The 56,082-nt window shown below is 60.1% G+C and carries 52 protein-coding genes and 2 pseudogenes (1 of these 54 cut by a window edge); 29 read left to right on the top strand and 25 right to left on the bottom strand.

Annotated features, from left to right (window positions below):
* Positions 1 to 45: 45 nt before the first annotated feature.
* The 5 genes from KBP52_RS06555 to tssA are packed head-to-tail and all read left to right on the top strand — an operon-like array spanning position 46 to position 7,553.
* Positions 46 to 492 carry a type VI secretion protein gene (locus KBP52_RS06555; RefSeq protein WP_077573412.1) on the top strand — a complete coding sequence of 149 codons (447 nt, stop codon included), beginning with the start codon at positions 46 to 48 and terminating at the stop codon, positions 490 to 492.
* A gap of 46 nt (positions 493 to 538) precedes the next feature.
* A complete protein-coding gene (gene tssK, locus KBP52_RS06550) occupies positions 539 to 1,870 on the top strand; it encodes a type VI secretion system baseplate subunit TssK (protein WP_212622412.1) in 1,332 nt (443 codons plus the stop codon).
* An 18-nt stretch (positions 1,871 to 1,888) separates the two neighbouring features.
* Positions 1,889 to 2,653: a DotU/TssL family secretion system protein gene (locus KBP52_RS06545; RefSeq protein ID WP_077573410.1), complete on the top strand. Its 765-nt coding sequence runs from the start codon at positions 1,889 to 1,891 to the stop codon at positions 2,651 to 2,653.
* Positions 2,650 to 6,474 carry a type VI secretion protein IcmF/TssM N-terminal domain-containing protein gene (locus KBP52_RS06540; RefSeq protein ID WP_212622411.1) on the top strand — a complete coding sequence of 1,275 codons (3,825 nt, stop codon included), beginning with the start codon at positions 2,650 to 2,652 and terminating at the stop codon, positions 6,472 to 6,474. Before KBP52_RS06545 ends, KBP52_RS06540 begins: the two co-directional genes overlap by 4 nt.
* Entirely contained in the window at positions 6,471 to 7,553 is a 1,083-nt protein-coding gene (gene tssA / locus KBP52_RS06535) for a type VI secretion system protein TssA (RefSeq protein ID WP_212622410.1), read from the top strand. Before KBP52_RS06540 ends, tssA begins: the two co-directional genes overlap by 4 nt.
* Here the strand turns inward: tssA and KBP52_RS06530 are convergent.
* The 5 genes and pseudogenes from KBP52_RS06530 to KBP52_RS06510 form a co-directional block, all read right to left on the bottom strand.
* The gene (locus KBP52_RS06530) at positions 7,550 to 8,518 is read right to left on the bottom strand and encodes a 2-hydroxyacid dehydrogenase (RefSeq protein ID WP_123593910.1); all 969 of its coding nucleotides are present in this window, start codon (positions 8,516 to 8,518) and stop codon (positions 7,550 to 7,552) included. The genes tssA and KBP52_RS06530 overlap by 4 nt on opposite strands.
* A 170-nt stretch (positions 8,519 to 8,688) precedes the next feature.
* Positions 8,689 to 9,116 (bottom strand): annotated as a pseudogene (locus tag KBP52_RS06525) (hypothetical protein).
* Between the two features lie 18 nt (positions 9,117 to 9,134).
* The gene (locus KBP52_RS06520; RefSeq protein WP_212622409.1) at positions 9,135 to 9,614 is read right to left on the bottom strand and encodes a DUF4822 domain-containing protein; all 480 of its coding nucleotides are present in this window, start codon (positions 9,612 to 9,614) and stop codon (positions 9,135 to 9,137) included.
* A gap of 348 nt (positions 9,615 to 9,962) precedes the next feature.
* Positions 9,963 to 10,487: a cysteine hydrolase family protein gene (locus KBP52_RS06515; RefSeq protein WP_212622408.1), complete on the bottom strand. Its 525-nt coding sequence runs from the start codon at positions 10,485 to 10,487 to the stop codon at positions 9,963 to 9,965.
* A gap of 219 nt (positions 10,488 to 10,706) precedes the next feature.
* Complete coding sequence (locus KBP52_RS06510) at positions 10,707 to 11,090, bottom strand: tautomerase family protein (protein WP_116031208.1); 384 nt, start codon at positions 11,088 to 11,090, stop codon at positions 10,707 to 10,709.
* Positions 11,091 to 11,329: 239 nt separating this feature from the next.
* Here KBP52_RS06510 and KBP52_RS30455 point away from each other — a divergent pair, with 239 nt between their 5' ends.
* The 3 genes from KBP52_RS30455 (at position 11,330) to KBP52_RS06500 (ending at position 15,131) form a co-directional block, all read left to right on the top strand.
* Positions 11,330 to 11,524 carry a hypothetical protein gene (locus tag KBP52_RS30455; protein WP_116031206.1) on the top strand — a complete coding sequence of 65 codons (195 nt, stop codon included), beginning with the start codon at positions 11,330 to 11,332 and terminating at the stop codon, positions 11,522 to 11,524.
* A 540-nt stretch (positions 11,525 to 12,064) separates the two neighbouring features.
* A complete protein-coding gene (locus tag KBP52_RS06505; protein ID WP_064117620.1) occupies positions 12,065 to 13,345 on the top strand; it encodes an HAAAP family serine/threonine permease in 1,281 nt (426 codons plus the stop codon).
* A gap of 139 nt (positions 13,346 to 13,484) precedes the next feature.
* Positions 13,485 to 15,131: a SulP family inorganic anion transporter gene (locus tag KBP52_RS06500; RefSeq protein WP_212622407.1), complete on the top strand. Its 1,647-nt coding sequence runs from the start codon at positions 13,485 to 13,487 to the stop codon at positions 15,129 to 15,131.
* A gap of 206 nt (positions 15,132 to 15,337) precedes the next feature.
* On the opposite strand, the gene acnB is transcribed toward KBP52_RS06500, so the two are convergent.
* Positions 15,338 to 17,947 (bottom strand): bifunctional aconitate hydratase 2/2-methylisocitrate dehydratase, encoded by a 2,610-nt coding sequence (gene acnB, locus KBP52_RS06495; protein WP_077573399.1) that lies wholly within the window; start codon positions 17,945 to 17,947, stop codon positions 15,338 to 15,340.
* A 468-nt stretch (positions 17,948 to 18,415) separates the two neighbouring features.
* On the opposite strand from acnB, the gene KBP52_RS06490 reads away from it, so the two are divergent.
* Positions 18,416 to 18,886, top strand: a complete 471-nt coding sequence (locus KBP52_RS06490; RefSeq protein ID WP_038366489.1) for a DUF1289 domain-containing protein — start codon at positions 18,416 to 18,418, stop codon at positions 18,884 to 18,886.
* Positions 18,887 to 19,053: 167 nt separating this feature from the next.
* Here KBP52_RS06490 and KBP52_RS06485 read toward each other — a convergent pair whose 3' ends face one another.
* Positions 19,054 to 19,917: a universal stress protein gene (locus KBP52_RS06485; protein WP_077573398.1), complete on the bottom strand. Its 864-nt coding sequence runs from the start codon at positions 19,915 to 19,917 to the stop codon at positions 19,054 to 19,056.
* Positions 19,918 to 20,076: 159 nt separating this feature from the next.
* Here KBP52_RS06485 and miaE point away from each other — a divergent pair, with 159 nt between their 5' ends.
* From miaE to KBP52_RS06470, 3 genes are all read left to right on the top strand, one after another.
* Positions 20,077 to 20,679 (top strand): tRNA isopentenyl-2-thiomethyl-A-37 hydroxylase MiaE, encoded by a 603-nt coding sequence (gene miaE, locus KBP52_RS06480; RefSeq protein WP_212622406.1) that lies wholly within the window; start codon positions 20,077 to 20,079, stop codon positions 20,677 to 20,679.
* Positions 20,680 to 20,820: 141 nt separating this feature from the next.
* Positions 20,821 to 21,528 carry a winged helix-turn-helix domain-containing protein gene (locus KBP52_RS06475; RefSeq protein ID WP_077573396.1) on the top strand — a complete coding sequence of 236 codons (708 nt, stop codon included), beginning with the start codon at positions 20,821 to 20,823 and terminating at the stop codon, positions 21,526 to 21,528.
* Positions 21,529 to 22,815 (top strand): ATP-binding protein, encoded by a 1,287-nt coding sequence (locus KBP52_RS06470; protein WP_212622405.1) that lies wholly within the window; start codon positions 21,529 to 21,531, stop codon positions 22,813 to 22,815. It abuts the gene before it with no gap.
* 261 nt (positions 22,816 to 23,076) lie between these two features.
* On the opposite strand, the gene KBP52_RS06465 is transcribed toward KBP52_RS06470, so the two are convergent.
* The gene (locus tag KBP52_RS06465; protein WP_212622404.1) at positions 23,077 to 25,269 is read right to left on the bottom strand and encodes a TonB-dependent siderophore receptor; all 2,193 of its coding nucleotides are present in this window, start codon (positions 25,267 to 25,269) and stop codon (positions 23,077 to 23,079) included.
* 228 nt (positions 25,270 to 25,497) lie between these two features.
* A complete protein-coding gene (locus KBP52_RS06460; RefSeq protein WP_212622403.1) occupies positions 25,498 to 25,986 on the bottom strand; it encodes a GFA family protein in 489 nt (162 codons plus the stop codon).
* Positions 25,987 to 26,124: 138 nt separating this feature from the next.
* On the opposite strand from KBP52_RS06460, the gene glsB reads away from it, so the two are divergent.
* Positions 26,125 to 27,033 carry a glutaminase B gene (glsB, locus tag KBP52_RS06455; RefSeq protein ID WP_034152462.1) on the top strand — a complete coding sequence of 303 codons (909 nt, stop codon included), beginning with the start codon at positions 26,125 to 26,127 and terminating at the stop codon, positions 27,031 to 27,033.
* A gap of 176 nt (positions 27,034 to 27,209) precedes the next feature.
* On the top strand, positions 27,210 to 28,712 hold the full coding sequence (locus KBP52_RS06450) for an aldehyde dehydrogenase family protein (RefSeq protein ID WP_116031192.1): 1,503 nt from the start codon (positions 27,210 to 27,212) through the stop codon (positions 28,710 to 28,712).
* 122 nt (positions 28,713 to 28,834) lie between these two features.
* Here KBP52_RS06450 and KBP52_RS06445 read toward each other — a convergent pair whose 3' ends face one another.
* The 3 genes from KBP52_RS06445 to cynS form a co-directional block, all read right to left on the bottom strand.
* Complete coding sequence (locus tag KBP52_RS06445) at positions 28,835 to 29,494, bottom strand: carbonic anhydrase (protein ID WP_077573391.1); 660 nt, start codon at positions 29,492 to 29,494, stop codon at positions 28,835 to 28,837.
* Between the two features lie 12 nt (positions 29,495 to 29,506).
* The gene (locus KBP52_RS06440; RefSeq protein ID WP_077573390.1) at positions 29,507 to 29,743 is read right to left on the bottom strand and encodes a DUF2790 domain-containing protein; all 237 of its coding nucleotides are present in this window, start codon (positions 29,741 to 29,743) and stop codon (positions 29,507 to 29,509) included.
* An 80-nt stretch (positions 29,744 to 29,823) separates the two neighbouring features.
* On the bottom strand, positions 29,824 to 30,291 hold the full coding sequence (cynS, locus tag KBP52_RS06435; RefSeq protein ID WP_016982959.1) for a cyanase: 468 nt from the start codon (positions 30,289 to 30,291) through the stop codon (positions 29,824 to 29,826).
* 121 nt (positions 30,292 to 30,412) lie between these two features.
* Here cynS and cynR point away from each other — a divergent pair, with 121 nt between their 5' ends.
* Positions 30,413 to 31,300, top strand: a complete 888-nt coding sequence (gene cynR / locus KBP52_RS06430) for a transcriptional regulator CynR (RefSeq protein WP_212622402.1) — start codon at positions 30,413 to 30,415, stop codon at positions 31,298 to 31,300.
* 257 nt (positions 31,301 to 31,557) lie between these two features.
* Here the strand turns inward: cynR and KBP52_RS06425 are convergent, their stop codons facing one another.
* The 3 genes from KBP52_RS06425 to KBP52_RS06415 all read right to left on the bottom strand — a co-directional run bounded on the left by KBP52_RS06425 (position 31,558) and on the right by KBP52_RS06415 (position 34,893).
* Entirely contained in the window at positions 31,558 to 31,887 is a 330-nt protein-coding gene (locus KBP52_RS06425; protein WP_077573387.1) for a hypothetical protein, read from the bottom strand.
* Positions 31,888 to 32,397: 510 nt separating this feature from the next.
* Positions 32,398 to 32,901 carry a GNAT family N-acetyltransferase gene (locus tag KBP52_RS06420; protein ID WP_212622401.1) on the bottom strand — a complete coding sequence of 168 codons (504 nt, stop codon included), beginning with the start codon at positions 32,899 to 32,901 and terminating at the stop codon, positions 32,398 to 32,400.
* A 48-nt stretch (positions 32,902 to 32,949) separates the two neighbouring features.
* Positions 32,950 to 34,893, bottom strand: coding sequence for a DNA topoisomerase III (locus KBP52_RS06415; RefSeq protein ID WP_212622400.1), 1,944 nt, complete (start codon positions 34,891 to 34,893; stop codon positions 32,950 to 32,952).
* Between the two features lie 277 nt (positions 34,894 to 35,170).
* Here KBP52_RS06415 and KBP52_RS06410 point away from each other — a divergent pair, with 277 nt between their 5' ends.
* Together KBP52_RS06410 and KBP52_RS06405 are read left to right on the top strand one after the other, a co-directional pair.
* Positions 35,171 to 36,577: a serralysin family metalloprotease gene (locus KBP52_RS06410; RefSeq protein WP_077573384.1), complete on the top strand. Its 1,407-nt coding sequence runs from the start codon at positions 35,171 to 35,173 to the stop codon at positions 36,575 to 36,577.
* A gap of 290 nt (positions 36,578 to 36,867) precedes the next feature.
* Positions 36,868 to 37,236 (top strand): DUF427 domain-containing protein, encoded by a 369-nt coding sequence (locus KBP52_RS06405; RefSeq protein WP_212622399.1) that lies wholly within the window; start codon positions 36,868 to 36,870, stop codon positions 37,234 to 37,236.
* Between the two features lie 53 nt (positions 37,237 to 37,289).
* Here KBP52_RS06405 and KBP52_RS06400 read toward each other — a convergent pair whose 3' ends face one another.
* Both KBP52_RS06400 and KBP52_RS06395 read right to left on the bottom strand, forming a co-directional pair.
* Complete coding sequence (locus KBP52_RS06400; RefSeq protein ID WP_123593898.1) at positions 37,290 to 38,912, bottom strand: MFS transporter; 1,623 nt, start codon at positions 38,910 to 38,912, stop codon at positions 37,290 to 37,292.
* A 130-nt stretch (positions 38,913 to 39,042) separates the two neighbouring features.
* Positions 39,043 to 40,695, bottom strand: coding sequence for a GMC family oxidoreductase (locus tag KBP52_RS06395; RefSeq protein ID WP_212622398.1), 1,653 nt, complete (start codon positions 40,693 to 40,695; stop codon positions 39,043 to 39,045).
* Between the two features lie 133 nt (positions 40,696 to 40,828).
* Here KBP52_RS06395 and KBP52_RS06390 point away from each other — a divergent pair, with 133 nt between their 5' ends.
* The 7 genes and pseudogenes from KBP52_RS06390 (at position 40,829) to KBP52_RS06360 (ending at position 45,564) form a co-directional block, all read left to right on the top strand.
* The gene (locus KBP52_RS06390) at positions 40,829 to 41,740 is read left to right on the top strand and encodes a LysR family transcriptional regulator (RefSeq protein ID WP_212622397.1); all 912 of its coding nucleotides are present in this window, start codon (positions 40,829 to 40,831) and stop codon (positions 41,738 to 41,740) included.
* 34 nt (positions 41,741 to 41,774) lie between these two features.
* Positions 41,775 to 42,227: a GNAT family N-acetyltransferase gene (locus KBP52_RS06385; RefSeq protein ID WP_077573380.1), complete on the top strand. Its 453-nt coding sequence runs from the start codon at positions 41,775 to 41,777 to the stop codon at positions 42,225 to 42,227.
* Complete coding sequence (locus tag KBP52_RS06380) at positions 42,217 to 42,648, top strand: VOC family protein (protein WP_212622396.1); 432 nt, start codon at positions 42,217 to 42,219, stop codon at positions 42,646 to 42,648. The genes KBP52_RS06385 and KBP52_RS06380 overlap by 11 nt, the downstream gene beginning before the upstream one ends.
* Positions 42,649 to 42,796: 148 nt before the next feature.
* Positions 42,797 to 43,144, top strand: a complete 348-nt coding sequence (locus KBP52_RS06375; RefSeq protein WP_212622395.1) for a metalloregulator ArsR/SmtB family transcription factor — start codon at positions 42,797 to 42,799, stop codon at positions 43,142 to 43,144.
* 14 nt (positions 43,145 to 43,158) lie between these two features.
* Positions 43,159 to 43,629, top strand: coding sequence for an arsenate reductase ArsC (locus KBP52_RS06370; RefSeq protein WP_212622394.1), 471 nt, complete (start codon positions 43,159 to 43,161; stop codon positions 43,627 to 43,629).
* A 9-nt stretch (positions 43,630 to 43,638) separates the two neighbouring features.
* Complete coding sequence (arsH, locus tag KBP52_RS06365) at positions 43,639 to 44,334, top strand: arsenical resistance protein ArsH (RefSeq protein ID WP_212622393.1); 696 nt, start codon at positions 43,639 to 43,641, stop codon at positions 44,332 to 44,334.
* 156 nt (positions 44,335 to 44,490) lie between these two features.
* Positions 44,491 to 45,564, top strand: a pseudogene (locus tag KBP52_RS06360) (NAD(P)-dependent alcohol dehydrogenase).
* 49 nt (positions 45,565 to 45,613) lie between these two features.
* Here the strand turns inward: KBP52_RS06360 and KBP52_RS06355 are convergent.
* The 8 genes from KBP52_RS06355 to KBP52_RS06320 form a co-directional block, all read right to left on the bottom strand.
* A complete protein-coding gene (locus KBP52_RS06355; RefSeq protein ID WP_212622392.1) occupies positions 45,614 to 46,177 on the bottom strand; it encodes a GNAT family N-acetyltransferase in 564 nt (187 codons plus the stop codon).
* Between the two features lie 155 nt (positions 46,178 to 46,332).
* The gene (locus tag KBP52_RS06350; protein WP_116031166.1) at positions 46,333 to 47,748 is read right to left on the bottom strand and encodes an ATP-binding protein; all 1,416 of its coding nucleotides are present in this window, start codon (positions 47,746 to 47,748) and stop codon (positions 46,333 to 46,335) included.
* On the bottom strand, positions 47,745 to 48,407 hold the full coding sequence (locus KBP52_RS06345; protein ID WP_007910671.1) for a response regulator: 663 nt from the start codon (positions 48,405 to 48,407) through the stop codon (positions 47,745 to 47,747). The genes KBP52_RS06350 and KBP52_RS06345 overlap by 4 nt, the downstream gene beginning before the upstream one ends.
* A gap of 11 nt (positions 48,408 to 48,418) precedes the next feature.
* A complete protein-coding gene (locus KBP52_RS06340) occupies positions 48,419 to 49,063 on the bottom strand; it encodes a tetratricopeptide repeat protein (RefSeq protein WP_212622391.1) in 645 nt (214 codons plus the stop codon).
* A complete protein-coding gene (locus KBP52_RS06335) occupies positions 49,060 to 49,869 on the bottom strand; it encodes an SDR family oxidoreductase (RefSeq protein ID WP_077573371.1) in 810 nt (269 codons plus the stop codon). Before KBP52_RS06335 ends, KBP52_RS06340 begins: the two co-directional genes overlap by 4 nt.
* A complete protein-coding gene (locus tag KBP52_RS06330; RefSeq protein WP_077573370.1) occupies positions 49,856 to 50,530 on the bottom strand; it encodes an iron-containing redox enzyme family protein in 675 nt (224 codons plus the stop codon). The genes KBP52_RS06335 and KBP52_RS06330 overlap by 14 nt, the downstream gene beginning before the upstream one ends.
* Positions 50,527 to 52,008, bottom strand: coding sequence for an AMP-binding protein (locus KBP52_RS06325; protein WP_212622390.1), 1,482 nt, complete (start codon positions 52,006 to 52,008; stop codon positions 50,527 to 50,529). The genes KBP52_RS06330 and KBP52_RS06325 overlap by 4 nt, the downstream gene beginning before the upstream one ends.
* Complete coding sequence (locus KBP52_RS06320; protein ID WP_212622389.1) at positions 51,998 to 52,675, bottom strand: thermostable hemolysin; 678 nt, start codon at positions 52,673 to 52,675, stop codon at positions 51,998 to 52,000. Before KBP52_RS06320 ends, KBP52_RS06325 begins: the two co-directional genes overlap by 11 nt.
* 209 nt (positions 52,676 to 52,884) lie before the next feature.
* Between KBP52_RS06320 and KBP52_RS06315 the strand changes: the two genes are divergently transcribed.
* From KBP52_RS06315 to KBP52_RS06295, 5 genes are all read left to right on the top strand, one after another.
* Complete coding sequence (locus tag KBP52_RS06315) at positions 52,885 to 53,433, top strand: cytochrome b (RefSeq protein WP_212622388.1); 549 nt, start codon at positions 52,885 to 52,887, stop codon at positions 53,431 to 53,433.
* Between the two features lie 223 nt (positions 53,434 to 53,656).
* The gene (locus KBP52_RS06310) at positions 53,657 to 53,869 is read left to right on the top strand and encodes a DUF4287 domain-containing protein (RefSeq protein ID WP_212622387.1); all 213 of its coding nucleotides are present in this window, start codon (positions 53,657 to 53,659) and stop codon (positions 53,867 to 53,869) included.
* A 13-nt stretch (positions 53,870 to 53,882) separates the two neighbouring features.
* Positions 53,883 to 54,386 carry a GNAT family protein gene (locus tag KBP52_RS06305; protein ID WP_212622386.1) on the top strand — a complete coding sequence of 168 codons (504 nt, stop codon included), beginning with the start codon at positions 53,883 to 53,885 and terminating at the stop codon, positions 54,384 to 54,386.
* Positions 54,367 to 55,185, top strand: a complete 819-nt coding sequence (dapF, locus tag KBP52_RS06300) for a diaminopimelate epimerase (RefSeq protein WP_212622385.1) — start codon at positions 54,367 to 54,369, stop codon at positions 55,183 to 55,185. The genes KBP52_RS06305 and dapF overlap by 20 nt, the downstream gene beginning before the upstream one ends.
* 568 nt (positions 55,186 to 55,753) lie before the next feature.
* On the top strand, positions 55,754 to 56,082 hold the 5' portion of the coding sequence (locus KBP52_RS06295) for a DUF6124 family protein (protein WP_016982978.1). 34 nt of this gene lie beyond the right edge of the window; 329 of the gene's 363 nt are visible here — the first part of the coding sequence; the start codon lies at positions 55,754 to 55,756; the stop codon falls past the right edge of the window.

The following is a 56,082-nucleotide window of genomic DNA, read 5'->3' as shown; positions in this document are numbered from 1 at the left end:
AAGCAAAAACATTTTTGGACAGGTTCGCGAAAAGGAAAATTCATTTTGCGTAGACGACTTTTTCTAACACTGCTGTTTGCGTCCCTGGCCGGTTGCTCGCTCTTCGGGCCGAAGGTGGACCTCGACAGCCTGACCCTCGACGTCGCGCCGAAAGCCAACGACGACACGCCGATTGCCGTGGACTTCATTGCGGTCGTCGACCCTGATCTGCTCAAGCAACTGTCCGGCATCAGTGCCAGTCAGTGGTTCGCCGAACGCGAGCAGTACCAGCGCGACTATCGCCAGCTGATGAGCGTGTGGGGACTGGAGCTGGTGCCGGGGCAATTCATCGACCGTCAACCCTTCCCGTTAGGGGGCAAGAAGGCCGCTGGACTTTTGGTTTTCGCCAGCTATACCACACCCGGAGCACACCGCTTGCGCCTCGACGATCAGAGTGAGGCGTGGCTGAAATTCGACAGCCGCGAGATGAGCCTGGTCAACACCGAACACTGACACACCACCGCTGCCGCCGGATTGCGGCCTTGTCGAAGGGAGTCGTATGAGTCTGCTACCTGACGCGGTTTGCTGGCACGAAGGCATGCAATTGCTGCCGCAGCATTTTCAGTTGCAAGGGCTGCGAGCCGAAGCGCTCGGCGCGCATCTGGCGCAGGCGTGCAATCCGTGGTTCTGGGGTGTCAGCCATATGGAGTTCGATCCTTCGGCGCTGAGCGCTGGCGTGGTGCGCGTCTTGTCGCTGCAAGGGACGATGCCCGACGGCTTGCCGGTGGATTTGCAGGCCGGGATCGGGCCGGCACTGGAACTGGATGTGAGTGCGCCGATCGATGCCACCGACGATGCCACTGTCACTGTGTACCTGGCGATCAGCCCGATGTGGCGGGCCGGGCAGTTGCTGCCGCTCAAGGGCCGCTTGCAGTCGGTGGTGGGCGATGCGCTTCCCGATCTCACCAGCGGCGAATTCCCTGAATCGATCACCGTGTGGCGCCCCAATCCACGCCTGTGCACGCAACAGAACAAGGCCGATTCGATCTGTCTGCCGCTGCTGAAAATCCGCAAGGAGGGCGGTGGTTTCCTGCCGCTGTCTTATACCCCACCGACGCCGACTCTGTTGCCGGAATCGGCGCTCGGTCGACGCGTCGCCGGCCTCTGTGCGCGGGCACGGGAAAAGTGCCTGTTTCTCGGCGGCCGTTTGCGACAGGCGCAGCAGGCCGGCAATCAGGACGACGCGCTGGAAATCCGTCGGCAGTTGACCGCGCTGTGGGTTCGCCTGCCGGAAGTCGAAGGCGCGCTGAACAGCCGCATCGCCCATCCGCAAGCGCTGTATGTGCACCTGCTCGGACTGGCGGGCGCGTGGTCGGCGCTGGATCCGCTGGCCGGCGTGCCGGCGTTTGCCCCGCTGGATTTTGTCGAATTGCAGCGCGGTTATGACGCGGTGCTGCAATGGCTGGAAACCACCCTCGAACTGATTCGCGCCGGCTACCGCAGCCTGCCGTTCGAACGTGGTGAGCAGAGCTTTTCGATTCAACTGCCGGACGAGCAGCCGAGTCAGCGCCTGGTCATCGGTCTGCGCATGCCCAACGGTGCCAGCGAACAAGCCGCGATCGACTGGTTGCGCGGCGCGATCATCGCTTCGGCGCCGCACATCGCGCTGCTCAGTCGTCAGCGCATGAGCGGTTTGTCCCATCAGGCCATGAGCCGCAGCGAACAGGTGGCCTATAGCGTCGGCGAGGACACCCGGCTGTTTGTGCTGACTGCAGAAGGCGCGTGGTTCGACGCGCAACTGCCGCTGATGATCGCCGCACCGGCGGCGAAGTTGACCAGCAGTCCGTGGCAAGTGGTGCTGTTTGTAGCCCAGAACAGTGAAAGCGCCTGATCACACAAGGAACGCCGTATGTCGCAAGGAAGTGCCGCAAGCCTTGGGTTGCAGGACGCACCGTTGAGCAGCGCGTTCCGTCAGACGTGGCAGCAATGGCAGCAGGACTGGGTGCAATTGCCCAAGGACAGCGAGGACGAAGCGGCGCTGGTGGAGACCGTTGTCGAACTCTCGACACAGGCTTCGCAGCGACTGTGGCGCACCGCTTATGCGCGGGTCGGTGATTCGGCGACCGAGCAGGTCAAGGCACTGGTGTATGCATTCGTCGCGCTGGTCGATGAAACCCTGCTGTTCACACCATGGCCCGGGCAGTCGGCGTGGCAGGACAAACCCTTGGAGTCGCGTCTGTATTCCAGTCGTCAGGCCGGCGAACAAGTGCCGGCGGCGATTCAAACCTTGCTCGACGAGCAGCAACCGACCACCCGCGATCTGGCCAATGTCTATCTGCAGTGTCTGATCCTCGGCTTCCACGGGCGTCTGCGTGGCGAACACAGCCAGGCGCAACTGGAGAAGTGGCGGCTGGCGCTGTACACCTTCGCCTGGCAGGACGATGCCAGTTACGCCGATGTCAGTCAGCGCCTGGTGCAGCCGTCGCTGACCCCGCCATTGCAACTGCCGGTGCGCACGGCGCTGCCGGACGGCTTTCGCCTGGCGCTGGGGATTCTGGCGATGGTGCTGTTGCTGACCGGGCTTGGCCAGTTCCTCTGGCGTGATATTCGTTCGGAGCTGGACCCGGTGCTGCAGATCATCGATTCGGTGGCGCCAGCGGAGCAAGACTCATGAGTACCCTGACGATGGTCGTGTGGGGTGTCGCGCTACTGCTGGTCGTGGTGATCATTGCGGTGGCGGTGTGGTGGTTGCGCACTCAGAGCGGCGCCGCTATCCGCAGTTTCTACGCAGCCGTGCGACAAATGGAGCAGGAGCAGGGCAGTCACGATCGCTATCAGATGCCATGGCTGCTGATGCTCGGCGACGAAACCCAGGGCACGCAACTGGTCAGTGAATGGCGTCTGCAACCGACCGACAAACCGGCGTGGTTCGGCCGCTGGTGGTCGGACCCGGAAGGCGCCGTGCTGGTGGTGCCGCAGGCGTTGTTTCTGCCCGACGACGGCATGCATTTGCAGCGTGGCGGCTGGTGGCGGTTGCTCGGTTTGATCTTGCGGATGCGCAGCAAGCGGCCGCTGGACGGGGTGGTCTGGCTGGTGCCGGTGAGTCGCCTGAGTAATCTCGAACAGGCTGCCAGCCTAGGTCTGGCGGCGCGCCGGCGCTTCATCGATCTGCTGCAACGCTTTGGCCTGAGTGTGCCGGTGTACGTAATCATCACCGGGCTTGAAGAGTTGCCGGGCTTCCAGGAACTGATCAGCGCGCTGCCCGACGAGGCCCGCGAACGTACCCTTGGCTGGTCGTCGCCTTATTCACGTGATGCGGTTTGGCAAGGGCAATGGAGCGATCAGGCGCTCGATCGCATCCATCGCGCTGTGGCGGAAGCGATCATCGAAATCGGCACCTTGTCCGGCCAGTTGAGCGCCGATCTGTACGCCTTGCCGGAGCGTCTGGAAACCTTGCGGCGTGGTTTGCAGAGTGTTCTGGAGCCGGTGTTTCAAGGTAACGCCCAGGGTGAAGCACCGTGTTTTCGCGGTGTCTATTTCAGCGCCAGTCAGGCCTCGGAGGATGCCAAGGATGGATTTTCCGCTGATGACAGCGGCTTGCAGCAAAGCGTCTTTGTGCGCCAGTTGTGGCGCCAGCGTCTGGTCGGCGAGCGCGGGCTGGCGCAAGGCGTGCCGCGTCTGTTGCGCTTGCGTCAGCGTTGGCAGCGGCTGACGGCCGGCGTGGCGCTGGTGGTCGGGGTGATCTGGGTGGTGGCGATGCTTTGGGTCTGGCAGGTGTCGGTCAAGGATGCCCACGAACTGGCGCGGCAGATGCAAGGCGCGCAAAAGGGCTACGTGGCGATCAGCGACGAGGCGCAGCGGGTCGACTCGACCCGACGCAACGTGCAGACCTTCTGGCGCGTGCTCGAGCGTGCGCCGCACTGGAACTATGTTTCTCTGGTGTTTCCGACGTCGTGGTTTTCCTCGCTGGACAATCAGCTTGAGCAGCAAGTCTTGCAGTCCACCCAGCGCCACATCATGGTGCCGCTGCATGACCTGTTGAGCGCGCAACTGGCACAGATCAAGGCAATCCGCAGCACCGACCGGCGCAGCAGTGTCGAAAGCGACGACCCGGCGCAGTGGCAGAACTATCTGAAGGCGAACGATCTGGTGGATCGGGCCTTGCGTCTGGAACAGCAGAACCAGTTGTTCAATCAAGTGCAGAACAACCCGCGCGCGCCCCTGGACGACCTGGTGCAATTGAGCAACAACGCGCTGTCACTGAACCTCAACACGGGCACCTTGCCGTATGCGGCGTTCTACAATCGGCTGCTCGTGGCCGGGGAAGACGGCAGCTTGCAGGCACTTGATCTGAGCGTCGACCGGCCGCAGATCGTCAGCAACTTTTCCGGGTTGATGCAGCGCTGGCTGGATCAGTATTTCCTCGCCGACAACTTTGTCAGCAAGGCTGGCTACCTCAAATTGCATCTGGATCAATTGCAAGCCGGCAGCGGCAACAGCCTGCGGGAGCTGGAAGACCTGACCGCGCTGGTCGACGATCTGCAAGCGGCGATTGCCCTGACCAATTCGACGTGGAGTCGCGGCAAAGGCCAGGAACTGGTGCCGGGTTATCGCGATTTCCTCACCAAGGTCGGCAAGAGCACATTGCTGGGCACGCAGGTCGAGCAAGACCTCGATACGCAAGCGACACGCCTGCAGCAGAGCTTTCGCGATCAGTGGATCGCCCAGATCGGCTCGCGGGACAACCTGCTGGTGCAACAAGTCAGCGGGCAACTGGCCTTGCAGGAACAAGTGATCAAGCTGGATAACGCGATACAGGCGCTGTTCAAGCGTGAATTCGTTTCGGTTGCTCTGCGCGACAGTGAAGACAACGTCAACCTGCAAGGCCAGACCGTAGACGGCGATGATCTCAATGAGTCGCTGAAGTATTTCGCCGACTACAACAGCTACGTCGCTGAAGAGCTGCCGCGCATTCCGCCGGACTATCGGATTGCCTTGCTCAAAACCGCCGAACGCGCCGCCGCTCAGGCGATGTGGCTAAGCCTCAAGGATCACAACGACCAAGCGCATCCTTACGCCGTGTTCAACGTCCAGGCCGAGCAAGCCATGGCCCTGCAGAAGGCGTTTGTCGAGGTGCACCGCGCGGATCTCTCCACACGCCTGCAAGCGGCCCTCAACCGCCGCGCCATGGCGCAGATTACCGGGGGGCTGGAAGACATCACCGCACAACCGATGTTCGGCGGCCGTACCGAAATCAGTCAGTGGGACGGTTCGAAAAACCTCGGCCTGCAATTGTTTGGCGCCAGTGATGTGCAGGACCTGAAGCTGAGCCTCAAGCAGCAGTTCAATACCATGCTCGGCATCACTGAGCGGCGCACGTCTTCGTTACAGTGGTTGACGACACAGCAAGCCAATCTCTCGGCGCTGGATTACGAACGCGTGACGCAGTTCAGCGCGCTGAACGATGAACTGCGTAAATACAAGGAAGCCAATCCGGCCAGCTCGCCAGCGCAGATCGAACAACTGGTCAGCCGCGATTTCATCGAAATGGACGTCAACTCCTGCCTGCAAATGTTGCAGACCGCCAACCTTGCCGGTGGGCGCGGCACCCTGGCGATGCGCGCGGTCGAGCTGCAACAGGAAGCCATGCAGCGTTGTCAGCAGTTGCAAGTACAACAGGCGGCGGCCGCGTGGAATGAGCTGGCCAACTACTTCAATCAGTACCTCGCTGACCGGTTTCCATTCGCCAACGGCGTGCAGATGCCGGATGCCGAACCGGCGCGGGTTCAATATTTGCTGGAGTTGATCGATAAGCGCCTGCCGGTCGCCCAGGCCGGACTGGCCACGAATCAGACGCCGGAACGCGTCGCCGCTGAAGACTTTCTCAATCGTTTGAAGCAGGCCAGCACCTGGCTGACGCCGCTGTTCGTGCGCGACAAGAGCGGCATCCTCGGCGTCGAGCTCGACGTGCGCTGGCGCACCGATCGCGATAATGAACAGGGTGCCGATCAAGTGATTGCCTGGGGTTTGCTCGCCGGCAATCAGCAGATCAACTACCCGGTCGCGGCCGAGCAGCCGAGTCTGCGCTGGATGCTCGGCCAGCCGATTCGCCTGACCCTGCGCTGGGCGCGCAACGGCAAGGAACGTCCGGTCAATGATCCGCTGCAACCGAATCTGGTGGTGCGTGATCTGGAGGCCGGTTGGGAATACGGCGGGCCATGGTCGTTGCTGCGGATGATGCGTGCGCACTTCTCGGTGCAGCGTCAGCCGAGCATGGATTACACCGATTTCCCGCTGACCCTGCGCCTGCCCGTGACCGCGTCGGCCAACAGCGTCACCAGCGAATTCACGCGGATGTTCGTGCGCCTGTCATTGATGAGCCAGGGTTCGAAATTGCCGCTGTCGATTGCCCCGTTGCCCACCCGTGCGCCGCGCTCACCGTTTCAGGTGACCGGCAGCACTGTCGCCCTTGAATCGCAGAAGGAGGGCATGTGAGCCTGCCATCGACCGCTGTGCCAGACCTGATTGATCAACTGCTCGCGCCGATCAGCGCGGATGCGCCGTGCGGTGTCGATTTGCGTTATGAGCGTGAGTTCGATCAGTTGCGCGACTTGCGCCGCGAGGATGATGCAAGCCTGCCGACCGGGGTCTGGCAGTCGACACTGAAGCGGGCGAACTGGCCGGAGGTCGAGAAACTCACCACTGCTTTATTGCTCGAACGCAGCAAGGACTTGATGCTCAGCGCCTGGCTCGGCGAAGCGTGGCTGCACCTGCAAGCACTGGACGGTTTGCCCGGCAGTCTGGCGCTGATTGCCGGTTTGTGTGAGCGCTTCCCTGAACACTTGCATCCGCAAGCCGAGGAGGGCGATCAGTCGTGGCGCGTGATTCCGCTGGAATGGCTGGTGCGTCGCTACAGTGAAGTGTTGCTCACTCGCGTGCCGCTGTTCGGCACTCGCAACAGCGATTTCGAAGCTTATACCCTGGAAGTCTGGCGGCGTTTGCAGATTCAACAGGTGCAGGTCAACGACAGCAAGAATGCCAAAAGCTCGGCAGAAACTGCACGCAATGAACAGAAAAAACTCAGCGACCAGATCCGTGCCACACCGCTGGCATTCTGGCTGCGCACCCAGGGCAATCTGCTGTTGAGCCTGCAACACCTGCAACGGCTCGACAGCTGGAGCAATGCTTATCTGGGTGAGCAAGGCCCGGGATTACGCCCCTTGCAGGACATCATTCAAGCGCTGCTGAAGCTGGTTCAGGAGTTTATCGCCATGCACCCACAACAACCGGCGCCGCCCGTGCCCGTGGTCGAAGCCACTGCAATCATGACGCAGCCTGAAGAGCCTGCGCCGGTTGCTCAGGTGTTTCGCGAGCCGGCCAATCGTGAGGAGGCCTATCGACAATTGCTGCTGATCGCCGAATACCTGGCCCGCACCGAACCCCATAGCCCGGTGCCGTATCTGATCCGCCGGGGAGTCGAGTGGGGCAACAAACCGCTGAGCGAGTTACTCGGTGAGCTGATCAGTGCCGACGCCGAATCGCGGCGTTTATGGACGTTGCTCGGCGTGCTTTAGTGCACACGCTGGTTGTTGAGTTTCGGTGGCAGCGCGATGGGCGTCAGCACGGGCTCGCCTGAGAAGAACGCCACGAGGTTTTTGCCTACCAGTTCGACGGTGCCTTGCGTCGCTTCCGGTGACAGGCCGGCGACGTGTGGCGTCAGCAGCACGTTGCTCAGTGTTTTCAGCGCATCCGGCACTTGTGGCTCGTGGTCGAACACATCGAGTGCGGCGCCGGCGATTCTGCGTTGTTCAAGGGCAGTGATCAGATCCGCCGTAGCGATGACGCTGGCGCGGGCAATGTTGACGATGAAGCCTTTCGGCCCGAGCGCATCGAGCACCGCGCGGGTGACCAGATGTTGGGTGCCAATGCCACCGGGCGTGGCGACAATCAGAAAGTCCGAAGCCCGGGCCAGTTCGGTCGGCGTCGAGCAGAACGCATAAGGCACATCGCTACGCACCTGGCGGCTGTGGTAGCTGATTTCCATGTCGAAGCCGAGGCTCGCACGTTTGGCGATCGCCAGCCCGACGGCGCCCAGCCCGAGAATCCCCAGGCGTTTGCCGGCCAGCGACGGGCGCATGATCTTCGGCCATTCACCCCGGCGTACTGCGGCATCACACCGCGGGATATCCCGGACCAGTGCCAACAACATCGCCATCGCATGGTCAGCCACCGACGAGGCGTTGACCCCGGCGCCGTTGGTGACGGTAATGCCACGGTTGCTGGCGGCTTGCAGGTCGACCTGTTCGTAGCCGGCGCCGATGACGGTAATGATCTTCAACGCGGGCAGGGCGGCGATCTCTTCCGCCGTGAGGCCCAGCGGACCGCGGGTCAGCACCGCATCGATGCGGCTGCCTTGGGAGGCAATGGCGTGCGCACGTTCGGCGGGTGTGGGGGCGAGAATCAGGTGGAAGCCCTGATGTTCGAGGATCGGCAAATAGTCATTGATGGTTTCAACCAGTACCAGAACGGTTGCGGGCATTGCGCGGCTCCTGTGAACGTCGGCGGGTTGGTCGAGAAAGTCGTTTCAGAGTGCTGAATCCGCAGCGACTTGGCAATCGTTGTCATTCGCGCAGTGGTGCTTTGATTCTGGACGGCTTCGGACAAGAAGCAAGGCTGGCAGCACACCGGTGATCCGGTGTGCTGCCGACATCATTGAGCCGCTTGGGCTTTGGCTTGCTCAGCCATCGCGATCGGCTTGAAATCGTAGGTCGGATAGAACTCGGTGCGGTAGCTGCCCCAAGCAGTGTTTTCCAGTGCAAGATTCACTTCCGCCAGACGCGAGACAGGAAATCGCACGGTCACGACCTGGCCGATACCCATCATGATGTTCCAGCTCACCACCTCGACTCCGGCCGGGGGAAAGGTTTTATGGAAACCCTGTTGCGCGAGCTGGGCCTGAGTTCACTTAATGGTCGGGTTTGATCATGCTTCAGAAACACAGTCAGCATCATCGCGTTGTCGGCAGTGGCGACGGCATTTTTTGCGGGTTGGGTAGCGGTTTGTGCGCTGACCCCGGCGCAATAGACGGAAGAAATCAGTAACGCCGACATCAGCAGGTTTTTAAGTGATTTTTGCATATTGAACTCCTGGTTTTATTATTTGATGACGGACCTGGTTTCTATCGTTCCGGTATAGGGCTCGTGAACGACATGAATGCGAACGAGAGGGTTGTTGTCGACCATGTCGCGGGGTACTTCCCGAGAGTAAGTGAATTCACGGTTGTTCAATGTTTCCAGACGTCTGGCCCATGTTCTGGTCGGGCCGACATCCGGCACAAGAATGTGCTGTTGCTGATCGCCGGTGACAAAGAAATAACCGCCGCCGCCGTTGTTGTACTTTGATTCGCCGGTATCGGTGTAAAAGAATTCGTATCGATTACGCTCGGGATCCCAGGTCGATATGCCAACGACGCCGGGGTACTTCGCTTTGACGTCGGTTTCAGGGGCGCCGTCGAGGTAGACCTTGGTGGTCAGCCATCGGGGCGAAGAAGCCAGCTCGCGGACGTCGGCGTTGGCGCTGGCGAGCGGGGCAAGCAGTGCGGCCAACAACAGGCCGGTCATCATGTTCTTCTGCATGCTGTGTCCTCTTGATCACACTTTAATTGTTGGTCGTTCAACTTCAGGGCGATAAAAATATAGACCTGCCGCGGAATATTGTTCAATGGCTGGGTAGTTGTTTGTAACAAATGGCTGGCATTCGGCTTTAAGTAATATTTTGTTGTTGGTTTTTTTTGGCTGTTTAGGCTGTAGGAATATTCTGAAAAGTTGGTGTTCGATTTGCTTGTTTGTTGGTGTTGTCTGTAGTTGAAGTCGCTGGCACCCTTAATTAATTACACGATGCTGTAGGACAGAGGATGCCGTAACAAATGTCTGGTTGACGCAACCGCAGCAAGTCAAGTTGCGTCAACTTCAGAGTGGATTTCCTTAGAACGTCACTTCAGCGCAGTTGATTAAACGCGCGAAGGCAGCGCCGAGGGTTGCGTTGTGATGCTGGATGATTGCTGCGGCCGGTAGCGCGGCAGTGTCCATGCAGGTGTGGGCGTCAACGACCAGCAATGGCTTGAAGCCGAGATCCGCGGCGGCGCGGCAGGTGCTGTCGATGCAGAACTGGCTTTTCATACCGACGATATAAAGGTCATCGACTTGCGCGGATTCGAGTTGCCGAGCCAATTGAGTGCCATGAAAGGCATTCGGGCGGGATTTGTCGAAGAGGGTATCGATGTCTGCGTCCAGCTCAAGCGCTGGCAGTAATTGCCAGAAAGGACTGCCAGCGGCAATCGGTGAGCCGTCCGGGCCGGTGTGGCGCACGGCAAAGATCGGCACTTGATTCGCGCGGGCCTGAGCGACCAGGCGCTGGATGTTGGCCAGAACCCGTTCGCCCTGGTAGGGCTTTTCCGGTCCGTGGAACAGACCAACCTGCATATCGATGATCAACAGTGCTGCGGGCATGGTGTTTCTCCTTGGGGGCTGCAGATGCCGCACGGACGGGAGAAACAACAAGGCCCCGTCCATTGCTGGCGGGGCCTTGGGTTTGCTGCGCTGGGTTTACCTCAGGCAGAAACACCACGACCCGCCGGTGGCGGTCGTGGTGGTACGGGTGAGTTGCAGCGCGCGAATGTTCATGGGGCCGATCATGCTGGCACCGATGCCGGGCTGTCAATCACCCGCTCAAGTGACGTATTGCGCAATGCCGTTACCGAATGACCAGTTCTCTTTTTTCACCTCCACCAGATTGATGAACACGTCTTCCAGGCGCACCGCCAGTTGGGTGTGCAGGCTTTCAGCGATGGTTTTGAACAGCAACTGTTTCTTCTCTATCGAGCGCCCTTCGCTGATGGTGATCTGAATGAACACCACGCCATCACTGCGCTGGATCCCCAGATACTGCGGGTCGTAAACGAGGTGCTGACTGTCGTGCTCGGTGAGGATCTGGAAGTTGTCGTGCTCGGGCACATCGATACAACTGCGCAGGGCAGCGTAGATGTGCTCGCCGATGCGTTTGGCGAAAGTGGGGTCGGGGTTTTGCTGGATATCGACGCGAACCAGTGGCATGGGAAGGCTCCGCAGGGCAGGGGATTCATCTCACGCTAGATCAAGTGGGCCAAATTGAAAGAATAGGGCGCTTGATCTCTGCGCATTACCTAAAAGTCTCTATTTGAGGCGACCTACCTGATTTGAGGAATTTACCTACGAATCCGCCAGACTCGTCTGCTACCTGGCAAGTGATGAATGCGAAATCATCAGGATCCAAAGCAGCCTGTTCAGTCACTGCCAACAGCCAAGGAAGGCAAATGCTTCAGAATGATCGGGAAAATCTGGAACTCGAAAGGCTACAAAACGAATCACGCAAGCTCATTGTCGAGAGACGCAAGCTTATGGCTGAGGAAAACAAACTAAAACGAGAGCGGTTCTGGTACCCGGTAGCAGTAGGCACGGGGCTGCTAACTGCGATTACTGCTGTATTCGGAATATTGACCAGGTTTTAAATGAAGCGCTTCACCCATCATGGTTTGCGATCAGGCGTACCGGCTGCTCAATAACGTTTTACATAACAGATTGGTCTCGCGACTTAGCAAAGGACGTTAAATATGTACAGAGAAGACCCTGAAGCCAGAGTTGAACGACTTCGACGAGAGGACGCCGAGTTTGCTGAAGAGGCCAAAGGTCTGTCCCCAGCGGAGATTCGCTCAGAATTATTCAGGTTCGGTATGGGGGCAGTGTTTGCGCTGGTCGTCATCACAATCGGGACGATGATTCTTCGTGTGATCTGAAATGTTTTCCTGACGGGGGCGCTTGTCGCTGATACGGGCCAAAAACGACATTCGACGTAGTTGTGGGCGACAGCAGTTTTCCAGAAAACGACACCCCACTGATCTGCTCCGCACAACCATTCCTCAGCTAAGTCTTTGCTTCTGCTCATTTATCGCGGAGAATCGCGCCCCTGTTTCGGCCGGAGCATGTCTGTCGGTTTTTTCCGACGCGTCCTGACCGAGTGGCAAGTGACCGGAATGCGGAGATCCGACCGGATGAATGATCAGGCCAATAGCGTCGAAGAGCGCTTTGATGCAGCAGCACCCGCTGAACTCTCGAGCTGGAATCGCCAGGACACCACCTGGATGTTGGGGTTGTTTGGAACGGCCATTGGCGCCGGTACCCTGTATTTGCCGATCAACGCAGGCTTGGGTGGCTTCTGGCCGCTGGTGGTCCTTGCGCTGTTGGCGTTCCCGATGACGTTCTACGCTCACCGCGGTCTGACCCGTTTTGTGCTTTCCGGTCGCGAAGGCGCCGACATCACTGAAGTGGTCGAACAGCATTTTGGCATCAAGGCTGGTGCGTTGATCACGCTGCTTTATTTCTTTGCGATCTTCCCGATCCTGCTGATCTACAGCGTCGGCTTGACCAACACGGTCGCCAGTTTCCTTGAGCATCAATTGCACATCACACCGCCGCCACGTGCGCTGCTGTCGTTCGTGCTGATTCTTGGTTTGCTGGCTGTGGTGCGTTGCGGCCAGGAGGCGATCGTCAAGGCGATGAGCCTGATGGTGTACCCGTTCATCGTCGCGCTGCTGTTTCTGGCGGTATACCTGATTCCGCACTGGAACGGCGGTATCCTGACCACCGTTTCGCAGGTGCCGCCGCCGTCGGCGCTGCTGCACACGCTGTGGCTGGCGATTCCGGTGATGGTGTTCTCGTTCAACCATTCGCCGATCATTTCGGCGTTTGCAGTGGATCAGAAGCGTCAGTACGGCGTGCATGCCGATGAGCGCAGCTCGCAGATCCTGTTCCGCGCCCATGCATTGATGGTGCTGATGGTGCTGTTCTTCGTCTTCAGTTGCGTGCTGACGTTGTCACCGGAGCAATTGGCGGAAGCCAAAGAGCAGAATCTGTCGATCCTGTCGTACCTGGCCAACCACTTCAACAATCCGACCATTGAGTTCGCCGCGCCGTTGATCGCGTTTGTCGCGATCTCCAAGTCGTTCCTCGGTCACTACATCGGCGCCAGTGAGGGCCTGAAAGGCTTGATCGTGAAGAGCGGCAAGCGTCCGAGCGCCAAGGCACTGGATCGCATCGTGGCGGCTTTCATGCTGGTGATCTGCTGGATCATCGCGACCCTGAATCCGAGCATTCTGGGCATGATCGAAACCGTCGGCGGCCCGGTAATCGCGGCGATTCTGTTCCTGATGCCGATGTATGCGATTCGCAAGATTCCGGCGATGGCGCGCTATCGTGGTCAGGCCTCTAACGTGTTTGTAACGGCGGTAGGTCTGGTAGCGATTTCGGCACTGGTTTACAAGCTGACGATGTAAAAGTTCGCAGCCTGCGGCAGCCACTGCCTGAATCCCTGAGCAGACGCTGCACAAGGCTGCGATCTTTTGTTTTTGAGCTACAGTACGCCGCTGCGCATCACCGATGCGCAGCGGTTTTTTTTCGTCTGGAGACAGTGGATTGTCGAGCCTCGCGCCACCTGTTGCACCCATCAATCGCTGGCAGGACGTGCTCGCCGGCCTGTCCATCGCAGGCCTCTTGCTGCCCGAAGCGGTGGCGTATTCGACCATCGCCGCGCTGGCGCCTCAGGCAGGGGTGATCGCCCTGTTTGCCGGGTTGCTGTGTTATGGGGTGTTCGGCACCAGTCGTTTTGCGATTGTGTCGGCGACGTCCTCGTCGGCCGCAGTGCTGGCGGCCGCGACGGCGACGCTGGCCAATGGTGACACGCAATTGCGCTCGACCCTGGCAGTCGGCCTGGTGTTGGTCACGGGCGGCTTGTTTCTATTGGCCGGGCTCTTTCGTCTGGGCAGTGTCACCGCCTTCATCGCCAAACCGGTTTTACGCGGATTTGCCTTCGGCCTGGCGCTGACGATCATTCTCAAACAGGTCGCCAGCGTGGTCGGCGTGCATCTGACTGACGCCAATCTGGTGCGCTTCGCCCCGCAATTGCTTGAACAACTGCCGCAATGGAACTGGCCAGCCGCCGCTGTCGCTGCCGTTGCGCTGGTGTTGCTAGGGTTGTTTTCACGATTCCCTCGGTTACCCGGTGGCTTGCTGGTGGTGGTGATCGTCATCGTCGCCGGGCAATGGCTGAACCTGCCGGCATACGGCGTGAAGATGATCGGCATGATTGACCTCAGCCTCGAAGTGCCCAATTTGCCAGTGCTGCCGTTCGCCGACTGGCTGCGTTTGGGCGAGGTAGGGTTTGCGCTGGTGATGATTCTGTATGCGGAGTCGTATGGCTCGATCAGTGCGTATGCGCTCAAGCATGGCGACCGCGTCACTTCAAACCGCGATCTGCTGGCGCTGGGCGCGTCGAACCTGCTTTCCGGGTTGTTTCATGGCATGCCGGCAGGCGCCGGGTATTCGGCGACTTCGGCGAATGAAGCAGCGGGTGCGACGTCACGCTGGGCCGGCGCGGTGGCAGCACTGGTGGTGTTGATCATCGTGCTGACGGTGTTGCCATGGATTGCCCTGACGCCGGAGCCGATCCTCGCCGCGATTGTCATGCATGCGTTGGGTCGCGGCTTGAGTTTGCAGCCGCTGGGCCGGTATTTCATCTGGCGCCGGGATCGTTTGCTGGTGATCTGCGCAGTCTCTGCCGTGCTGCTATTGGGCGTGCTGGACGGCTTGCTGGTCTCGGTGGCGATCAGTGTGCTGTTGATGCTCAAACAGATGTCGGCGGCGGATATTCAGGTGCTCGGGCGGATTGATGGCGGGCACGATTTTGTTGATGTGCAGCGTCATCCCATTGCCCAGACGGAGCCTGGCGTAATGATCATTCGGCCCAGTGAGGCGTTGTTCTTTGCCAACGTTGAACGAATTCTGGGGGCGGCGTTAAGACTGGTCCGCCATGCAGAGGTGCCGGTGCACACGGTGATTCTGAGTCTTGAAGAGACGCCGGACCTGGATGGCACCAGCATTGAGGCGATGCAGGAGTTTTTCTTGCGGGTGCATCAGGAGGGCAAGCGGCTGATTCTGGCGCGGCTCAAGCATGAAGCGCTGACGGTGTTGGAGGCTTTGCCTGAAGTGCAGGCCAACGGTGTGATTCTCAGCGGTTTGAGCGTCGATGGCGCCGTGCAGAAAGCCCTCAAGTTCAACCCATAACTCTATGGGGGAAATGCAGTTCTCTTGTCTGGCAAGAATCAAATGTGGGAGCGAGCCTGCTCGCGAAAGCGGTGTGTCAGTCGATGTAACTATTGGATGATGAATCGCTTTCGCGAGCAGGCTCGCTCCCACAGGGTCTATATGTGAAGCATAAAAAAAACGCCGCTCATCTCACGATGGGCGGCGTTTTTCATTGCGTTGTAACGTTAGGCTTGAACGACCGGGATGTTGGCGTTCGCAGCAGCTTCACGGAACTCGGCGATCTGGTCGAAGGACAGGTAGCGGTAGATATCGGCCGCCATGCTGTCGATCTTGCCAGCGTATTCCATGTACTCCTCGACGGTCGGCAGGCGACCCAGGATCGAAGCCACGGACGCCAGCTCGGCCGAAGCCAGGTAGACGTTCGCGCCGTCGCCCAGACGGTTCGGGAAGTTACGGGTCGATGTCGACACCACGGTGCTGTTCGGCTCTACACGTGCCTGGTTACCCATGCACAGCGAGCAGCCCGGCATTTCCATGCGTGCACCAGCCTTGCCGTAGATGCCGTAGTAGCCTTCTTCGGTCAGTTGGTGAGCGTCCATCTTGGTCGGCGGCGACAGCCACAGACGGGTTGGCAGCTGACCCTTGACCTGATCCAGCAGTTTACCGGCAGCGCGGAAGTGACCGATGTTGGTCATGCACGAACCGATGAACACTTCGTCGATCTTCTCGCCAGCAACGCTGGACAGCAGACGAGCATCGTCCGGATCGTTCGGCGCGCACAGTACCGGCTCGCTGATGTCGGCCAGATCGATTTCGATGACTTCGGCGTATTCGGCGTCGGCATCGGCTTCCATCAGTTCCGGGTTGGCAACCCAGGCTTCCATCGCTTGAGCACGACGCTCCAGGGTACGCGCATCGCCGTAGCCTTCGCCGATCATCCAGCGCAGCAGGGTGATGTTGGAGTTCAGGTACTCGGTGATCGACTCTTTCGACAGCTTGATGGTGCAACCGGCAGCCGAACGTTCGGCCGAGGCGTCGGACAGTTCGAACGCCTGCTCCAGGGTCAGACCTTCCAGACCTTCGATTTCCAGGATGCGGCCGGAGAAAGCGTTTTTCTTGCCTTTCTTCTCAACGGTCAGCAGACCGTTCTGGATGGCGAAGTAAGGAATCGCATGAACCAGGTCACGCAGGGTGATGCCAGGTTTCATTTTGCCTTTGAAGCGCACCAGGATCGATTCCGGCATGTCCAGCGGCATAACGCCGGTGGCTGCAGCAAACGCAACCAGACCGGAACCGGCCGGGAACGAAATGCCCATCGGGAAACGGGTGTGCGAGTCACCACCGGTACCGACGGTGTCTGGCAGCAGCATGCGGTTCAGCCACGAGTGGATGATGCCGTCGCCCGGACGCAAGGAAACGCCGCCGCGGGTCATGATGAAGTCAGGCAGGGTGTGGTGGGTAGTCACGTCGATCGGCTTTGGATACGCCGCGGTGTGGCAGAACGACTGCATTACCAGATCAGCGGAGAAGCCCAGGCACGCCAGGTCTTTCAGTTCGTCACGGGTCATTGGACCGGTGGTGTCCTGAGAACCTACGGTGGTCATCTTCGGTTCGCAGTAGGTGCCAGGGCGGATGCCTTTGCCTTCTGCCAGACCGCAAGCCTTGCCGACCATTTTCTGCGCCAGGGTGTAACCCTTGGTACTTTCGATCGGTGCATCAGGCTTCTTGAACAGGTCGAACGCTGGCAGACCCAGTTCGGCGCGAGCCTTCTCGGTCAGGCCACGGCCGATGATCAGCGGGATACGGCCGCCAGCGCGGACTTCGTCCAACAGCACCGGAGTCTTCATTTCGAAGGTGGTCAGGACTTCGTCGGTGCCGTGTTTGCAGACTTTGCCAGCATGCGGGTACAGGTCGATCACGTCGCCCATGTGCATGTTGGAAACGTCGAACTCGATTGGCAGTGCGCCGGCATCTTCCATGGTGTTGTAGAAGATCGGAGCGATTTTGCTGCCGAAGCAGAAACCGCCAGCGCGCTTGTTCGGCACGTAAGGAACGTCGTCGCCGAAGAACCACAGCACCGAGTTGGTAGCGGATTTACGCGACGAACCGGTACCGACCACGTCACCGACGTAGGCGATCGGGAAGCCTTGACCGCGCATTTCTTCGATCTGCTTCATCGGGCCGATGGCGCCCTGTTGATCAGGAACGATGCCGTCACGGGCCATTTTCAGCATGGCCAGGGCGTGCAGCGGGATGTCTGGACGCGACCAGGCATCTGGAGCAGGGGACAGGTCGTCGGTGTTGGTTTCGCCGGTGACTTTGAAAACGCGCAGGCTGATCTTGTCTTCCAGCGTTGGGCGGTTTTTGAACCACTCGCCGTCAGCCCAGGATTGCAGCACGGCTTTAGCGTGAACGTTGCCGTTCTTGGCTTTCTCCGCGACGTCGTGGAACGCATCGAACATCAGCAGGGTGTGCTTGAGTTGCGCGGCAGCGACTGGCGCCAGCTCGGCGTCGTCCAGCAGGTCAACCAGAGTGACGATGTTGTAGCCGCCCTGCATGGTGCCGAGCAGTTCTACAGCGCGCTTTTTGTCCAGCAGAGGGGAGGAAACTTCGCCCTTGGCCAGTGCAGACAGGAAGCCGGCTTTGACATAAGCCGCTTCGTCCACGCCTGGTGGAATGCGATTGGTGATCAGGTCAACGAGAAATTCTTCTTCGCCAGCCGGAGGGTTTTTCAGCAGCTCGACCAGGCCTGCTGTTTGTTCGGCGTTAAGCGGCTGGGGAACGATACCCAGGGCTGCACGCTCTTCGATATGTTTGCGGTAGGCTTCAAGCACAGTTATTACCCTCATCAGTGGTCCCAAATGGGTGTCCGGGACGCTCATCCCGAAATTGCCGTACTCATGCTCCTCACGACGTTGTGGGTCGTTCGGCCAGAATTACCGGCAATTCCTTACAGAAGCTGCTTTCAAAGTTTTACGCCTGCAGAACGGGGAGCTGATGAGGGTTGGCGCTGGATTTTTCCCCGCTGGAAAAATCCCTCGCCAACACCGCTCTGAAGGAACGACTGTGCTCGTGACGCTTTGAAAACAGCTTCTAACGGACATTGGCGCCTTAAAAGGCTGGCTGATTCTACGGCAAAAAAAATTTAAAGGTAAGTCGCGCTCTATTGGACTTTCGTGGCAATGCGCGCGGCCGGGTCAAACGCGCGGTACGGCTGAGACCCTGATGTTTGAGGGGTGATCAATGGCCGACAAAGGGCTAACATGCCGACCTGTTCCGCGTTTCAGTGTTTTGCCTATCTTATGCCCAATCAGACCATCAAGACCCCTTGCGTCGGCCTCTGCTCCACTGTTTACGGTGATCTGGTGTGCCGTGGCTGCAAGCGTTTCCACCACGAAGTGATCCATTGGAATGGATACAACGAGGAGGAAAAGCGCGCGGTGTGGCTGCGTCTGGAGCAATTGCTGTCACAAGTGATGGCGGGCAAGGTCGAGATTTTCGATTCGGCGCGCCTGCGAGAGCAGCTGGAACAGCGCAAGATCCGCTTCGTGCCGCATCAGTCGGAATATTGCTGGGCGTATCAGCTGATTGCCCGGGGTGCGCGGGTGATCATTAATCTGGAAGCGTACGGGATGGTGCTGCTGCCGGAGTTTCGTGACTGGAACCTGCCGGAACTGCGCGATGCCATTGATCGGGAATTCTTCCTGCTGTCGGAAGCGCACTATCAGCGCTACATCGCCCCCGGCTTTCTGAAGGACGCCTTCGGCGCCTGAAGGTCGAAAGCTTCGCGAGCAGGCTCGCTCCCACAGGGGAATGCATTCCAACTGTAGGAGTGAGCCTGCTCGCGATAGCGGTAGTGCATTCAAAGAAGGTGGTGACTGACAGGACGCAATCGCGAGCAGGCTCACTCCTACAGGGATCGCATTTCAAATGTGGCTGTTCAGTGCTTCACCGCCAACTCCACCAAATGATCCTCAACCTCCTGCGGCTTGAGCACCAGCACATCGCTTTCCAGCGCATCCAGAATCACTTCCGCCGTATTCCCGATCAACGCCCCGGACAACCCGGTACGCGCCACCGTGCCTATCACGGTCACCGCTGCCTGCAGCTTGTGCGCCATGAACGGGATCAACACATCCGCCGGGCCTTCCTCGATGTGCAGATGTTCATCATCAACATCGAATTCGGCCTGAAACGCCCGACATTGCTCGCGATAACGCGCCGCGATGGTTTCACTCAGTTGCAGCGTCGGGTCCGCTGCTGACAGCATCGGCGATGGATGTGCGGCGATCACATGCAGATGCGCTTTGGCCAGACTGGCAATGTCGTAGCCATGATCAATGATCGTCGTGTGCAAATGCCGGTGCTCGCCATCGGCATTGCCTACGTCCACGGCTGCCAGAATCACCTTGTCCTTCCAGGAACCGGCGGTTTTCACCAGCAACACCGGGGTAGGGCAGTGGCGCAGGAGTTTCCAGTCGGCCGGGGTCAGCAGGGCTTTTTTCAGTGAACTGTCCGGGAAGTGCTGTTTGATCACCAGCCCGCAGCCCTCGGCCTGCTGCACATCGATGATGGTTTCATGCAGGCTCTCGTTCCACGCCTGCTCGGTGGTCACGCTGTAGCCATCGGCCACCAGCGCAGCCTTGAGTACGCCAAGCATGCCGGCATGGTCGTGTTTCTTGTCGCACACCAGCAGGTGCAGATGGGCCTGGGTCACGCCCGCGATCAGCTTGGCGCGCTTGAGCGCCAGGCTTTCCGAATGTTCGGGTTCGATGACCACCAGAATGCTGCGAATGGCTTGCATGAGCGGAGTCTCCAGCAAAGAAAAGGCACGGCGTTGCACAACTATAGTTGCTGCTCGATCGTGCGCGACTTGATGCATATCAACGCCAGCCGCTGGTGGTCTGCGGACAGGCCGGTATAATCGGCGCCCTTCGCTCGAACACCTTTTACCGTGAGCCCCATGATCCTTCCCGAAATCCACGAATTCCTTGGCTGCCGCACCCCCGACGCCTGGGTTCAGGCGGCACTGGCCGATCAGGACACCCTGCTGATCGACCACAAGAACTGCGAGTTCAAGGCTGCCAGCACCGCCCTGAGCCTGATTGCCAAGTACCATTCCCACGTCGACCTGATCAACATGATGTCGCGTCTGGCCCGGGAAGAACTGGTGCACCACGAGCAGGTCATGCGCATCATGAAACGGCGCAAGATCGAACTGCGCCAGCTGCATGCCGGTCGTTACGCCTCGGGCTTGCGCAAGGTCGTGCGCAGCCATGAGCCGGTGAAACTGGTCGATACGCTGGTGGTCGGCGCGTTTATCGAAGCGCGCAGTTGCGAGCGGTTCGAAGCGCTGGTGCCGCACCTGGACGAAGAACTCGGCAAGTTCTACTTTGGCCTGCTGAAAAGCGAGGCGCGGCATTTTCAGGGTTATCTGAAGCTGGCCTATCAGTACGGTGATGCGAAGGATATTGCTCAGGTCATCGACAAAGTCCGCGTCGCCGAGCAGGAACTGATCGAATCGCCGGACGAAGAGTTTCGCTTCCACAGCGGTGTGCCAGCATAAGATTGTTAAAAACTCTTAAGAGTATGAAACATCACCGAAAACCGGCCCCAGCGGCCGGTTTTTGCTGTCTGAAGCAAACGCCTTGCCCGCGATTGCCGCCATAATGCCGACCACTTCACACTTGGGTGGCAGACGGTCGTTATGGATAACCTGGGTTTTGGCAAAGTCCTGTTGGTGGAAGACGATGAGCGTCTGGCGGCGTTGATCGCGCACTTTCTCGAACAACACGGCTACGAAGTGCGCACCGTGCTGCGCGGCGACCTGGCCGTGGCGGCCTTTCTCGAATTCAAGCCGAAAGTCGTGGTGCTCGACCTGATGCTGCCGGGGCAGAGCGGGTTGCACGTGTGCCGCGAGATTCGCAGTGTGTCGGACACGCCGATCGTGATTCTGACCGCCAAGGAAGATGACCTCGACCACATTCTCGGCCTGGAATCCGGCGCCGATGACTATGTGATCAAACCGATCAAGCCGCCGGTGTTGCTGGCCCGGTTGCGAGCGCTGCAACGGCGCCAGGTGCCGGACAGCAATGTGGTCAGTTTTCTCGAGTTCGGCCAGTTGAGCGTTGACCGCAGTTGTCGGGAAGTAAGGCTGGCGGGCGAGGTCATTGAAATGACCACCATGGAATTCGAACTGCTGTGGTTGCTGGCCAGCGCCGCCGGCAAGGTTCTGTCGCGTGACGACATCCTCAATCGCATGCGCGGGATCGCCTTCGACGGCCTCAACCGCAGCGTCGACGTGTACATCAGCAAGTTGCGCAACAAGCTCAAAGACAATCCCCGCGAGCCGATCTGTATCAAGACCGTGTGGGGCAAGGGTTATCTGTTCAATCCGTTCGCGTGGGAGCTGTAGATGCTGCGGTTATTTCTCGGGCTGTTTCTGGTCATGACGATGGGGCTGGTGCTGGCCTTGCAGACGGTCGAGCGTACCTTCGATGCCTTGCTCGATTATCAGATGCAGGACTACAACCGTGAGGCCGTGCGCGGACAGGCCTGGACGTTGGGTCAGCAATTGCGTGAACTCGACGGCCCGGCCCGGGAAAACCAGCTGAAAACGATTCGCCCGCATTACGGCTTGGGACTGACGCTGGTCGACGCCTCTGAACTGGCACTGAGCGAAACGGAAAAAGCCGAGCTGGCCAAAGGGCTGCTGGTGATCCGTGACAAATACACCCAGTACATTTCCGCGATTGACGATGGCCCGCAATTACTCAGCATCCGCTTGCCGGCCGAGCCGAGTCTGATGCCGTTCTACATCGCCGGCGCCTATCTGATGATTGCCGTGATGATCGGCATCGTCCTGTTTTTCTGGGTGCGTCCGCACTGGCGCGATCTGGAGAAACTGCGCCTCGCTGCAGAGCGTTTCGGCGATAACGATCTGTCGGTGCGCATTCAACTGTCGAAGCGCTCGAACATCCGCGATCTGGCCGAGCACTTCAACCTGATGGCGGCGCGCATCGAAGGTCTGATCGCCAATCAGCGTGAACTGACCAACGCCGTGTCCCACGAACTGCGCACACCGATTGCGCGGCTGTCGTTTGAACTCGACCAGCTCAAACAGCAACCGGACGCCAGTCAGAACCGTGAGCTGATTGCCGACATGTACGCCGACCTCGGTGAGCTCGAGGAAATGGTTTCGGAACTGTTGACCTACGCCAGCCTCGAGCGCGGCGCGACGGTGATCAAGCGCGAAAACATACAGGCTGCCAATTGGCTCGACAGTGTGGTCGGCAGCGTGGCGCTGGAGGCAGAGGCGGCGGGCGTGCAGTTGCTGATCGGTGATTGCCGGCTCGACACCGTGCGCATTGAACCGCGATTCATGGCGCGGGCGGTGATCAACCTGCTGCGCAACGCGATTCGCTATGCCGAGCAACGGGTTGAGGTGACACTGGAGCGCACGGGCGATTATTACCAAGTGCGAGTCAATGACGATGGGCCGGGCGTGCCGCTGGACGGGCGGGAGAAGATCTTCGAGCCGTTTTCGCGGCTGGATGCCAGTCGGGATCGGCGTACGGGTGGGTTTGGTTTGGGCCTGGCGTTGGTGCGCCGGGTCTCACAGTCCCATGGCGGGCAGGTTGAGGTGGGGGATTCGGCTTGGGGTGGGGCGTCGTTCCGGATGACCTGGGCGCATCTGGATTAATGCTGTGATCTGTGCCGGCCTCTTCGCGAGCAGGCTCGCTCCCACACTGGATTTGTGAGCACCACAGATCACTGTGGGAGCTTGCTGGCGAAGGGGTCAGTCCAATCAGCATTTTTGCGGCTGACCCACCGCTATCGCGAGCAGGCTCACTCCTACAGGGTCTTGTGTCTTGCTCAAAATTTGTAGGCAACGCAGCCCCCCCTGTAGGAGTGAGCCTGCTCGCGATAGGGCCATCCATGGCGCCGCTATTTCAGCCCAGAATCAAAAATCCCACTTGGTCGTCAGCATCAAATTGCGCGGCTCACCGTAGAACGTGGTGTCGAAGTTGCCCAGGCCGGTCAGGTAGCGCTTGTCGAAGACGTTATTGGCGTTGACCGTGAAGCTCAGGTGCTCGTTGTACTGATAGCGGCTCATCAGGTCGACGAGGGTGTAGCCGCCCTGTTTGATCCGCGTGTAGTCGCCGGCCGGGGCGCTGTAGATCTTTCCGTAGAACGCGCTCTGCCAGCTCACGCCGCCACCGACGGTGACCTTGTCGAGCACGCCGGGCAAACGGTAGGTAGTGAAGGTGCGCACCGTATGCTCAGGCTTGGTGGTCGACAACGGATAACCGTACATGCGCTGCTCATCGGCATCACGGGTGCGCGCGTAGGTGTAACCGGCGGAGACGTTCCAGCCTTCGGCCAGTTCGCCGGCCAGTTCCAGCTCCACGCCCTTGGTGGTGGCGCCGTCGATGGCTTTGTAGATGCCTTCGTTGGTCACCGCGTTGGTGCCGATCGACTCGGCCACGCCGTCCTGCTCGATGCGGAAGAACGCCAGGCTGGCGTTGAGGCGACCGTCGAAATACGCCGCTTTCAAACCGGTTTCATAGCTGTCGCCCTCGACCGGCGCAAGCGTCGAGCCGTTGGCGTCCTTGTAGGTCTGCGGCTGATAAATGCTGGTGTAGCTGGCATACAGCGAGTAGGTGTCGTCGAGGTCATAAATCACCCCGGCGTACGGTGTGACCACGCCGTGTTCCTTGTAACTGGTGTGGGTGTCGTCGAGGCCGGCGCCGGGGTTGTAGCGGTAGTCTTCGTTGTATTTGAAGGTGCTCAAGCGGCTGCCGAGAATCACCGAGAGATCGTCGGTCGGGCGCAGGCGCGTGGCCAGGTAAATGCCGTTCTGGCTCTGGGTGCGCTCGTATTTGCCGTTCTTCGGGAAATCCTGTTTCGGCAGATTGCCGTCCCAGTCGTAGATGCTCCCTGGCACTTCGGAAAACGCACTGGTGTCGTAGGTCGCGCCAGTCTGTCGCGAGTGCGAGGTCATGACCCCGACGATCAGTTCATGCTCGCGACCACCGAGGGTGAAAGGGCCAGAGACGTTGACGTCAGCGGTGTTCTGCACGCGGTGACCTTGCCAGCGTCCCCAGTACATGAACATGCCTTCGCCGCTGGCGCGGTTCGGATTGCCACCGCTGGCCGAAGCGAGGCGGGTGTCGTGATCGGTGGTTTTCTGGTCGAGGCTGACTTTGAATTTCCAGTCATTGGCCAACGCCTGTTCCAAGGAGGCGAAGTAGGTGATGTTGTCGAAATCGCGGCGGCTCCAGTCAGCGGCGGAGTTGAAGTGGCGACCAAAGTCGGTTCGCCCGCCATCGGCGAAATACACCGGGTTGCCGGTCCACGACGAACCGCGCGGGGTCGTACTGGATTTGTCTACGCCGAAGGTCAGCAGAGTGTCGTCGCTCAGATCCGCTTCGAGGATGCCGTAGAACAGGTCTTTGCGTTGACTGTAGTGATCCAGATAGGAATTCTGATCGGAGTAGGCACCGACGAAACGCCCGCGCACGTTGCCCGAGTCGGTCAGCGAACCGGAAATATCACCCACGGTGCGGTAGGCATCCCACGAACCAACGGTGCCGCTGATCGAAGCTTTGAACTCTTTGGTCGGCTTCTTGCGGATCAGGTTGACTGTGGCCGACGGGTCGCCGGAGCCTGTCATCAGGCCGGTGGCGCCTTTGATGATTTCAATGCGGTCGATGCTGGCGGCGTCGTCGCCGTTGTTCGGGTTCTCGCCGTACACGCCGTCGTATGGAATGTTGACGCCGTCGTACTGGAAGTTGGTGATCGCCAGTCCGCGCGCGGAAAACTCGGTACGGTCGCTGTCGTACTTCTGCATCGAAATGCCGGGGGTATTGCGCAACGCATCACCGACACTTTGTACGCCGCGATCGTCCATTTGCTGGCGAGTGATGACCGTCACTGATTGCGGGGTTTCGCGGATCGAAAGTGGCAGGCCGGTGGCCGAGGACATCGCGCCGGTGGTGTAGGAGCGGGTGTCTTCGGTAGTGGCGCCGAGGCCTTGGGCGGAAATGTTGGTGGCGCCCAGTTGCAAGGTCTGGTCGGTTTTTTCAGCGGCGTTGGCAGAAATGCTCAGCAAGGCCAGTGCCAGCGGGCACAGGGCGAAACGGACGTGCGACATGGAGATCCCTTTGCATCGAATCGATCGGTAGTTGAAGTGCTTCTGAGGGGTTAACCGAACGAACAACGCAAAGGGGAACTGCTGGAACAAAAAATAGTGAAGCAGTGGCGATCCCCTGTAGGCCTTCGCCTGCTCGCGATAGCGGTCTATCAGTTGACATTGTTGTTGTCTGACACACCGCTATCGCGAGCAGGCTCACTCCTACAGGGGTAGGCTGGAGTTGCGAGGTCAGCGGGTCAAGCCGAGGCGTTCATGCCATTCGGCAATGGATTCTTCGGGGTAGACGTCGAACTGTTGGTCTTTGGTTTTGGCCTCGACTTCGACCCAGGTTGCTTTCGAACCGAGCATCAGATGCGTGTGCTCCGGCGGCACCGGCAACGGTGTATCGATGGCCGAGGCGAACGGGTGGATCAGCTCCGGCCACTCCGGGCTGAACAGCCACAAGCCGCTGCCGCACAGTGAACAGAAATGCCGCTCGGCGCTGCTGCGATGGGCGCGTTTGTCGCCCTCGTCTTTCATCTTCGCGTGATAGACGCTGATATGTTTGCGCCCGCGTACCTTGAGGCTGGTCGCGTCGCCGCCGAGGTTGATCGCATAACCGCCACCGCCCTGGGTCTTGTGGCAGATCGAGCAATAGCAGCGTTGATAAGGGTAGGGGTGGGCGCTGGTGAGGCTGAACGTGACCTCGCCGCAATGGCAGGAGCCTTCGAGATGCATGGGTGCTCTCCGGTTTCTGAATGTGCGCTTGAGCCTAGAACATTCAGTGCGATGCAGGCCGGTGTGATTCGACGGGCGGGCGCAGCGTCTAGCCCCAGTGTCCCCGCAATCCCATGGGGCGAGACTTCGGAACCCGGCATGCAAGCGCTGTTGAACGAGATTCTTGACGCTGTCCGCCCGCTGATCGGGCAGGGCAAGGTGGCTGACTATATTCCCGCCCTCGGCACGGTGCCGGCCAATCAACTGGGCATCGCCGTGTACGGCAACGACGGCGAGATGTACTGCGCCGGTGACGCCGAGACGCCGTTCTCGGTGCAGAGTATTTCCAAGGTGTTCAGCCTGGTGCAGGCGATCGATCATTCCGGCGAAGCGATCTGGGAGCGCCTCGGTCACGAGCCTTCCGGGCAGCCGTTCAACTCGCTGGTGCAGCTGGAATTCGAGCGCGGTCGGCCACGCAATCCGTTCATCAATGCCGGTGCGCTGGTGATCTGCGACATCAACCAGTCGCGCTTCGCCGCGCCGACCCTGTCGATGCGCGATTTCGTCCGGCGCCTGTCCGGCAATCCGCAGATCATGATCGACGGCAAAGTCGCCGACTCCGAATACCAGCACCGCGCGCGCAATGCGGCGATGGCGTATCTGATGCAGTCGTTCGGCAACTTTCACAACGACGTCGAAGCGGTGCTGCGCAGCTATTTCAGCCACTGCGCGTTGCGCATGAACTGCATCGATCTGGCCCGGGCGTTCTGCTTTCTGGCCAACGACGGTTTCTGCAAACACAGCGGCGAACAGATCCTCACGCGTCGGCAAACCCAGCAGGTCAACTCGATCATGGCCACCAGCGGGCTGTATGACGAAGCGGGCAACTTCGCTTATCGCGTCGGCTTGCCGGGCAAGAGCGGTGTCGGCGGCGGGATTGTTGCGGTGGTGCCGGGGCAGTTCACGGTGTGCGTGTGGTCGCCGGAGTTGAATGCTGCGGGGAATTCGCTGGCGGGGATGGCGGCGCTGGAGATGCTCAGTTCGCGGATTGGCTGGTCAGTCTTTTGATCTGAAACCCAATCCCTGGAGTGAGCCTGCTCGCGATAGCGTAGTGTCAGTCAACATGTGTGTATCTGATCCACCGCTATCGCGAGCAGGCTCACTCCTACACTGGTTTTGTGTTGCCTGTGGGGAGGCTGTTCCTATACATTTTCCGGCCGCTCCCTGCATGGTGAATCCGCTTCATGTCTCTTGCGCTCGAACGTCTAGTCGCTGGCACGCCGATCCCTTTCGCTGGTAACCGCGTCACCGTGGTCAGCCCCGAACTGGCCGCGCGTTTTCAGCCCGGTGACCACCTGTTGGTGGAGCAGGTCAGTGGCGAGTTGTTGTTGATTCCCGTGGCGGATCAGCAGGCGGCGTCCGTGGCCATCGAACGCGCGGCAGCGGCATTCACCGCACTGTCGGCGGTGTCCGATGAGGCCATCAGCCAGTTCTTCGACTTGTTCGCACAACGTCTGGAAACCCCGGACTGCTGGGCGCACATCGAAACCGCCAACCTTGCCGATATCGAACGGGCCAAGGCGCGCGGCCGCTCGACCACCCGTTTGCTCGCCGATGGGCGCATGCGCGACGACATGATCGCCGGCCTGCGTGCCTGGCGCGATGCCGCCGCCACGCGCGGCAAAGTCATCAGCAGCGTCGAGCACGACGGCTGGAAGGTTGAGCAGGTGGTTTCGCCGCTGGGCATTGTCGCGTTTGTCTTTGAAGGTCGACCGAACGTGTTCGCCGACGCGGCGGGTGTCTTGCGCACCGGCAACACCGCCGTGCTGCGTATCGGCAGCGATGCCTTGGGCACCGCGCAAGCCATCGTCACTCACGCACTGAACCCGGCGCTGGCTGATGCAGGTCTGCCGGCCGGCGCGGTGTCGTTGGTGGAAAGCGTCAATCACGCCGCCGGTTGGGCGATGTTTGCTGACCGACGTTTGTCGCTGGCGGTGGCGCGTGGTTCGGGTCGTGCGGTCAGTCAGTTGGGCAGCATTGCCCAGCAGGCTGGCACCGCCGTCAGCCTGCACGGTACGGGTGGCGCATGGTTGATCGCCGATCGTGCTGCCGATGCCACACGCTTTGCCGCCGTGGTGCGCAACTCGCTGGACCGCAAAGTGTGCAACACCCTCAACGTCTGTCTGATCCAGCGTGATCGCGCGGCGGAACTGGTGCCGTTGTTTCTTGATGCATTGCAGCAGGCCGGCACCGCGCGAGGCCAGGGCTGCAAATTGCACATCGTCGAAGGCAGCGAACGTTACCTGCCAAGCGAGTGGCAGAACGCGACGGTCGAGGTCTATCGCGCTGAGGGTTATCAGACTGAAGCACTGGCTGAGCCCTTGGCGGAATCCGCATTGGGTCGCGAGTGGGAATGGGAAGAAACCCCGGAAGTCAGCCTGATGATTGTCGACGATCTGGATCAGGCGATTGCGTTGTTCAATCGCTACAGCCCGCAATTTACCGTGTCGTTGATCAGTGAGGATCCAGCCGTACAAGAGCGTTTTTACAACGCGGTGAATGCGCCGTTCGTGGGCAATGGCATTACCCGTTGGGTCGACGGCCAGTACGCGCTGAACAAGCCGGAGCTGGGGCTTTCGAACTGGGAGAGTGGGCGCTTGTTTGCGCGCAGTGCGATTCTTTCGGGGGATGGCGTGTTCACTGTGCGCAGCCGCATGACGCAGATCGATCTCACAGTAAAACGCTGATCTGGCGGACAATGATCGTTCCCACGCTCCAGCGTGGGAACGCAGCCCGTGACGCTCCGCGTCACTGGACGCAGAGCGTCCCTTGAGGCATTCCCACGCAGAGCGCGGGAACGATCAGTTGCTCAGGCCGCGTGCGTGGTTTGTGCATGGATCGCGCAAGTCGCCGGTTGCTCGGCCAGTGGCACAAACGTGCGGCGGTCGGCGGACAGCGCATCGATCGAGCCGGTCTCGATGTCATACACCCAGCCATGCAGATTCAGCAGGCCTTTTTCCTGGGCCAGACGCACGCTCGGGTGGGTCTGGATATTCGCCAGTTGCGCGATCACGTTCTCGCGCACCATCGAACTCAACTTCGCCGCGTCATTGGCGTGTGGACGCGCCTCGTTAACCACTTTCGCCGACTCGGCATGCTGCAGCCAGCCACTGACGGCGGGTAAGTGATCCATGCATTTGCACTGGGCAATCGCGGTCATCGCGCCGCAGTCAGAATGCCCGCAGATCACAATATCGGTCACGCCAAGCACCGCCACCGCGTACTCCACCGTCGCCGAAACCCCGCCCGGATGCGGGCTATACGAAGGGACGATATTGCCGGCATTGCGGATCACAAACAGTTCGCCGGGTTCTTGTTGGGTCAATAATTCCGGCACTACACGGCTGTCGGAACAGGTGATGAACAAGGTGCCGGGCTGTTGCGTGGTCGCCAGGTGTTTGAACAGTTCGGTGCGTTGCGGGAACGCTTCGTTCTGGAATTTCAGGAAGCCATCAATCAGGTTTTTCATGGTGTTGTCCTCTCAGTTCGAGCAACCGCTGCCGAATTCGCTGTATTGAAGAATGTGTTTGCCGCCGTGGCTGTCCAGATACGTCATCTCCACCGGCACCACGCCACACACGTCGGCAACCGGGGTAATGCTCAGCACTTGGGCGATATCCAGTTGCATGCCGTAGCGGTAGGCAACGGCCTCGTCAGTGGCAGATGCCTGGGCGCAAACGCCGCCGAGCAAAGCCAGAATCAACAGAATTTTTTGCATGGGGCAGCCTCCAGATGTGTTGGTGACGGGTAGCCATTTGGGATGGGTTGACCCGCACGCAGGGTGCGGGCCGGTGCGGATCAGAACGGACGCAGGGGCAGGAATTTGCCGTCGAGGGTGACCACAGCGCGGGAGCCGCCTTCCGGGTCTTCGACTTTCTTGATGTCGAGTTTGAAGTTGATCGCGCTGATGATGCCGTCGCCGAATTGCTCGTGAACCAGCGCTTTGAGGGTGGTGCCGTAGATCTGGATCATCTCGTGGAAGCGGTAGATGGTCGGGTCGGTCGGCACGCCGCTGAGGCTGCCACGCAGGGGGATGATCTGCATCGCCGCGACGTCTTCAGCGCTCAGTTCAAGCTTGTCGCCGACCACTTGGGCGGCGTTTTCTGGCAGCGGGTGTTGGCCAAGCAGGGCTGCGGTGACGTACGCCAGGCTCAGGCCGGTGCCGTCGGCCAGATCCTGCCACGACAGATCTTTGCGTGCCTTGGCGTCGAGAACGCGGGTGGTCAGGGCCAGGCTGGTGTCGTTGTAGGCGTGGGACTGTTGCATGGTGTCACTCCTTTCAGGGGTTGGCTTGCTGTGTGGGATTGATCTTCTGCTGATTCATCCATAGCGTCCAAGACCGATATACAATGCTTGGCATAAGTCCTGCCTATAGATGGTGATTCCCATGCTGCTGCGACATTTGCGTTATCTGCTGGCCGTTGCCGATCACGGCGGCTTCACCCGTGCCGCCGAGGCGTTGCATGTGTCGCAGCCAACCCTGTCGCAGCAGATTCGCCAACTGGAGGAAACCCTGGGGGTGAGCCTGTTCGATCGCACTTCGCGTACGGTCAAACCGACGGACGCCGGCGTGGCCTACATCGAATGCGCGCGGCGGGTGTTGGTCGAGCTGGAGGCGGGCAAGCGCGCGTTGCATGACGTGAAGGATTTGTCTCGCGGGACGTTACGTCTGGCGATGACGCCGACATTCATGGCGTATCTGGTCGGGCCGTTGGTGCGCGACTTTGCCGCGCGGTATCCGGGGATTCATTTGCAGATCTTCGAGTTGTCGATGGATGACATTGAGGCGGGGCTGGCGGATGACTCGCTGGATATTGCGATTGCGTTCACGCCGGTGCGCAGCGCCGATATCGAGTGTATTCCGGCGTTTATCGAAACGTTGGGGATCATGGTCGGGCGGGAGCATCCGTTGTATGACAGTGTGGCGGTGCTGACACCGGAGGATATCGCTTCACTGGATTTCGCCTTGTTGGCGCCGGACTTCATCACGCGGTTATCGGTGGATGAGTATTTCCGTCAGCAGGGGATTACGCCGCAGGTGCGGATCGAGGTGAACTCGGTGAGTACGTTGCTGGAAGTGGTGCGGCATTCGCCGCTGGCGACGATGTTGCCGGAAGCGATTGCGACGGAGGATCGGGCGTTGCGCAGGTTGCGGGTCGAGAGTGATGCGCCGCAGCGTGGGGCGGCGTTGTTGCGGCGGCGCAATAATTATCACAGTGCGGCGGCGGTGGCGTTTGTGGAATTGGTGTTGGACATGGGAAGCCCCTCACCCTAACCCTCTCCCAGAGGGAGAGGGGACTGACCGCGAGATGTTGAAGAAATACGCCGACCTGGGAGTCTTTTGCTGAATCCATAATCAACTCGGTGTTCCGGGTTGACGAATGACTTGAGATCACTCGGTCGGCTCCCTCTCCCTCGGGAGAGGGCTGGGGTGAGGGGCTACAATTCCAGTCACGCCAAATCAATGCAAGCGAACAAAAAAAGGCCTGCTTCCTTTAAGGAAGCAGGCCTTTCAATTATTTAATGACTAACTCAGCAAAACCGATCAATCACCCGAACTTCATTGTTGTTCTGCATCGAACCCCACGCCTGTTTCAGCGTTTGCAGAACATTACCGATGAAGTCCTTGTCGGCCGCGGCTTTCTTGCCAACATAACCGTGGCCGCGACGGTACATCTTCAGGCGGGCCAGCAGGTTCTGATGGTTGCGGTCGAACTCTTCTTCGCCAGCATGAGGCGCCAGGCAGTCGATATGCACCTGCCCCGACTTGCTGATCCACAGAATATGGCTGTCATGGCTGTCTTTCTGCGCAGCGAACATACGAGCCAGTTCTTCGATAGTTGGTTGATTGTTCAGATTCATGATATTGCCCCTTGACCAGTCTGGTGATCTTTCAAAGTTGATTCGCTAATACAGGTAGCCCATCGGTTAGTTGATCCCTGGCACCGAAACCAGGACGTCAGCGCTCGCCCGTGGACAGTACGGGGTCGTGCATCTGTTGCATGTAGTCGTGTTGAATAACTGCTACGCAATAGCGTCACAACGAGGAGAAGCAGCGAAAACCGGGAGGCTCCTTGACGACATTTTCAGTGTCGACCACAAGCGTCTTGAGAATTTTCGCCAGCGCTTCTCGTCCTTGTACTGGACGTTCAGGCCAGGTCAGCTTCTTCAATCTGCCTTGTGGGCAGCGTGTATCCGGAAAAAACAACTCGGCGGTCAGACGAGTTTGCTCAAGCGTGTTACCGATGTTCCCGATCGGGGAACGTCTTCATCATGCAAAAGCAAAACGATGCCGTCAACGGTTTTGTAGTGATTATTTTTGTTCACTACATATTGTCGGACAAAGCTGTTTTGGAATGAGAAAGAATCCGTTCAGGCAACGGAAAAAGGCGTGCGCAGCCCGTAGAAGGTGCACGGATAACCGTCTACTTCGCGCTGCTGCAGGGTGAAGCGGCCATTGCTCAACAACGGAATCAGCCTGGCCCAGAAGCGCTGGGCCGGCAGGTTGGCGTCGATATGGAAAATCTGCCATTGACCGGGGATCTGGCTCAAGAGGGCAGAGACGACAAACTGCGCGACGCCTTGGCCACGAAAGCGTCGGGCGATGAAAAAGTAGCCGATGTTGTGTTCGGCACCGGGAATGTGGATTTCGTCATCGACGGTCACAAACCCGGCCAGTTCGCCGCCGACGCGAATCAGAAAGGGGCGGGTAGCCGGGTGGCGCCAGTAGTCGGTTTTCGGCTGGATGGAGAAGAAACCATGATCAGCGAGCTTCAGCGGCAGCCATTCGCTAAAGTCGTACATGTAGAACTGCATGAGGTTTTCGAGGACTTCCAGCTCATCGCGCTGAGCAGGGTGCAGTTCGATATTGGCCATGCGCCGGGTTCCTGACAGTGATGAGCCTTGCAGAAACACTAGCGGGTTTTATTTGCCAGCCGGTTTCGGCACGCGTTTGGTGGTGCCTGTGGTTTTGCTGCGCGTCGATTTGCGTTTCTTCTTCCACGGTGCCGCGGCTTTGCCGGCCGGCGGCGGGCCGCTGATGGTCAGGCTGAGGCTGGAGCAGCGTGTCACCTGTTTGCTCATCCACGCCGCTTGTTTGGTAACGAATTCTTCCAGGCTCATTTCGCCACTTTGCACCATGTCCAGCGCCTGCTCCCAGATCGCCGTGGTGCCGGGATCGGCAATCGCGCGGGGCACCGCATCGATCAGGCTGAACGCCGCCGGTGTGGCGGCGAGGGCCTTGCCGTTTTTCACCAGATAGCCCCGATCAATCAAGCCCTGAATGATCGAGGCGCGGGTGGCTTCGGTGCCGATCCCGGTGGTGTCCTTGAGTTTCTGTTTGAGCAGTGGATCCTCGACCAGTTTGGCGACGTTTTTCATCGCCTTGATCAGATCGCCCTCGGTGTAGGGTTTCGGTGGTTGCGTCCACAGATCCTTGAATTTCACTGCGGCGATGGCGCATTCGACGCCTTGGCTCAGAGCCGGCAAGGTTTGCGGCGCGGGTGCTTCGCGGCCCTTGGCGGGTGCCAGCGCCTCGGGCAGAGCACGCTTCCAGCCCGGTTCGATGATTTGCTTGCCGACGGCGCGCAGGGCTTCACCGGCGCAATCGAAATCGGCCTGGGTGCGATCGTATTCGTGATTGGGCAGGAACTGCGCCAGATAGCGCGCACGGATCAGCGTGTAGACCGCGCGGTGCTTGCCGCTCAGGCGCTCAAGGTTTTTCGCTGCAGCAGTGGGAATGATGCCGTGGTGCGCGCTGACTTTGGCGTCGTTCCATGCTCGGGATTTGCGTTGCGGCTCGAGAAACCCGTTGAGCGCTTCAAGGCCCGGATCGGCCTGACGCAACGCAGCGAGGATCCCCGGCGCCTCGCTGTGCTGGCTCAGGGGCAGATAACCGCAATCACTGCGCGGGTAAGTGATGACTTTGTAGGTTTCGTAGAGCGCCTGGGCGATATCGAGGGTTTCCTGCGCACCGAGGCCTAGTTTCTTCGAACAGACTTCCTGCAAGGTGCCGAGATCGAAGGGCAGGGGCGCCACTTCGCGCATGCGCTCGGTTTTCAGCTTGATCACTCGAGCACTGGCAGCGCTGCTGATCGCAGCCGCCGCTTGCTGGGCCAGCGCTTGATTCAGGCAGCGCTCCTGATCGTCACAGACATCCGACGGCGCCCGCCACTGCGCGGTAAACGGGATGCCGTTGTACAGCAGATCAACATCGATCGCCCAGAATGGCACTGGCACGAAATCGGCGATGCTGCGGTCGCGATCAACCACCAGCCGTAAGGTCGGTGTCTGCACCCGGCCTACTGGCAACACGCCTTGATAACCCGATTGCCGACCGAGCAGTGTGAACAGCCGGCTCATGTTCATGCCGATCAGCCAGTCTGCCCGCGAGCGGCCCAGCGCCGAGTGATACAGGCTGAACGTCTCGGCCCCCGGTTTCAGCGCGGCCAAGGCTTTGCGGATCGATGCTTCGTCCAGCGCCGACAGCCACAAGCGGCGGATCGGCCCGCGATAACGACAATGCTCGACCAGTTCCCGGGCGATCATCTCGCCCTCACGGTCGGCGTCGGTGGCGATGATCAGTTCGCTGGCCTCGCCGAGCAGGCGCTTGACCGCTTTGTACTGGCTGGCGGTGCGCGGCTTGACGGTCATTTTCCACTTGTCCGGAATGATCGGCAGATCGGCCAGTACCCAGCGCTTGTAGCGCGCGTCATAGGCATCTGGCGGCGCGGTTTCGAGCAAGTGGCCGATGCACCAGGTCACCGTGACGTCCGTTCCCAGCCAGCAGCCGTCGCCCCGACGCTTGGCGCCGAGCACGGCCGCAATATCTTTGGCCTGGGAGGGTTTTTCACAGAGGTACAGCCGCATAACCACCATCGTCGATCAAGGTCTGAACAGGTGCACAGAATGGCCGGACTTGGCGCCAGGGGCAACTTTTATCTGTATGGATATACAGATAAAAAGCATTGCAGCAGGTGACGGGCAATACAGGGACGCGGCCCGGGCTATCGAGAAATTGATTAGCGCCCGGTTTGCGCCTGTGTCAGGTTTTTCGCCGATGCAAACACGCGAGTGACAGGACGATCTCGCCAGAAGATCGCCGTGGTCTGTCGACACTGACTACTCAGAAACAAGGAAGTCCATCATGGCTCAAGCCAAATCGAAAACCAGCAGCGCCTTCGACGAAATCGATACGTTCAGCCACCTGTATGACCGTGGCGTCGGGCTGGTCAACGGCAAACCCTCATTCACTGCCGACCAGGCCGCTGATGAAATCCTGCGCAAAGGCCTGTCGTGGAGCGACAAGAACGCTGACGGCAAGATCGACCTCAGTTACAGCTTCCTGACCGAGAAACCGGCGAACTACAACGTCAAACTGGGCAACTTCAGCGAGTTCAGCGCCCAGCAAAAAGCTCAGGCCGTGCTGGCCATGCAATCCTGGGCTGACGTCGCCAACGTTACCTTCACTGAAGGCAAGGGCGGTGATGGCCACATGACCTTCGGCAACTACGATGTCAGCACCGGCGGCGCTGCGTTCGCTTACCTGCCGAGCGGCGGCAGCTATGACGGACAGTCGTGGTACTTGATCAACGATCAGTATCAGGTCAACAAAACCCCGGACACCAACAACTACGGGCGCCAGACCCTGACCCACGAGATCGGTCACACCCTTGGCCTGTCGCACCCGGGCGCGTACAACGCCGGTAATGGCAACCCGACCTATAACGACGCCAAGTACGCCGAAGACACCCGTGGCTACAGCCTGATGAGCTACTGGAGCGAAGCCAACACCGACCAGAACTTCAGCAAGGACGGCAGCGGCGCGTACGCCTCGGCGCCGTTGCTCGACGACATCGTCGCGGTGCAGAAACTGTATGGCGCCAACTACGCGACCCGCGCCGATGACACCACCTACGGTTTCAATTCCAGCGCCGAGCGCGATTTCTACAGCGCCACTTCGGCCTCCTCCAAAGTGGTTTTCTCGGTGTGGGATGGCGGCGGTAATGACACCCTGGATTTCTCCGGCTTCAGCCAGAACCAGAAGATCAACCTCAATGAAGGCTCGTTCTCCGATGTTGGCGGTCTGGTCGGTAACGTGTCCATCGCGCACGGCGTGACCGTGGAAAATGCCATCGGCGGTTCAGGCAATGATCTGCTGATCGGCAACGCCGCTGCCAATGAACTGATCGGCGGTGCCGGTAATGACATTCTTTACGGTGGTGGCGGTGGCGATTCTTTATGGGGCGGTGCAGGCGCAGACACCTTCGTGTTTGGCGCGGCCAGCGATTCGACTATGACCGCGCCAGACTGGATCATGGATTTCACCAGCGGCCTGGACAAGATCGACCTGTCGGGGATCGCCGGATTTGCGACTGGCGCAGCATCGCTGAACTTTGTCAGCGGCTTCACCGGGCATGCGGGCGACGCGATCCTGACCTACTTCGAGCAGACCAATCAGACCAGCCTGATGGTTGACCTGACGGGGCAGGGTTCGGTGGACTTTGCTGTGGGTGTGGTGGGGCAAGCGGTGGCGACTGATATTGTTGCGTGATGCCTGAAGAGCGGCCCTCACCCTAACCCTCTCCCAGAGGTAGAGGGGACCGATTGGGGGATGCTACAGAAATACATCGACCTGATAGCGCTTTGCCGAATCCATAATCGAAACCGCACGCTCAGGTCGATGTAGAACGAAAGACACCACCGTAGGCTCCCTCTCCCTCTGGGAGAGGGCTGGGGTGAGGGGCTTTTGAAGTTGATGGGCCGTTCGGCTGTAAATCCACTCCAACCATTACCAATGGGCTATACCTGAACCGGTCTCTTCGCCGTACCCAGGAGAACCCCATGAAAACCTCCGGCCCCAGTCCCGTCATTGCCCTCGAACAACTTCCCGGCTGCCTGATAGTTAAATTCCACGGCATCCAGGTTGCCGCGTCCTCCCACGTACTGATCCTCAACGAAGCCAACTATCCGCCGGTCTATTACATCCCTCGCGAAGACATCGACGAAAAGTACTTCGCCCGCACCGATCACACCAGTTACTGCCCGTACAAGGGCGATGCCAATTACTTCAGCCTGCAAGTGCCGGGGCATGAGGGCGCGAACGCGGTGTGGACTTATGAGAAACCGAAAATCTCGGTCGGGCCGATCAAGGACTACGTGGCGTTTTATCCCGATCAGGTGAAGTTCGAGGTGATCAAGGCTGATGCCTGAGCAAAAAAAACGGCGAGGGTAAAAGCCCTCGCCGATATCTGTCTGGTTGAGTTTCAGTTCTTGTCGAGATCGATATTCTTCGTCTCACGCAAACAGATCATCCCCACCACTAGGCTTACGCCGGTAATCAACACGGGATACCACAGCCCATAAAAAATATCCCCGGTGTACACCACCAGCGCAAACGACACTGTCGGCAGGAACCCGCCAAACCAGCCATTGCCGATGTGGTACGGCAGCGACATCGAGGTGTAGCGAATGCGCGTCGGGAACAGTTCGACCATCAGCGCTGCCAGTGGGCCGTAGCACATGGCCGAGATGATGATCAGCGCCACGATCAGGGCGACGATCATCGGTTTGTTGATTTGCTGCAAATCAGCCTGTTGCGGGTAGCCGGCGAGGGTGATCGCGCCGCGCAGGGCGGCCTCGTCGAAGCCATCGAGTTTGACGTCGCCGACGCTCACTTGCACGGCGCTGCCAGCAGGCGCAGCTGCGCTGGAGTAGGGCAGGCCTTGCTTGACCAGGAAGGTTTTGACCTTGTCGCACGGGCTGTCGAATTTGGCTTTACCGACCGGGTCGAACTGGAAGGTGCAGGTCGCCGGATCCGCCAGCACGGTGATCGGTGCCTGACGGCTGGCCTGATCGATCGCCGGGTTGGCGTAATGCGCGAGGGATTTGAAGATCGGGAAGTACAGCGCGGTGGCCAGCAGCAAGCCCAGCATCAGCACCGGTTTGCGCCCGACCTTGTCCGACAGCCAGCCGAAAAAGATGAAGAACGGCGCGCCGATGACCACGCTGATGATCAGCAAGGTGTTGGCCACCGCCGGGTCCATTTTCAGGAACTGGGTGAGGAAGAACAGCACGTAGAACTGCGCCGCGTAGAAGGTCACCGCTTGCCCGGCATTGATGCTGAACAGGGCGATCAGCACGACCTTGAGGTTTTCCCATTTGCCGAAGGATTCGCGGATCGGCGCTTTCGAAGTTTTGCCTTCCTCTTTCATTTTCAGATAGGCCGGCGACTCGTGCAGGCTCAGGCGAATCCAGGTGGAAATGCCCAGCAGCACGATCGACAGCAGGAACGGAATGCGCCAGCCCCACACTTCAAACTGATCGCCGGTGAAGTAGCGGCAACCGAGTACCACCAGCAGCGACAACAGCAGGCCGAGGGTCGCAGTCGACTGAATCCAACTGGTGTGGAAACCGCGTTTTCCGATAGGCGCGTGCTCTGCCACATAAGTCGCAGCACCGCCGTATTCGCCGCCGAGTGCCAGGCCCTGAAGCATGCGCAGCAGCACCAGAATGATCGGCGCGGCGATGCCGATGCTGGCGTAGGTCGGCAGCAGACCGACGCAGAACGTCGCCACGCCCATCAAAATGATCGTCGCAAGGAAGGTGTATTTGCGCCCGATCATGTCCCCCAACCGACCGAACACCAGCGCCCCGAACGGCCGCACGATAAAGCCGGCGGCGAAAGCCATCAGCGCAAAGATGAACGCCGTGGTGTCGTTGACCCCGGCGAAAAACTGCTTGCTGATCACCGCCGCGAGGGCGCCGTAGAGGAAGAAGTCATACCACTCGAACACCGTTCCCAGTGAGGAAGCGAAGATGACTTTGCGTGTATCCGGGCTGGTCTCGACGCTGCGCACGGCGTCCAGCGGCTGAACGTGTTCTGACATATCGGTATCCCTCACAGTGATTGTTTTTGTTGTTCCACTGGTGCTCGATGTCCATGAATCAAACGCATATCCCCTGTAGGAGTGAGCCTGCTCGCGATAGCGGTGTATCAGCCAACACAGATGTCGAATGTTATTCCGTCATCGCGAGCAGGCTCACTCCTACAGGTACGGTGTTTACAGCTTTGGAACTGAGGATGAGCTGTGCCGCTTTCTCGGCAATCATCAGCGTAGGCGAACAGGTGTTGCCCGAGGTGATGCGCGGCATGATTGACGCATCGGCAATGCGCAAACCGGGCACGCCGTGGACGCGCAGATGCGCATCGACCACCGCATCGCCGTCATTGCCCATGCGGCAAGTACCGACCGGATGGAAAATCGTCGTGCCGATCTTCGCTGCTGCTTCCTGTAACTCTTCTTCACTTTGCAGGTTGGCGCCGGGCAGGTACTCCACCGGTTTGAACGCTTGCAGGGCAGGGGCGCTGACGATACGGCGAGTCAGGCGAATGGCATCCGCCGCCACGCGCAGGTCTTCGGGATGGCTCAGATAGTTGGGTTGAATCAGCGGCGCCTCCTGCGGGTCCGCCGAACGAATGTCGATGCGTCCACGACTCTGCGGACGCAGATCGCACACCGAAGCGGTGAAGGCAGGGAAGCTGTGCAACGGCTCGCCAAAGCGCTCCAGGGACAATGGCTGCACGTGGTACTCAAGATTCGCTGAGGTCTGCTCCGGCCCCGAACGCGCAAACGCGCCCAACTGACTCGGCGCCATTGACAGTGGCCCGCTACGGTCATACAGATAACGCAGGCCCATGCCCATCTTGCCCCACACGCTGCCGGCGATCTGATTCAGCGTGCGGGCGTTTTCCAGTTTGTAGATCAGGCGCAATTGCAGGTGATCCTGCAGGTTGCCGCCAACGCCCGGCAGCTCATGAATCACGCCGATGCCCAAGCGTTCCAGCAGCGGCCGTGGGCCAATCCCGGAGCGTTGCAGAATGCTCGGTGAACCGACCGCGCCGGCGCACAGGACGATCTCCTTGCGCGCCTTGAACTGTTTGATCTGGCCTTCATGACGCGCGCTGACTTTTGTTGCGCGTCCGTCCTCGAGTAATACCCGATCGACCTCAACCCCGGTCAGCACCGTCAGATTCGTCCGGTCGCGCACCGGTTTCAAAAACGCCTTGGCCGCGTTCCAGCGCACGCCGGATTTCTGATTGACCTGAAAGTAGCCGCAACCCTCGTTGTCGCCCTGATTGAAGTCATCGATGCTGGCGATACCGCTTTGCTCAGCCGCACTGCGAAACGCATCCAGAATCGGCCACGACAGCCGCTGTTGTTCGACCCGCCATTCCCCCTTGGCACCGTGGAATTCAGCCGCGCCGGCAAAATGATTTTCGCTTTGCTTGAACAGCGGCAGCACGTCATTCCAGGCCCAGCCCGGATTGCCCTCGGCCGCCCAGCCATCGTAGTCGTTGGTCTGGCCGCGCATGTAGATCATGCCGTTGATGGACGAACAACCGCCCAGCACTTTGCCGCGCGGATAGCTCAGCGCGCGGCCGTTGAGGCCCGGTTGTTCTTCGGTCTTGAAGCACCAGTCGGTGCGCGGGTTACCGATGCAGAACAGGTAACCGACAGGAATGTGAATCCACGCATAGTTGTCGCGCCCGCCGGCTTCGAGCAACAGCACGCGCTGCTGCGGATCTGCCGACAGCCGATTGGCCAGCAAACACCCGGCAGGGCCGGCGCCGACCACGATGTAGTCGTATTCATCGAGGGAAGTCTGCATTCCCTGACCTCGCTTTTTGTTTTTATTGTCGGACACTCTAGTTGTTAGCTTTCGTTAAAAGAATGTTAGTTTTTGCGCAGCCGCTGTGCGTTTTCAAACAGCCTGCATAGACCATAGCCGACAAGGACACGCCATGTTCGACTGGAACGACCTGCGGTTTTTTCTCGAACTGCAACGCAGCGGCCGCCTGCTCACCGCCGCCCGCCGCCTCAACACCACCCACGCCACCGTCGCCCGCCATATCGAAGCCATCGAAAAAAGCCTCGGCACCGCGCTGTTCGTCCAGCACGCGCAAGGTTACGAAATGACCCCGGCGGGGGAGGCGCTGCTTAAACATGCCGAAGCGATGGAAAACGTGGCGTTGCTGGCGCAGGAAGAGATCACCCAATCCACCGCGCCACTGGGCAAGATTCGTGTGGGGGTGACGGAAGGGCTGGGCATCAAGTTTCTCGCCAGCCGCATGATCGGCTTGTTCGAGCGCTATCCGGGATTGGAAGTGGAACTGGTCGCCGTGCCACGCTTTGTCAGCATCCTCAACCGCGAGGCGGAAATCAGCATTCATCTGGAGCGCCCGGCGGCAGACATGCTCGTCACGCGCAAGCTTACGGACTATCGCTTGGCGCTCTACGCCAGCCAACGCTATCTCGATAAGGCGCCGCCGCTGCAAAGCCGCGAAGACCTCGGGCGGCATGCGTGGATCGGTTATGTCGATGATTTGCTGTTCAGCCAGGAACTGATGTTTCTCAACAGCTTCTGCCGCAGCCCTCGGGTTGTGTTCCATAGCACCAGCGTTATTGCCCAGCAGGAAGCGGCGCGGTCGGGATTGGGCATTGCGGTGTTGCCGTGCTACATGGCGTCATCTGACCCTGACCTTGTCCCATTACTGCCGGATGAAAGCATTGAGCGCAGTTACTGGATCAGCACGCGGCGCGAGTTGCACAAGTCGGTGCGGCTGCGGGTGGTCTGGGATTATGTGGTGGGGTTGTGTGAGGCGGAGCAGGGGTTGCTGCTGGGCAGATCGCAGGTTGGCTCCTCTTTTGCTTGAATGCGCCAAGGCCTTTTAACAATGGAGAGCAGCAATGAGGGAATGGCTTACCGTTCGCGACATCAATGCGGACACCATGAAGGCCATCAGTGACGGCGTCTTACGGCATGGCCGAGCCTTGTCTGAGGCGCGCGGCGGGCGAGCGGAAGCCATCGCCTGTGCGCTGATGGAGGATGGAACACTGATTGGCGGCGCTACCGGCAGAACCGAATTCCGGCGCCTGTTTGTCAATTACCTGTGGATCGACGCGCAATGGCGCGGAACCGGGCTGGGTACTGAGGCGTTGCACAAGCTTGAGGCGTTAGCGGTTGAAAGGGCGTGCGTGGATGCGTTGATCGAAACGCTGGATGACGACGTCGCCCGTTGGTACACCCGTTGCGGCTACCGATTGATCGCGCACGTGCCTGAGTACTGCGGCCCGTGGAGTCGTCATACGCTGTTGAAAACCCTTGGCGCAACCCAAGGAAATGCCGCCGATGACCAATAGCGATCTGGGCAGTACACCCAAAACCGGCAGGCTTCATCACGTTGAAATCAACGTCTCATCGCTGGAAGTCTCGTTGCTCTTTTGGCAGCCGTTGCTCTTGTTGCTGGGTTATACGCAGCATCAAAATTGGCCCGCCGGGCGCAGCTTTATTCTCAACGGCACCTACTTGGTGTTCGTTCAGGCAAGCGATCTGCAACAGGGCTTTAACCGCCGGGGCGTGGGCTTGAATCATCTGGCGTTCCAGGCGGGCTCACAGGCACAAGTGGATGAAATGGCGGATTGGCTGCGAGCGTCCGGTTTTCGTCTTCTCTACGAAAGCGCCTATCCGTACGCCGGCGGCCCGGAGCACTACGCCCTCTACTGTGAGGATCCGGACAAGATCAAAGTAGAGATCGTCGCGCCGGTGGACACGCACCTGTAGTCCCGTTTGCAGGGCTGGCAGGAATGACGTTGCGTGCGGCATTGAAGACTGTGCCTTCTACAGCGCTTTGGCAAAAAGGAAATTCTTGGGATTGATTAATATATGGATATCCGTATATTCGAATTTCCATATGTACAGAGCCCGTCCCATGATCACTCCCACCGAAGTCTTCAAGAGCCTCGCCGACGAAACCCGCGTTCGGGCCATGCTGCTCATTTCCGATCAAGGTGAACTCTGCGTCTGCGAGCTGATGTGTGCGCTCGACGATAGCCAGCCGAAAATCAGCCGCCACCTCGCGCAACTGCGCAGCAATGGCTTGCTGCTCGATCGCCGTCAGGGCCAGTGGGTCTATTACCGGCTCAATCCGGAGCTGCCGGCGTGGGTGCGCGAGATTCTGCAAGTGACGTCCAAAGCCAACGTCGATTGGCTCAAGGACAACGCCGCGCGCCTGCAGAACATGGATGGCCGTCCTGTCCGTGAAACCGCGTGCTGCTGAGGAAGGAGAAACCCATGCGAATCCTGTTCATGTGCACGGCCAACAGTTGCCGCAGCATTCTCTCTGAGGCCATGTTCAATCACTTGGCACCTGCCGGGTTTGAAGCGGTGAGTGCTGGCAGTTTTCCCAAAGGCCAAGTCTTGCCGCGCAGCCTGTTGACCCTGCAAAAGCATGGCATCGCCATTGATTGCTTGCACAGCAAAGGCAACGACGCTTTTGAACGCAACCCGCCAGATATCGTCATCACCGTGTGCGACAAAGCCGCTGGCGAGACCTGCCCGGTGTATTTCGGCCCGGCGCTGAAATCTCACTGGGGACTGGAAGATCCGTCCGAAGTGAAGGGCGACGAAGCCACTGTCGACGCGGCTTTTCACGCCACCCTTATGCGCATCGGCCAACGCTGTCAGGCCTTCCTCGATCTGCCTTTCCACTCGCTCAGCCGCGATCAACTCAAGGCTGAGCTCGACCGCATCGGCACGCTTTAAGGAGGATTTATGTCCGAACTGCCCAACCTCGATCTCAATCTGTTCGATAACGCCAAACCGTCGCAAGCGGGCGAACACAAACCACGCATCCTGCTGCTCTACGGCTCGACCCGCGAACGCTCGTTCAGCCGTTTGCTGGTAGAGGAGGCCGCGCGCCTGCTCGAACACTTCGGTGCTGAAACGCGCATCTTCAACCCGTCCGGTCTGCCACTGCCCGACGACGTCCCGGTCGACCATCCCAAAGTGCAGGAACTGCGCGAGCTGGTGCTGTGGTCGGAAGGCCAGGTCTGGTGCTCACCCGAACGTCATGGCGCGATGTCCGCCGTGTTCAAGGCGCAGATCGATTGGGTCCCGCTGGAACTAGGCGCTGTACGCCCGACCCAGGGCAAAACCCTGGCTGTGATGCAAGTCTGCGGCGGTTCGCAGTCGTTCAACGTGGTCAACCAGTTGCGCGTGTTGGGCCGCTGGATGCGCATGTTCACCATCCCCAACCAATCCTCGGTGCCGAAGGCCTACATGGAGTTCGACGACACCGGGCGGATGAAACCATCGCCGTTCTACGATCGTGTGGTCGATGTGATGGAGGAGTTGGTGAAGTTCACCGTGCTGCTGCGCGATCAACAGGCGCATCTGGTCGACCGCTACTCCGAGCGCAAGGAAAGTGCCGAGCAACTGATGGCGCGGGTTAATCAGCGTTCGATTTGAGGCCGTCCCTCGGCGAGGGACGGCTGCGTTCACGGGGCGGCAACGGCGGGCGCAATCCAGCTTTGATTGATGGTGATCAACCTTGTGTCGGTCAGTTCGGCGCAGCCTTGGAAAGGTGCTGAACTCACTGCAAACACCTGCACAGGAGTCTTGATCATGACCATGATGAAAGCGGCGATATTCGTCGAAAAGAATCGCATCGTGCTGGATGACAAGCCGATCCCCGAGGTTGGCCCGCTGGACGCGCTGGTGCGTATCACCACCACGACGATCTGCGGCACTGACGTGCACATCCTGCGTGGCGAGTATCCGGTGGCCAAAGGTTTGACCGTCGGTCACGAACCGGTGGGCGTGATCGAGAAACTTGGCTCACAGGTGCGCGGATTTTTCGAAGGCCAGCGGGTGATTGCCGGCGCGATTACCCCCAGCGGCCAAAGCTACGCCTGCTTGTGTGGCTGCGGCTCCCAGGACGGGCCGGAGACCCGCCACGGTTTTCGCGCCACCGGCGGCTGGAAATTCGGCAACATCATCGATGGCTGCCAGGCGGAGTAAGTCTTGGTCCCCGATGCCTTGGCCAACCTGTGTCCGATCCCCGACGGGCTGAGTGACGAACAGGTGCTGATGTGCCCGGACATCATGTCCACCGGGTTCTCCGGCGCCGAACGTGGCGAAGTCAGTATCGGTGACAGCGTTGCGGTATTCGCGCTGGGGCCGATCGGTCTGTGCGCCGTGGCCGGGGCGCGGCTCAAGGGCGCGAGCGTGATCATTGGCGTCGACGCGGTGGCCGAGCGCATGAGTGTCGCGCGGCAGTTGGGCGCGACCCATGTGGTCAATTTCAAGGACGGCGACGTGGTCGAGCAAATCATGGCGTTGACCGATGGGCGCGGCGTGGATGTGTCCATCGAAGCCTTGGGCACCCAAGGCACGTTCGAGTCTGCCTTGCGGGTGTTACGCCCGGGCGGACGCTTGTCGAGCCTCGGGGTTTACGCGTCGGACCTGTGCATTCCCTACGATGCCTTCGCGGCGGGACTGGGCGATTACAGCATCGTCAGCACCCTGTGCCCCGGCGGCAAGGAACGCATGCGCCGGTTGATGGCGGTGGTGCAAAGCGGTGGCGTCGATCTGTCGCCGCTGGTGACCCACCACTTCAAACTCGACGATATCGAAGCCGCCTATGAACTGTTCGCGCATCAGCGCGATGGGGTGATGAAGGTGGCGATCACGCCTTGATCGGCAACGCGCCCTGCAACGTTTAAAGGTGCGGGGCGCAGGGATGGCGCTACAGACTCAGGCGATGAATGACCTGGTGGGCATCGTCAGGATCGCTGTGGGTTTCAAAGCCCAGTGATCGGGCGAGGTCGCGCATGTCCGTGTTGCTGGCCGAATCCACCGAATACAGATGCTTGAAACCGTTGTGCCGGGCGGTCTTGATCAGATGTTCCATCAGCAGCGTGGCCAGGCCGAGATGCATCCACTCATCGGCGACCGTCACCGCGCATTCACAGTCCTGTTCGCCCGTGGCGGCGTAGCGGCTGATACCGATCTCGATCAATTCACCATTTTCGTGAGCCAGTGCAATGAAGGCTGCGCGTTGCTTGCAGTCGACGTCCATCAACTGATCGAGCAACGCGGTGCCCGGCTCACTGATCTGCGCGAGAAAACGCAGGTGTCGGGACTCGGGCGACAAGCGTTTGATGAACGCGTATTCGCGTTCGCGATCCTCGGCGGACAGGGCACGGATCAAAACGTGGCGGCCATCCCTGAGCGACTCGATCCAGTATTCACCTGGGTGCGCGGCATAGGCCGGCGCCGCGCGGTCATTGTGGTCTTTGACAGTGAGCATGAGATGAGCCTCCATCGGGGCTGAACGAGCAACGCGCAGGAGAGTGCGCTGAGTCTGTTCTACACCGATGTCAGCCCCGGAAGCTGATCTGGATCAGATTCCGACGCGCGGCCACTGTTTTAACGGGCAATGGCGCTCCTGGCTCCGCAACAGACTCAACCCGGCGGCGGTTCGCGGGTGCTGCGTTGCGCAGCGGGGCGCGGTTGCCCGTCGGGAATCGACAACGTCGCGCGCAGGCCGCCCTCAGCGCGGTTGACCAGAGTGATTCGTCCGCCCAGGCGCGTGGCGATGGTGTTGACGATGGTCAGTCCCAGCCCCGCGCCGTGGGCGTTGCCGCGACTGTAGAAGCGCTCGAACAACCGCGCCCGGTCGGCTTCATCGATGCCCGGCCCCTGATCTTCAACGCTCAAGTGATAAAACCCCTCGGCCTGGCTGAGCAGCACGGTGATCACGCCGTGTTCCGGGGAGAAGTTGGCGGCGTTGGTGATCAGGTTGTTCAGGGCAATGTCGATCGTGCCGGCGCTGGCCATGATGTTGAACGGCTGGGCGCTGTCTTCAAAGGCCAGTTCCAGCTGTTTACTCAGCAACCATGGCGTCAACTGGACCAGGCTGTTGCGCACGGTTTCGCCGAGGTCGATGCGTTGTAGCGGCGGCGGATTGGGTTTCGGTTCCAGCCGCGCCATGGTCAGCAATTGGTTGACCAGACGACTGGTGCGGTCGACCCCGGCGATCAGAAACGCCAGCGATTCGCGCCGTTCCTGTTCGGTGCCGGCCTCCTGCAGGTTCTGCGCATGCACCCGCAGCACCGCCAGCGGCGTGCGCATTTCGTGGGCGGCATCGGCGATAAAGCGCCGTTCACGGCCAAGCACTTCCTGAATCTGCGCGAGCATACGGTTGAGCGCTGCCTGCATCGGTTCCAGCTCACTGGGCAGCGGCGCCAATTGCAACGGTTCCAGCGAACCGCTGTGACGGGCGCGCAGGGTCTCGGCCATGTTCGCCAACGGCTTGAGGCCCCAGCCGATGGCCAGCCAGACCATCGCCGCGAGCAGCAGGCTGCCGATCACGTTCGGCCACAGGGTGTGGCGGACGATGCGGTCGACCAGGTCGGCGCGCACATCGTCGCGCTCACCGACCCAGATGCGCAGGTTGTTTTGCGTGTCTTCGAGGAGAAAGGCGCGCCAGTGACGATTGTTCAGGTCCACTACATCGCTGAAGCCGGGCTGTGTCGGTGGTGCCTTGAAGGACGGTGCGCTGGCGGTGTGCACCAACACATCACCGGCAGGATTCCACACCTGAAAAGCGATTTTGCGTTCGTAAGGATGACCCTCGCCACGCGGCACCGCTTCGCCCAGCGCCGAGTTGAACGCCTGGTACAGTTCAGCGTGCTGTTTGCTGGCCAGGGGCATGCGCATCACGCCTTGCAGCAGGCGCGCGTTCTGCGCCAATTGCGCGTCGTAGACCTCGGCGATTTCGTGGTTGCTGTCGTGCAGGTTGAAGGTGCTGAGGACTGCGAGGCCGGCCAACAACAGACCGATGATCAATGTCAGCGTGCGGCGCCGGATCGAGGTCATCGACGCTCCTCCACCAGATAACCCACACCGCGAATGGTACGGATCAGGTCGGTGGAAAACTTTTTGCGCAGGTGGTGAATGTGCACTTCGAGGGTGTTGCTTTCGGCTTCTTCGTTCCAGCCGTAGAGCAGTTGCATCAGTTGATCGCGGGTCATCACCCGGCCCGGCGGCGACAGCAGTTCGTGCAGCAACTGATATTCCTTGGGCGTCAGGGCCACCGGTTGGCCCTGATAACTGACTTGCTGGGTGCCCGGGTTGAGGCTGATGCCGGCATGCTCGATCAACGCTTGAGCGCGCCCGGCACTGCGCCGCAACAAGGCGCGCAGGCGTGCCTTGAGTTCGTCCAGGTCGAACGGTTTGATCAGGTAGTCGTCGGCCCCGGCGTCGAGCCCGGCGATGCGGTCTTCGGTAGCATCGCGCGCGGTAAGAATCAGCACCGGCAGATTCGAACCGCTGTCACGCAATCGGCGCAGCACTTGCAGGCCGTCCATGCGCGGCAGACCGAGATCCAGTACGGCGACATCGAAGGTTTCACTGAGCAGCGCATGCAACGCACTGCTGCCGTCCTTGAGCCAGTCGACGGTGTAACCCTCGCGGCCCAGCGCCTGATGAATGCCTTCACCCAGCGCCACGTCATCCTCAACCAGTAATAAACGCACGCGGACTCCTGTCAGTCGAGTTTCTTGTTCACGTCCACCAGCAGGGCGACGATCTCTTTGCGACGCCCGGCATCGGCACTTTCCCGGCCCGGACGCGGCGCGGCTTGCTGGGCTTTGATCAGCGCGGCTTTGGCTTCAGCGTAGCGCTTCTGACGGTAGAGGTGATCGCCCCAGAAGTACAGGCTGTCGATGCCGTTGGGGTTGAGTTGCAAGGCTTGCTTGAGCAGTTGCTCGGCCTTGTCGCTGTCGCCGAAACCGATGGGCCAGCCGGGCACGCGGTCATACAGCGCGGCGAGGCTGGTGTAGGCCGAGCCTTGCAGGGCTTTGGCGTCGAGGGTCAGGGATTTCTCCAGATCGGCCTTGGCGTCCTTGGCTTTGCCCAAGGCACCGAGGCCGCCCTCGGCACCGGCCCAACTGCTGGTGACGATGCCTTTCCAGATCCACGCTTCGGCCACCGCCGGGCGCTGGGTGGTGAACGCGTTGGTTTCGTTGGCCAATTGCTCGAACGCGGCAGCGCGCTGTTTTTCCGCCACCTCATATTGGATGTGCGCCCAGCTTTGCTGGATACCCTCGAGACGTTTCTGATCGGCCGGTTCCAGCGCCCAGACGCTTTGACACAGGGCAGCGAGCAACAGGCATGCGGATAGTTTTTTCATGGCTTTGGCGACTCGTTGTCAGGTTTTTCACTGAGGCGGCGGATCAGCGGCAACTGCTTGCGCAGGCCTCGATCCACCAGATGCGGGAGCAGATTGTTCAGGCGGACGAAGAAACGTTCCGGCCAGCCCAGATAGAGGTCGCGACGATCACCGGCAATCGCATGGATCACCGCCGAAGCCACGGTTTGCGGATCGTCGACGTTGGCCTTGAGCGCGTCGTTCAACGCTTGCGCGGCGGCGCTGTTCATCGAGGTGCGCGTGGCGCGGGGCGCGACGTACAGCACGCTGACGCGAGTGTCGGCGAGCTCTCGGCGCAGCGCCTCGGAGAACCCGCGCAAAGCGAATTTGCTCGCGCAATAACTGGCGTAACCCGGGTAGCCGATCGAGCCATAGGTCGAACCGACGTTGACCACCATGGCGCTGTCGGCCTGCTTGAGCAGCGGCAACAGCAGCTTGGTCAGGCACATCGGCGCACTGATGTTCACCGCCAGCATCGCATTGATGTCGCTGTCATCGAGCTGTTCGAGCATGGCGAAGTGATTGACCCCGGCGGCGTTGATCAGCAGGTTGATGCCACCGATGGCTTCGGCGGCGACCAGCACTTTGCGCCGGTCGCTGAGGAAGGTCAGGTCAGCGGCGACCCAGCACAACGACTCGGGGTAGCGCTTGAGCAGCGGCAGCAGTGCCTCCTGATGCCGCGCCACCGCGAGCACGTGGGCACCGGCGGCGCACAAGGTTTCGGCGATGGCCAGGCCGATGCCGCCACTGGCGCCGGTCAGCACCACCCGCGCCTCACGCAGCTGCATGTTGAGCCTCCGCGTCACGCGGCAAGCCACGGAACATGTCGGTGTACAGGCGATAGACGACTTTCGAGGCATGAATCACGGCGGCTTGATCGGCAGGATCTTCCAGCTGATTCATCAGGTGCCGATAGGTTTGCATGTGCTCGATGTCGAGCGAACCGTGGGAACTCAGGTAGCTGAACGCCGTTTCCGGCAACGCCAGACGCTCGCGAATGCTGCCCGCCGCGTGGGTGGCCAGGGCGATGCTGGTGCCTTCGAGTACGTTGACCATCCCGAACAGACCCACCGGATTGCCCCGGGCGATCAGGTCGTAAAGGAAGCTGACCATCAATTCGATCGACAATGACGGCTGACCGTCGTGCACCGCATCACGATCACCGCCACACGCGGCGATGTCGTTGAGCACCCAGTGCTCGTGGCCGTATTCGTCTTCGATGTACTCGGCCACCGCTTTGCGCAGCCATTCCAGACGTGTCGGCAGGCGTGCACCGCAGGCCATCATCAGCGGCACGGTGTGGCGCACGTGGTAATACGCCTGGGCCAGAAACGCCCGATAACTGTCGAGACTGACCTTGCCTTGCAGGGCATCTAGAATGATCGGCAGGTTGAACAGTTCGTGGCGTTCCTGTTGCGTGGCTTCTTGCAGGGTGTCAAAAAAACTCATGATGCGGACTCCTCGGAAACAGCGGATTCGGTCAATTGCGTGTGGTACTGCGCGACGATGGCGTCGCGGCGCGGGCGGCCATTGGCGGTGAGCAAGCCATTGGTGGCGCTGAAGGGTTGCGGCAGGCGCGTCCACTGATGCACCTGGGCGTAATCGGGCAAGGCGTCGTTGGCTTCGGCGACAGCAGCGGTCAGTTCGGCATCGGTGCAGTCCGGACGATGTGGCCAGAGCAGGGCGTGATTGCGCGGCAAGGCCTCGCCGTAAACGAATGCCTGGGCGATGTGGCGGCGCTGGGTCAGCTCGGACTCGACCCATTCCGGGTTGACGTTGCGCCCGAAACTGGTGACGAACTGGTGCTTCTTGCGGCCCTTGAGATAGAGAAAACCTTCCGGGTCGAACTCGCCCAGATCGCCGCTCGGCCACCACTCATCAGCGTACGGTGCATCGCCCAGATAACCGAGCAAGGCCGAGCCCTTGATCAGCACTTCGCCGTCCTCGGCCAGCCGCACTTCGACATGCGGCAGCGGTCGACCGACGCTGCCGGGGCGGCGCGCACCGGGGCGATTGAGGCACACCACCGAGGCGCATTCGGACAAGCCATAGCCTTCGTAAACCGGCAGACCGAGCCGTTGCGCGCGGTGCAGCAGATCCTCCGAGACCCGCGCACCGCCGACAGCGGCAAAACGCAGGGTTTGCGGGTCGAAGGCTTTCTGTTCGGCGGCGTTGACCAGTAACAACAGCAACTGCGGCACCAGGATCAGACTCTCCGGCGCACGGCTGGCCAGATAACCGAGCAAGCGCGGAATCTCGACGCCGCTGGCGCCCTGAATGCCGAGGGTTTTCTGGCTTGGCAAACTCAACATGGCGCCGGCATACAGCGCGGCGTAGCAGCCAAGGTTCTCCAGCAGAATCGCCAACGGCAACAGCGCCAGATGATGCTGCGGGCCGGTCGCTTCGCTGGCCTGATCCAGCTCCCGTGCCACCCGCAGCAGGCTCTCGGCGCTCAGGCACACGCCTTTCGGCGTGCCGGTGGTGCCGGACGTGAAGGTGAGTTTCGCGGTGCCGGCCGGCATGCGACTGGGGCCACTGAACGCGCGGCACCAGAACTCGCCACGTTGTTCATAGCCAGCCGCGAGCAGTTCGGCTTCCAGTTCAGGCTCGGCGATCACCCGTTCGGCCTGGCTCTGTTGCAGACAATGAGCGCGTTGCGCCGCACTGAAAAACGGCGGCAGCGTCACGCAGGTCAAGCCTTCGAACAGCACGGCCAGATCCCAGAGCATCGCGTCGACGCCGTTGTCCAACGCCAGCGCAATCACCCGCGCTTGCTCATCGCGCAGGCGCTCCTGGCGATAGAGCACCTCGGCGTACAGCGTGGCGTAATCGAGTTTCAACGTGTCGCCCCACAGAGCGGTCGCGTTGTCATTGCGCCGGGCATGGTCGCGCAGGGTTTCCTGGAAGCGTTGCAGTTCAAGCGACATGACAGGCTCCTTCAATCGAACTCGGCAAACCCAGGCGGGTAAACAGGCCGATATTGCGCAAATGGATGAACCCGGCGCGGATGTTGCCGACGTGCACCCAAGGTTTACTTTCGTAATAACTGCCCCAGTGTTGACGCTCGTCACCCAATCGTTCCGGGTCAGCGGCGCACAATGTCACTGGCTTCAGACCCAGACGATGGAAGCTGTTGACCAGGCCGATGTTGCCGGTGAACGTCACCCATTCCAGGCCGCCCATGGCCAGCAGATAGGTGATGGCGATGATGCTCAGGCGCGCACTGCCGGTGTCGCTGGCGGCGAGGTTGCCGACTTCGACGATGGCGCTGCGCTCGACCGCACGATCCGCCGCTGCGCTGATCAACGGCTCGATCGGCTCATCCAGATAGCGCTCAAGGAACAGTGATTCCAGATGCGCGCGACGCACCCCGGCCACGGCGCACAACTCGCCGTCGCCGTTGTGCATGCCGAACAGCTCGGGCATGAAATGACGGATGTCGGCGCCATGGGCCTTGCGAAAACGTTGCTGGATAAAGGCTTCGAACGGCTCTCGCAGGGCATCGTCGGGCCGGGCACCGGTCAACGTCATCTGCGGCGTTTCGGCTTGACCGAAGCGCAGGGGCAGGGCGATGTTCCAGTCAAATTCGGGCATCGGCAGAACGCCTCCCTCAATAGGTTTGAGGCGAGTATCGGAGGCATTTCTTAACGAAGTCTGAAGGTGAAAAAAGGTTAACGTGAGGGTCTGTCTTCAGACTCTCTTAAGACTGGGCGGGCAGGGTAACGCCGTCGGTTCGCCCGGCAACCGGATCGAGACCGTCGAACGAATCGACTGTCATTCACGACAATCACGAGGCGCAGCTTATGACCCGCGACATCGCCGTAACCCGTTATGGAAAACTCTCAATCACCCTGCACTGGCTGATGCTGGCGCTGTTTGTCGGCGTTTACGCCTGCGTCGAAATCAAGGGCTACCTGCCCAAGGGCAGCGAAGCACGCGGCTTGCTGATGGGCTTCCACGGCCTGTTCGGCGCGAGCATCTTCGCCCTCGTGTGGATCCGCCTGCTCGGCCGCCTCAGCCCACGCCCACCGATCACGCCCAAACCCCCTGCGTGGCAGACCGGCATCGCGCACCTGACACACCTGGCGCTGTACGGCCTGATGATTGCCACCCCAATCCTCGCCTGGCTGATGCTCGCCGCCGCCGACAAACCGTTCCCGTACTTCGGCTTCCACGTCCCGGCACCCGTGGCCATCGACCCGGACTTCGCCAAGCAAGTGAAGTACTGGCATGAACTGATTGGCAGCGCGGGTTACTGGCTGATCGGGCTGCACGCGCTGGCGGGGTTGTTCCACCATTATTGGGTGCGGGATAACACCCTCGTGCGGATGCTGCCCGGCCGCACCGAATAACGCAGATATCACTGTAGGAGTGAGCCTGCTCGCGATAGCGGTAGTCCAGTCAATGTAAGTGTTGACTGAACAAACGCCATCGCGAGCAGGCTCACTCCTACAGGGTTTCTGTGGTGTCTGGTAGAGCGGGGCAGTTGCCGGAATCGCACTTCGCGTCCACTCTATGACCTGCCGACAAGGAGCGTCCGCCGACCCTCCGTCGTGACCACAGGGAGCTTGCAGCATGAGCGAAGACAACAAGGTAAAAGGCCCGGCGTCATACTTCCCCTCCATCGAGAAAAAATACGGCCAGCCCATCGAACACTGGCTGAACCTGCTCACCAGCATCACCGACAAGAAACACATGGAACTGGTCGCGTGGCTCAAGGATGAACACGGCATGGGCCACGGTCATGCCAACGCCTTGGTTGCGCATCATCTGGCGGGTAAAAAGTGAGGGCAGGGCAGCGATGAATTTCTCCCACCGGCCAGTGACGGCCGACGACGTCAACACCCTCTGCAGCTTTCCGCAGGGCGAACAAGAGCTGTTCTTCATGTTCCCGAAAGCGAACTTCCCGCTCATGGAAGAGCAGATGCACAGCGCAATCAGCCAACGCTTCGACTCCACGGCTTTTCTGGCCAACGACGAGTTCGTCGGCTTCGCCAACTTCTACCGCGCTGAGCACGATGGCATCTGCTGTATTGGCAACGTCATCGTCGCGCCATATGCCCGTGGCCAGGGTGTTGCGCGGTACATTGTCGAGACCATGACTGCGGTGGGTTTCGAAAAATATCAGGCCAAGGAAGTGCAACTGTCTTGCTTCAATGAAAACACCGCAGGCCTGCTGCTCTACCCGAAACTTGGCTTCGTGCCGTTCTCCATTGAAGAGCGCCCGGCACCGGGTGGCAAACGTTCAGCGCTGATCAGCATGACGAGCATCAGAGGCGCAGCGAATGCCACTCACCTTCCATAAGATGCACGCCAACGGCGATGACTTCGTCGTGATCGACACACGCAACGTCACCAACCCCGTCACCGGCCAACTCGCCCGGCGCCTGGGTGATCGTCATCGCGGCATCGGTTTCAACCAACTCGCCGTGGTCCTCGATTGCGCAGACGCCGATGCGCGCGTGGAATTCTGGAACGCCGATGGCTCAGCGCTCGACGTGTGCGGCAGCGCCACCCGTGGCGTGGCGGACAGGTTGATGCGCGAAGCCAGCCGAACATCGATCACCCTGCGCACCAACCGTGGCCTGCTCACCTGCGAACGCACGCCCAGCGGATTGATCGCCGTCGACATGGGCGAACCGTTGTTCGACTGGCAAGACATCCCCTTGGCAAAAGAACACGACACACTTTTTCTACCGCTCGCCGGCGCTCCAACCGCGTGCAACATGGGCAATCCGCACTGCACCTATTTCGTCGACGACCTCAATTCCATCGATATCGCCGCCCTCGGCCCGAGCCTCGAAACCCACCCATTGTTTCCGCAAAAAACCAACGTCCACTTCGTGCAGATCATCGACCGCCAACACATCCGCCTGCGCATCTGGGAGCGCAACGGCGCCATCCCGCTCGGCTCCGGCTCATGCTCGTGTGGCGCGGCCGTCAACGGCATCCGCCGAGGCCTGCTCGACCACACCGTCAACGTCGAATGCGACGGCGGCCCCGTCACCGTTCACTGGAACGGCACCGGCCCCGTAACCCTGAGCGGCCCGGTAGAAACCACTTTCTCCGGCACCCTCCCAGACACCCAACTCGACCTCAAGTGAACACAATCCCCCTGTAGGAGTGAGCCTGCTCGCGATAGCGTCAGCCCAATCACCACCAATCCCAACCCAATCACATAACCCTGTGGGAGCTAGCCTGCTAGCGAAGGCTCCAGCCCAGTCACCGCAAATCCCAAACGCACCACAAATCCACTGTGGGAGCGAGCCTGCTCGCGAAGTCGCCCACCCAGTCACCCCATCAACCACTGAGCGAAATAAACAGTAAAAACCACCACTGTTTAAACGATGCCTCAAGTAACCACCGAAACCCTACAACGCCTTGCGCCGTTACCTACGACTAAGCCAGAATCCGCCGGCTTGTGCGTCTAGGTCGCGGGTTCTATCGTCTGTCGGTCGCTGAAAAACAGTGATCGGGTTTGGTAGCCCGCCATAACTAGTCGCATCGCGAACCGTTCGCAGACCTCATCAGGTCTCTGCTCAATGGTGGCCATGCGCAGGACACCTTCGGGTGTGCCGGGTCCTAGTTACCGGTCTACCAACCCGCGTATGGCCGCCACCTTCGTTTGGTAGCGAATGTGAAGGCTCCTTTTTATTAACTAGGAGTTTCACCATGATCAAACCAACACCCAACCCACCCGAAACCGACCCCACATCCCCCTACGAATCCCCCGACTCCAAGCGATTCCACGAAGCCGCCGAACGCGCCCTCGACCACTACCTCAAACCCGCCAGCCAAATCATGGCCAGCACCCAACAACCCGAACGCATGTACCTCGCCAACCCGAAGTACAACAGCGAATCCCTGCTCGCCAACGCCAGCGAAACCCTCGGCTCCGCCAGCGAAATGCTCCTCAACTTCGCCGCCATGCTCGACACCCCACACCGCAAAACCGCCCTGGGCATCGCCCAAGTCGTGATGCTCGGCGAAATCGCCGTCAA

The sequence above is a fragment of the Pseudomonas sp. SCA2728.1_7 genome, assembly GCF_018138145.1.
GTDB lineage: Bacteria > Pseudomonadota > Gammaproteobacteria > Pseudomonadales > Pseudomonadaceae > Aquipseudomonas > Aquipseudomonas koreensis_A.
Note: the sequence above shows the minus strand (reverse complement) of the source record. Positions and strands in the feature narration are given on the sequence as shown.

Excerpts from the sequence above, each read along its gene's own strand:
- tssK (WP_212622412.1), top strand. The coding sequence starts at position 539 with ATGAGTCTGCTACCTGACGCGGTTTGCTGGCACGAAGGCATGCAATTG.
- KBP52_RS06545 (WP_077573410.1), top strand. The coding sequence starts at position 1,889 with ATGTCGCAAGGAAGTGCCGCAAGCCTTGGGTTGCAGGACGCACCGTTG.
- KBP52_RS06540 (WP_212622411.1), top strand. The coding sequence starts at position 2,650 with ATGAGTACCCTGACGATGGTCGTGTGGGGTGTCGCGCTACTGCTGGTC.
- KBP52_RS06530 (WP_123593910.1), bottom strand. The coding sequence starts at position 8,518 with ATGCCCGCAACCGTTCTGGTACTGGTTGAAACCATCAATGACTATTTG.
- KBP52_RS06520 (WP_212622409.1), bottom strand. The coding sequence starts at position 9,614 with ATGCAGAAGAACATGATGACCGGCCTGTTGTTGGCCGCACTGCTTGCC.
- KBP52_RS06515 (WP_212622408.1), bottom strand. The coding sequence starts at position 10,487 with ATGCCCGCAGCACTGTTGATCATCGATATGCAGGTTGGTCTGTTCCAC.
- KBP52_RS06510 (WP_116031208.1), bottom strand. The coding sequence starts at position 11,090 with ATGCCACTGGTTCGCGTCGATATCCAGCAAAACCCCGACCCCACTTTC.
- KBP52_RS30455 (WP_116031206.1), top strand. The coding sequence starts at position 11,330 with ATGCTTCAGAATGATCGGGAAAATCTGGAACTCGAAAGGCTACAAAAC.
- KBP52_RS06505 (WP_064117620.1), top strand. The coding sequence starts at position 12,065 with ATGAATGATCAGGCCAATAGCGTCGAAGAGCGCTTTGATGCAGCAGCA.
- KBP52_RS06490 (WP_038366489.1), top strand. The coding sequence starts at position 18,416 with ATGCCCAATCAGACCATCAAGACCCCTTGCGTCGGCCTCTGCTCCACT.
- KBP52_RS06485 (WP_077573398.1), bottom strand. The coding sequence starts at position 19,917 with ATGCAAGCCATTCGCAGCATTCTGGTGGTCATCGAACCCGAACATTCG.
- miaE (WP_212622406.1), top strand. The coding sequence starts at position 20,077 with ATGATCCTTCCCGAAATCCACGAATTCCTTGGCTGCCGCACCCCCGAC.
- KBP52_RS06475 (WP_077573396.1), top strand. The coding sequence starts at position 20,821 with ATGGATAACCTGGGTTTTGGCAAAGTCCTGTTGGTGGAAGACGATGAG.
- KBP52_RS06470 (WP_212622405.1), top strand. The coding sequence starts at position 21,529 with ATGCTGCGGTTATTTCTCGGGCTGTTTCTGGTCATGACGATGGGGCTG.
- KBP52_RS06465 (WP_212622404.1), bottom strand. The coding sequence starts at position 25,269 with ATGTCGCACGTCCGTTTCGCCCTGTGCCCGCTGGCACTGGCCTTGCTG.
- KBP52_RS06460 (WP_212622403.1), bottom strand. The coding sequence starts at position 25,986 with ATGCATCTCGAAGGCTCCTGCCATTGCGGCGAGGTCACGTTCAGCCTC.
- glsB (WP_034152462.1), top strand. The coding sequence starts at position 26,125 with ATGCAAGCGCTGTTGAACGAGATTCTTGACGCTGTCCGCCCGCTGATC.
- KBP52_RS06450 (WP_116031192.1), top strand. The coding sequence starts at position 27,210 with ATGTCTCTTGCGCTCGAACGTCTAGTCGCTGGCACGCCGATCCCTTTC.
- KBP52_RS06445 (WP_077573391.1), bottom strand. The coding sequence starts at position 29,494 with ATGAAAAACCTGATTGATGGCTTCCTGAAATTCCAGAACGAAGCGTTC.
- KBP52_RS06440 (WP_077573390.1), bottom strand. The coding sequence starts at position 29,743 with ATGCAAAAAATTCTGTTGATTCTGGCTTTGCTCGGCGGCGTTTGCGCC.
- cynS (WP_016982959.1), bottom strand. The coding sequence starts at position 30,291 with ATGCAACAGTCCCACGCCTACAACGACACCAGCCTGGCCCTGACCACC.
- cynR (WP_212622402.1), top strand. The coding sequence starts at position 30,413 with ATGCTGCTGCGACATTTGCGTTATCTGCTGGCCGTTGCCGATCACGGC.
- KBP52_RS06425 (WP_077573387.1), bottom strand. The coding sequence starts at position 31,887 with ATGAATCTGAACAATCAACCAACTATCGAAGAACTGGCTCGTATGTTC.
- KBP52_RS06420 (WP_212622401.1), bottom strand. The coding sequence starts at position 32,901 with ATGGCCAATATCGAACTGCACCCTGCTCAGCGCGATGAGCTGGAAGTC.
- KBP52_RS06415 (WP_212622400.1), bottom strand. The coding sequence starts at position 34,893 with ATGCGGCTGTACCTCTGTGAAAAACCCTCCCAGGCCAAAGATATTGCG.
- KBP52_RS06410 (WP_077573384.1), top strand. The coding sequence starts at position 35,171 with ATGGCTCAAGCCAAATCGAAAACCAGCAGCGCCTTCGACGAAATCGAT.
- KBP52_RS06405 (WP_212622399.1), top strand. The coding sequence starts at position 36,868 with ATGAAAACCTCCGGCCCCAGTCCCGTCATTGCCCTCGAACAACTTCCC.
- KBP52_RS06400 (WP_123593898.1), bottom strand. The coding sequence starts at position 38,912 with ATGTCAGAACACGTTCAGCCGCTGGACGCCGTGCGCAGCGTCGAGACC.
- KBP52_RS06395 (WP_212622398.1), bottom strand. The coding sequence starts at position 40,695 with ATGCAGACTTCCCTCGATGAATACGACTACATCGTGGTCGGCGCCGGC.
- KBP52_RS06390 (WP_212622397.1), top strand. The coding sequence starts at position 40,829 with ATGTTCGACTGGAACGACCTGCGGTTTTTTCTCGAACTGCAACGCAGC.
- KBP52_RS06385 (WP_077573380.1), top strand. The coding sequence starts at position 41,775 with ATGAGGGAATGGCTTACCGTTCGCGACATCAATGCGGACACCATGAAG.
- KBP52_RS06380 (WP_212622396.1), top strand. The coding sequence starts at position 42,217 with ATGACCAATAGCGATCTGGGCAGTACACCCAAAACCGGCAGGCTTCAT.
- KBP52_RS06375 (WP_212622395.1), top strand. The coding sequence starts at position 42,797 with ATGATCACTCCCACCGAAGTCTTCAAGAGCCTCGCCGACGAAACCCGC.
- KBP52_RS06370 (WP_212622394.1), top strand. The coding sequence starts at position 43,159 with ATGCGAATCCTGTTCATGTGCACGGCCAACAGTTGCCGCAGCATTCTC.
- arsH (WP_212622393.1), top strand. The coding sequence starts at position 43,639 with ATGTCCGAACTGCCCAACCTCGATCTCAATCTGTTCGATAACGCCAAA.
- KBP52_RS06355 (WP_212622392.1), bottom strand. The coding sequence starts at position 46,177 with ATGCTCACTGTCAAAGACCACAATGACCGCGCGGCGCCGGCCTATGCC.
- KBP52_RS06350 (WP_116031166.1), bottom strand. The coding sequence starts at position 47,748 with ATGACCTCGATCCGGCGCCGCACGCTGACATTGATCATCGGTCTGTTG.
- KBP52_RS06340 (WP_212622391.1), bottom strand. The coding sequence starts at position 49,063 with ATGAAAAAACTATCCGCATGCCTGTTGCTCGCTGCCCTGTGTCAAAGC.
- KBP52_RS06335 (WP_077573371.1), bottom strand. The coding sequence starts at position 49,869 with ATGCAGCTGCGTGAGGCGCGGGTGGTGCTGACCGGCGCCAGTGGCGGC.
- KBP52_RS06330 (WP_077573370.1), bottom strand. The coding sequence starts at position 50,530 with ATGAGTTTTTTTGACACCCTGCAAGAAGCCACGCAACAGGAACGCCAC.
- KBP52_RS06325 (WP_212622390.1), bottom strand. The coding sequence starts at position 52,008 with ATGTCGCTTGAACTGCAACGCTTCCAGGAAACCCTGCGCGACCATGCC.
- KBP52_RS06320 (WP_212622389.1), bottom strand. The coding sequence starts at position 52,675 with ATGCCCGAATTTGACTGGAACATCGCCCTGCCCCTGCGCTTCGGTCAA.
- KBP52_RS06315 (WP_212622388.1), top strand. The coding sequence starts at position 52,885 with ATGACCCGCGACATCGCCGTAACCCGTTATGGAAAACTCTCAATCACC.
- KBP52_RS06310 (WP_212622387.1), top strand. The coding sequence starts at position 53,657 with ATGAGCGAAGACAACAAGGTAAAAGGCCCGGCGTCATACTTCCCCTCC.
- KBP52_RS06305 (WP_212622386.1), top strand. The coding sequence starts at position 53,883 with ATGAATTTCTCCCACCGGCCAGTGACGGCCGACGACGTCAACACCCTC.
- dapF (WP_212622385.1), top strand. The coding sequence starts at position 54,367 with ATGCCACTCACCTTCCATAAGATGCACGCCAACGGCGATGACTTCGTC.